The 48,936-nt window shown below is 65.1% G+C and carries 48 protein-coding genes and 2 riboswitches; of the genes, 13 read left to right on the forward strand and 35 right to left on the reverse strand.

Features of this window, described 5'->3' with window-relative positions:
• Nucleotides 1–73 precede the first annotated feature (73 nt).
• The 13 genes from ABE528_RS25450 to lpxO all read right to left on the reverse strand — a co-directional run bounded on the left by ABE528_RS25450 (nucleotide 74) and on the right by lpxO (nucleotide 14,605).
• The gene (locus tag ABE528_RS25450) at nucleotides 74–2,254 is read right to left on the reverse strand and encodes a TonB-dependent receptor (RefSeq protein ID WP_346654413.1); all 2,181 of its coding nucleotides are present in this window, start codon (nucleotides 2,252–2,254) and stop codon (nucleotides 74–76) included.
• 68 nt (nucleotides 2,255–2,322) lie between these two features.
• Nucleotides 2,323–2,733: a DUF2946 family protein gene (locus ABE528_RS25455; protein WP_346654414.1), complete on the reverse strand. Its 411-nt coding sequence runs from the start codon at nucleotides 2,731–2,733 to the stop codon at nucleotides 2,323–2,325.
• A gap of 64 nt (nucleotides 2,734–2,797) precedes the next feature.
• Complete coding sequence (locus ABE528_RS25460; RefSeq protein ID WP_346654415.1) at nucleotides 2,798–3,574, reverse strand: ParA family protein; 777 nt, start codon at nucleotides 3,572–3,574, stop codon at nucleotides 2,798–2,800.
• Between the two features lie 149 nt (nucleotides 3,575–3,723).
• Nucleotides 3,724–4,203, reverse strand: a complete 480-nt coding sequence (locus ABE528_RS25465) for a hypothetical protein (protein WP_152956060.1) — start codon at nucleotides 4,201–4,203, stop codon at nucleotides 3,724–3,726.
• 139 nt (nucleotides 4,204–4,342) lie between these two features.
• Nucleotides 4,343–5,692: an OprD family porin gene (locus ABE528_RS25470; RefSeq protein ID WP_152956061.1), complete on the reverse strand. Its 1,350-nt coding sequence runs from the start codon at nucleotides 5,690–5,692 to the stop codon at nucleotides 4,343–4,345.
• Nucleotides 5,693–5,709: 17 nt separating this feature from the next.
• Nucleotides 5,710–6,498, reverse strand: a complete 789-nt coding sequence (locus tag ABE528_RS25475; RefSeq protein WP_346654416.1) for an ABC transporter ATP-binding protein — start codon at nucleotides 6,496–6,498, stop codon at nucleotides 5,710–5,712.
• The gene (locus ABE528_RS25480; protein ID WP_152956063.1) at nucleotides 6,495–7,508 is read right to left on the reverse strand and encodes an iron ABC transporter permease; all 1,014 of its coding nucleotides are present in this window, start codon (nucleotides 7,506–7,508) and stop codon (nucleotides 6,495–6,497) included. Before ABE528_RS25480 ends, ABE528_RS25475 begins: the two co-directional genes overlap by 4 nt.
• Nucleotides 7,508–8,518, reverse strand: coding sequence for an ABC transporter substrate-binding protein (locus ABE528_RS25485; protein ID WP_346654417.1), 1,011 nt, complete (start codon nucleotides 8,516–8,518; stop codon nucleotides 7,508–7,510). The genes ABE528_RS25480 and ABE528_RS25485 overlap by 1 nt, the downstream gene beginning before the upstream one ends.
• Nucleotides 8,519–8,626: 108 nt before the next feature.
• Nucleotides 8,627–8,825, reverse strand: a riboswitch (cobalamin riboswitch).
• Between the two features lie 28 nt (nucleotides 8,826–8,853).
• Entirely contained in the window at nucleotides 8,854–10,020 is a 1,167-nt protein-coding gene (locus tag ABE528_RS25490; protein WP_346654418.1) for a DUF1624 domain-containing protein, read from the reverse strand.
• Nucleotides 10,021–10,154: 134 nt separating this feature from the next.
• Nucleotides 10,155–12,272, reverse strand: a complete 2,118-nt coding sequence (locus tag ABE528_RS25495) for a TonB-dependent receptor (protein ID WP_346654419.1) — start codon at nucleotides 12,270–12,272, stop codon at nucleotides 10,155–10,157.
• 106 nt (nucleotides 12,273–12,378) lie between these two features.
• A riboswitch (cobalamin riboswitch) is annotated at nucleotides 12,379–12,585 on the reverse strand.
• 34 nt (nucleotides 12,586–12,619) lie between these two features.
• Nucleotides 12,620–13,189 (reverse strand): N-acetyltransferase, encoded by a 570-nt coding sequence (locus tag ABE528_RS25500; RefSeq protein WP_346654420.1) that lies wholly within the window; start codon nucleotides 13,187–13,189, stop codon nucleotides 12,620–12,622.
• Nucleotides 13,190–13,267: 78 nt separating this feature from the next.
• The gene (locus tag ABE528_RS25505) at nucleotides 13,268–13,612 is read right to left on the reverse strand and encodes a carboxymuconolactone decarboxylase family protein (protein WP_027919898.1); all 345 of its coding nucleotides are present in this window, start codon (nucleotides 13,610–13,612) and stop codon (nucleotides 13,268–13,270) included.
• A gap of 93 nt (nucleotides 13,613–13,705) precedes the next feature.
• The gene (lpxO, locus tag ABE528_RS25510; protein ID WP_152956068.1) at nucleotides 13,706–14,605 is read right to left on the reverse strand and encodes a lipid A hydroxylase LpxO; all 900 of its coding nucleotides are present in this window, start codon (nucleotides 14,603–14,605) and stop codon (nucleotides 13,706–13,708) included.
• A 156-nt stretch (nucleotides 14,606–14,761) separates the two neighbouring features.
• Between lpxO and thpR the strand changes: the two genes are divergently transcribed.
• Nucleotides 14,762–15,307: an RNA 2',3'-cyclic phosphodiesterase gene (gene thpR / locus ABE528_RS25515; RefSeq protein ID WP_152956069.1), complete on the forward strand. Its 546-nt coding sequence runs from the start codon at nucleotides 14,762–14,764 to the stop codon at nucleotides 15,305–15,307.
• A 6-nt stretch (nucleotides 15,308–15,313) separates the two neighbouring features.
• Here the strand turns inward: thpR and ABE528_RS25520 are convergent, their stop codons facing one another.
• Nucleotides 15,314–15,913 carry an NAD(P)H-dependent oxidoreductase gene (locus tag ABE528_RS25520; RefSeq protein ID WP_152956070.1) on the reverse strand — a complete coding sequence of 200 codons (600 nt, stop codon included), beginning with the start codon at nucleotides 15,911–15,913 and terminating at the stop codon, nucleotides 15,314–15,316.
• Nucleotides 15,914–16,006: 93 nt separating this feature from the next.
• Between ABE528_RS25520 and ABE528_RS25525 the strand changes: the two genes are divergently transcribed.
• The gene (locus ABE528_RS25525; protein WP_346654421.1) at nucleotides 16,007–16,603 is read left to right on the forward strand and encodes a TetR/AcrR family transcriptional regulator; all 597 of its coding nucleotides are present in this window, start codon (nucleotides 16,007–16,009) and stop codon (nucleotides 16,601–16,603) included.
• A gap of 12 nt (nucleotides 16,604–16,615) precedes the next feature.
• Here the strand turns inward: ABE528_RS25525 and ABE528_RS25530 are convergent, their stop codons facing one another.
• On the reverse strand, nucleotides 16,616–17,521 hold the full coding sequence (locus tag ABE528_RS25530) for an AraC family transcriptional regulator (RefSeq protein ID WP_346654422.1): 906 nt from the start codon (nucleotides 17,519–17,521) through the stop codon (nucleotides 16,616–16,618).
• A gap of 180 nt (nucleotides 17,522–17,701) precedes the next feature.
• Between ABE528_RS25530 and calA the strand changes: the two genes are divergently transcribed.
• Together calA and ABE528_RS25540 are read left to right on the forward strand one after the other, a co-directional pair.
• Nucleotides 17,702–18,754, forward strand: a complete 1,053-nt coding sequence (calA, locus tag ABE528_RS25535; protein WP_152956073.1) for a vanillin reductase — start codon at nucleotides 17,702–17,704, stop codon at nucleotides 18,752–18,754.
• A gap of 198 nt (nucleotides 18,755–18,952) precedes the next feature.
• Nucleotides 18,953–20,152, forward strand: coding sequence for a sugar transporter (locus ABE528_RS25540; protein WP_346654423.1), 1,200 nt, complete (start codon nucleotides 18,953–18,955; stop codon nucleotides 20,150–20,152).
• 62 nt (nucleotides 20,153–20,214) lie between these two features.
• On the opposite strand, the gene ABE528_RS25545 is transcribed toward ABE528_RS25540, so the two are convergent.
• The 3 genes from ABE528_RS25545 to ABE528_RS25555 are packed head-to-tail and all read right to left on the reverse strand — an operon-like array spanning nucleotide 20,215 to nucleotide 22,636.
• On the reverse strand, nucleotides 20,215–20,799 hold the full coding sequence (locus ABE528_RS25545) for a LysE family translocator (protein WP_346654424.1): 585 nt from the start codon (nucleotides 20,797–20,799) through the stop codon (nucleotides 20,215–20,217).
• Nucleotides 20,800–20,848: 49 nt separating this feature from the next.
• Entirely contained in the window at nucleotides 20,849–21,679 is an 831-nt protein-coding gene (locus ABE528_RS25550; RefSeq protein ID WP_152956076.1) for an AraC family transcriptional regulator, read from the reverse strand.
• 57 nt (nucleotides 21,680–21,736) lie between these two features.
• On the reverse strand, nucleotides 21,737–22,636 hold the full coding sequence (locus ABE528_RS25555; RefSeq protein WP_152956077.1) for a LysR family transcriptional regulator: 900 nt from the start codon (nucleotides 22,634–22,636) through the stop codon (nucleotides 21,737–21,739).
• A gap of 104 nt (nucleotides 22,637–22,740) precedes the next feature.
• Here ABE528_RS25555 and nfsB point away from each other — a divergent pair, with 104 nt between their 5' ends.
• A complete protein-coding gene (gene nfsB / locus ABE528_RS25560; RefSeq protein WP_346654425.1) occupies nucleotides 22,741–23,394 on the forward strand; it encodes an oxygen-insensitive NAD(P)H nitroreductase in 654 nt (217 codons plus the stop codon).
• Nucleotides 23,395–23,447: 53 nt separating this feature from the next.
• Here the strand turns inward: nfsB and ABE528_RS25565 are convergent, their stop codons facing one another.
• Nucleotides 23,448–24,614, reverse strand: coding sequence for an aminotransferase class V-fold PLP-dependent enzyme (locus tag ABE528_RS25565; RefSeq protein WP_346654426.1), 1,167 nt, complete (start codon nucleotides 24,612–24,614; stop codon nucleotides 23,448–23,450).
• Nucleotides 24,615–24,806: 192 nt separating this feature from the next.
• Nucleotides 24,807–25,733, reverse strand: coding sequence for a LysR family transcriptional regulator (locus ABE528_RS25570; RefSeq protein ID WP_152956080.1), 927 nt, complete (start codon nucleotides 25,731–25,733; stop codon nucleotides 24,807–24,809).
• 138 nt (nucleotides 25,734–25,871) lie between these two features.
• Here ABE528_RS25570 and ABE528_RS25575 point away from each other — a divergent pair, with 138 nt between their 5' ends.
• Nucleotides 25,872–27,101 carry an acyl-CoA dehydrogenase gene (locus ABE528_RS25575; protein ID WP_152956081.1) on the forward strand — a complete coding sequence of 410 codons (1,230 nt, stop codon included), beginning with the start codon at nucleotides 25,872–25,874 and terminating at the stop codon, nucleotides 27,099–27,101.
• 59 nt (nucleotides 27,102–27,160) lie between these two features.
• On the opposite strand, the gene ABE528_RS25580 is transcribed toward ABE528_RS25575, so the two are convergent.
• The 7 genes from ABE528_RS25580 to ribBA all read right to left on the reverse strand — a co-directional run bounded on the left by ABE528_RS25580 (nucleotide 27,161) and on the right by ribBA (nucleotide 35,094).
• Entirely contained in the window at nucleotides 27,161–28,204 is a 1,044-nt protein-coding gene (locus ABE528_RS25580) for a TerC family protein (protein ID WP_346654427.1), read from the reverse strand.
• Between the two features lie 158 nt (nucleotides 28,205–28,362).
• Nucleotides 28,363–29,670 (reverse strand): substrate-binding domain-containing protein, encoded by a 1,308-nt coding sequence (locus ABE528_RS25585; protein WP_346654428.1) that lies wholly within the window; start codon nucleotides 29,668–29,670, stop codon nucleotides 28,363–28,365.
• A gap of 89 nt (nucleotides 29,671–29,759) precedes the next feature.
• Nucleotides 29,760–30,908 (reverse strand): ABC transporter ATP-binding protein, encoded by a 1,149-nt coding sequence (locus tag ABE528_RS25590; RefSeq protein WP_152956084.1) that lies wholly within the window; start codon nucleotides 30,906–30,908, stop codon nucleotides 29,760–29,762.
• Between the two features lie 19 nt (nucleotides 30,909–30,927).
• Nucleotides 30,928–31,737, reverse strand: a complete 810-nt coding sequence (locus ABE528_RS25595; RefSeq protein ID WP_152956085.1) for an ABC transporter permease — start codon at nucleotides 31,735–31,737, stop codon at nucleotides 30,928–30,930.
• Nucleotides 31,738–31,743: 6 nt separating this feature from the next.
• A complete protein-coding gene (locus ABE528_RS25600) occupies nucleotides 31,744–32,661 on the reverse strand; it encodes an ABC transporter permease (RefSeq protein ID WP_152956086.1) in 918 nt (305 codons plus the stop codon).
• A complete protein-coding gene (locus ABE528_RS25605) occupies nucleotides 32,658–33,683 on the reverse strand; it encodes a polyamine ABC transporter substrate-binding protein (protein ID WP_346654429.1) in 1,026 nt (341 codons plus the stop codon). Before ABE528_RS25605 ends, ABE528_RS25600 begins: the two co-directional genes overlap by 4 nt.
• A 289-nt stretch (nucleotides 33,684–33,972) precedes the next feature.
• The gene (gene ribBA / locus ABE528_RS25610) at nucleotides 33,973–35,094 is read right to left on the reverse strand and encodes a bifunctional 3,4-dihydroxy-2-butanone-4-phosphate synthase/GTP cyclohydrolase II (protein ID WP_346654430.1); all 1,122 of its coding nucleotides are present in this window, start codon (nucleotides 35,092–35,094) and stop codon (nucleotides 33,973–33,975) included.
• A 79-nt stretch (nucleotides 35,095–35,173) separates the two neighbouring features.
• Between ribBA and ABE528_RS25615 the strand changes: the two genes are divergently transcribed.
• A complete protein-coding gene (locus ABE528_RS25615) occupies nucleotides 35,174–35,467 on the forward strand; it encodes a DUF1330 domain-containing protein (RefSeq protein ID WP_152956089.1) in 294 nt (97 codons plus the stop codon).
• A 77-nt stretch (nucleotides 35,468–35,544) separates the two neighbouring features.
• On the opposite strand, the gene ABE528_RS25620 is transcribed toward ABE528_RS25615, so the two are convergent.
• Together ABE528_RS25620 and ABE528_RS25625 are read right to left on the reverse strand one after the other, a co-directional pair.
• Nucleotides 35,545–36,267 (reverse strand): pirin family protein, encoded by a 723-nt coding sequence (locus ABE528_RS25620; RefSeq protein WP_346654431.1) that lies wholly within the window; start codon nucleotides 36,265–36,267, stop codon nucleotides 35,545–35,547.
• 266 nt (nucleotides 36,268–36,533) lie between these two features.
• Nucleotides 36,534–37,553, reverse strand: a complete 1,020-nt coding sequence (locus ABE528_RS25625) for an alpha/beta hydrolase (RefSeq protein ID WP_152956091.1) — start codon at nucleotides 37,551–37,553, stop codon at nucleotides 36,534–36,536.
• Between the two features lie 146 nt (nucleotides 37,554–37,699).
• On the opposite strand from ABE528_RS25625, the gene ABE528_RS25630 reads away from it, so the two are divergent.
• Nucleotides 37,700–38,584, forward strand: a complete 885-nt coding sequence (locus ABE528_RS25630; RefSeq protein ID WP_346654432.1) for a LysR family transcriptional regulator — start codon at nucleotides 37,700–37,702, stop codon at nucleotides 38,582–38,584.
• 49 nt (nucleotides 38,585–38,633) lie between these two features.
• Here ABE528_RS25630 and ABE528_RS25635 read toward each other — a convergent pair whose 3' ends face one another.
• Genes ABE528_RS25635 through purU form a run of 6 tightly spaced genes read right to left on the reverse strand, consistent with a single transcriptional unit; the run spans nucleotide 38,634 to nucleotide 45,458 of the window.
• Nucleotides 38,634–39,239 (reverse strand): sarcosine oxidase, encoded by a 606-nt coding sequence (locus ABE528_RS25635; RefSeq protein ID WP_346654433.1) that lies wholly within the window; start codon nucleotides 39,237–39,239, stop codon nucleotides 38,634–38,636.
• A gap of 3 nt (nucleotides 39,240–39,242) precedes the next feature.
• Nucleotides 39,243–42,146: a 2Fe-2S iron-sulfur cluster-binding protein gene (locus ABE528_RS25640; RefSeq protein ID WP_346654434.1), complete on the reverse strand. Its 2,904-nt coding sequence runs from the start codon at nucleotides 42,144–42,146 to the stop codon at nucleotides 39,243–39,245.
• Nucleotides 42,143–42,448, reverse strand: coding sequence for a sarcosine oxidase subunit delta (locus tag ABE528_RS25645; protein WP_346654435.1), 306 nt, complete (start codon nucleotides 42,446–42,448; stop codon nucleotides 42,143–42,145). Before ABE528_RS25645 ends, ABE528_RS25640 begins: the two co-directional genes overlap by 4 nt.
• A 12-nt stretch (nucleotides 42,449–42,460) precedes the next feature.
• A complete protein-coding gene (locus ABE528_RS25650) occupies nucleotides 42,461–43,702 on the reverse strand; it encodes an FAD-dependent oxidoreductase (protein ID WP_152956096.1) in 1,242 nt (413 codons plus the stop codon).
• Complete coding sequence (gene folD / locus ABE528_RS25655; RefSeq protein ID WP_346654436.1) at nucleotides 43,684–44,595, reverse strand: bifunctional methylenetetrahydrofolate dehydrogenase/methenyltetrahydrofolate cyclohydrolase FolD; 912 nt, start codon at nucleotides 44,593–44,595, stop codon at nucleotides 43,684–43,686. The genes ABE528_RS25650 and folD overlap by 19 nt, the downstream gene beginning before the upstream one ends.
• On the reverse strand, nucleotides 44,592–45,458 hold the full coding sequence (gene purU, locus ABE528_RS25660) for a formyltetrahydrofolate deformylase (protein ID WP_346654437.1): 867 nt from the start codon (nucleotides 45,456–45,458) through the stop codon (nucleotides 44,592–44,594). The genes folD and purU overlap by 4 nt, the downstream gene beginning before the upstream one ends.
• A 246-nt stretch (nucleotides 45,459–45,704) precedes the next feature.
• On the opposite strand from purU, the gene ABE528_RS25665 reads away from it, so the two are divergent.
• From ABE528_RS25665 to ABE528_RS25685, 5 genes are all read left to right on the forward strand, one after another.
• A complete protein-coding gene (locus ABE528_RS25665) occupies nucleotides 45,705–46,106 on the forward strand; it encodes a hypothetical protein (RefSeq protein ID WP_346654438.1) in 402 nt (133 codons plus the stop codon).
• An 88-nt stretch (nucleotides 46,107–46,194) separates the two neighbouring features.
• Complete coding sequence (locus ABE528_RS25670; RefSeq protein ID WP_054887100.1) at nucleotides 46,195–46,416, forward strand: MbtH family protein; 222 nt, start codon at nucleotides 46,195–46,197, stop codon at nucleotides 46,414–46,416.
• On the forward strand, nucleotides 46,413–47,132 hold the full coding sequence (locus tag ABE528_RS25675; protein WP_346654439.1) for an alpha/beta fold hydrolase: 720 nt from the start codon (nucleotides 46,413–46,415) through the stop codon (nucleotides 47,130–47,132). Before ABE528_RS25670 ends, ABE528_RS25675 begins: the two co-directional genes overlap by 4 nt.
• Nucleotides 47,133–47,189: 57 nt before the next feature.
• On the forward strand, nucleotides 47,190–47,741 hold the full coding sequence (locus tag ABE528_RS25680) for a hydrolase (protein ID WP_346654440.1): 552 nt from the start codon (nucleotides 47,190–47,192) through the stop codon (nucleotides 47,739–47,741).
• Between the two features lie 26 nt (nucleotides 47,742–47,767).
• Nucleotides 47,768–48,820, forward strand: a complete 1,053-nt coding sequence (locus ABE528_RS25685; RefSeq protein ID WP_152956101.1) for a DUF1615 domain-containing protein — start codon at nucleotides 47,768–47,770, stop codon at nucleotides 48,818–48,820.
• The last annotated feature ends 116 nt before the right edge of the window (nucleotides 48,821–48,936 follow it).

Below are 48,936 nucleotides of genomic sequence, written 5' to 3' on the forward strand. Positions count from 1 at the left end.
CCAGCAGCTCTTTGGGGATTTTGGGCAGGTCACGCAAGGGTTTCTTTTTGGTTGGCATACATGCACCTCTTACTCATGTTATGCCCGAACACAAAATTTCTGACACCCTCCGCATGTCCACCGCCACCTCGAAGGTCCGCGGCGCCCCCATGTAGTACTGCAGCCCATAGGCCTGCTTGGCATACACCTCATCGGTCAGGTTGCGCACCCGCCCGGTGATGGTGGTGTGTTCATCCAGCCGATAGCGGGCAAAGGTGCCGAACAAGGTATAGGCCGGCGCCTTGAGAGTATTGGCGTTGTCGGCGTACACCGAACCGACATAGCGCGCATCCACCCCCGCCGACCAGGCCGAGGTGAAGCTGTAGGTCAGCCACAGGTTGGCGACATTGGCCGGCACATTGACCGGGGCATTGCCCTTGCGCGAGACCGATACGCCGTTGACGGCTTCGTTGAACGCGTCGTACTGCGCGTCGACATAGGCGTAGTTGCCCTCGGCCAGCAGCTTCGGCGTGACCTGCAGCCGCCCGGACAGCTCGATGCCGCGCGAGGTCTGCTGCCCGGCCTGGACCGTCAGGTTGGGGTTGCTCGAATCGCGCACGGCAAAGTCCTTGCGCACGATCTGGTACACGGCCACGGTCGCCGCGCCTCGCCCTTCGAGGAAGTCGAACTTGCTGCCCACTTCCCATTGCTCGCCCTTGGACAGGTCGAAGGTGCCGACGTTGGCGTAGGTGGCCGCCGCCAGCGAACCGGCCGGCAGGTCGGCGGCGGTGCTGTACTGGGCGTAGAGGCTGGCCGACGGCGTCAGCTCGTAGGTCAGGCCAATGCGCCCGGACAGCGGTTCCCAGCGCCGCTCGAAGTACGCTGGCGAGGTCGGTGTCACCGCGCCGTAGTTGGTCACTTCCATGTCCAGGTAGTCGTAACGCAGGGCCGTGAGCAGGGCCAGGCGCTCGGTCAGTTGCAGGCGGTTCTCGGCGAACACGGCGCGGTTGCTGGTGACATGCCGGCGCTGCTTGGTCAGCCCGGCGTTCACCCCAGGGATGTCGTAGAAACTGCCGGGGTCGAAGTGGTCTGGGTCGACCACATCGGTCCAGCTTCCGGACGTCGGGTATACGCTCTGGCGCATGTGCGAGTAGTCCAGGCCCAGCGACCACTGGCTGGCCAGGCCGAACAGCTGGTGGTCGTGGCGCAGCTCGATGCGGTCGCCCAGCACGCTCTGTTGGTGGCGCTGCAGGTAAGGGCTGGCACGCTGCACATTGCCGTCGCGGGTGTAGCTGTAGCGCTCGACGTTGCGGTAATCGCGCTGGGCGCTGTAGTGGTAGAGGGTGTTGTGCATGCTGGTGCTGTCGCTGAGCTGGTAATCGAGCATCGAGCGCAGCCAGCGCACCCGCTGCTCGTAGCGGCCATCGCCGACGTTGTAGTTGTCGAAGCGGCGGCTGTTGTCGATCTTCATGGTGCTGCGCCCCGGCAGGATCGGCGCGCCCCAGTAGGGGCTGTCTTCGCGGTCTTCCTGATACTCCAGCGCCAGGGTGTGGGTCAGGTCGGGCGTCAGGTCACTGAGCAGGGAAAACGCCAGGCTGTCAGTGTTGCGCTGGTTACGGTCGATGTAGCCATTGCTGCCGGTGTGGCTGAAGTCCAGGCGCATGAAATGGCGGGCATCGGCCGGGTTGCTGGCCAGTGCCTGGTTGATGCCGAAGGCCATTTCCGAGTCGTCGTAGCTGCCATAGCGCACGCGGCCATCGATGATCTGCTGGTCGCGGCTGGCGCTCTTGGTGATGTAGTTGATCGAGCCGCCCACGGCGCCTGCGCCATGCAGGAAGGACGACGGCCCGCCGAGCAGTTCGACGCGGTCCAGCACCCAGGCATCCACCGGCCGGGTAGCGCTGCTGTAGCCGAGGTTGATGCCATTGTAGAGCTGGGTCACCTGGTTCTGGGTGAAGCCGCGGTAGCTGACGAAACCGCCGTAGCCGGGGTTGGCCGACGCGTTGACGCCGGTCATGGCGTTGATCACGTCCTGGCTGTCCTTGGCGCCGCGTTCTTCAATGATGCGCCGGTCAGAGACGCTCACCGACGCAGGGGTTTGTCGCGCCGTGAGGCCCAGCCGCGAGCCGGTGCTGATCGGCTCGTCCAGTTGCACGCCGGAGGGCGCATCGCGCTCGCCGTCGATGGTGGTGGCGCTGAGTTCGACGGCGGCATCGTCCGCCCAGGCGAAGGTGCAGGTGCCCATCAGGAGCACCAGGGAGGTATTGCGAAGCATGTTGTTGGGTCTTCCACGCAAAGGTCATGGCTGACGGCGAGCGCGCAGGCAGGCGCGCCCGGCTCAAGTCAGGCGATCTGAGTAACGGCTGCGGGGAAGACGGCAGGGGGAGCGCGGGGGGGGAGGGCAGGGCGTTGGTAACGGGGCGGCGGCTGCGCCCAGCTGCGCACGACGATGGGCGAGGTGGCAGTGGCGTGTGCCAGGCTGAATGACCAGCCGCTGCTGGCAAGCGGTACGGCCAGGCCGAACGAGGAGCACACCGGGCAGTCGAGCTGGGCCATGTGCTGGTCGCTACCGGCGCCGTCGAGGTCGATGGCCACGCCGTGCTCGCTGTTGATCGAGCAGAAGCCACCCTCCAGGCCAGCCAGGCGCAGGCCGCCCATCTGGCCGTGGTGCAGGCCACACAGCAGCAGGCTGAACAGGACGCTGGTATAGAGCGTCCAGGCAGTCAGCGTGCGGGTGTGCCGGGTGATTTTCATGGCGGCGAATCTATCACCCGGACGAACGGCAGGGTAGTGCGTGGCCGTGGCAAGTTGTCGCAGTTCAGGCAGCGCGTTCGAGCACGTCCAGCAGCTCGACGAACTCCTGCGCCAGCTTGTGGCGTGGCGCCATATGCACCAGCGGCACCGAAACCTGGTGCGATTCGCGCATCTTGATCGAGCTGCTCAGGTACACCGGCAACACCGGCATGCCTTCGGCGCGCAACTGATCGACCAGGGTCTGGTGCAGCGCGGTGCGCCCGGCGAACTGGTTGACCACCACGCCTTCCACCTGCAGCGCCGGGTTGTGGTCCTGGCGCAGTTCCTCGACCTCGGCCATGACGCTGAGCAGCGCCTGGCGCGAGAAGCTGTCGCAGTCGAAAGGGATCAGCAGGCGCTCGGCGGCCACCAGGGCGCTGAAGGTGTAGAAGTTCAGTGCGGGCGGAGTGTCGATGTAGATCCGCTCATAATCCTCGCCCAGCTCCACCAGCAGCTTGCGCAGCTTGTTGATCTTGAACTTGCTTTCCAGCTTGCTCTGCAGGTCGCTGAGGTCGGGGCTGGCGGTCACCAGGTGCAGGTTGTCGTAGCGGGTTTCGGTGATCGCCACGCGGTGCTTCTTGCCGGCGGCGGTGACCGGCGAGAGGGTCTGGCGGAAGAAGTCGGCGATGCCGGCGGGGATGGCGTCTTCGGTCAGCCCGGTGAGGTAGTAAGTGGCGTTGGCCTGCGGGTCGAGGTCGACCAGCAATGTGCGATAGCCTTCGGCGGCGCTGGCCGCGGCGAGGTTGCAGGCGATACTCGATTTGCCCACGCCACCTTTCTGATTGAAAACCACACGACGCATGAGACGCTCATCCATGAAAAGAGAAAATGTCAGGTTGGGGTCAATCCTATGACTGAAACACGACAGATTTATGACAAGTATTGAAACACTAGTTAAGTTCATCTTGCCCCAACCGCAAGCGCTCTGTTGCGGTGTTTTCGCCATGCCAGTCAGGCGCCTGGTTTCTCCAGTTTCTCCAGCTCCTGCTCGACCTGTTGCATGCGCTGCTCGGCCAATGCCTGGACCTTTTTATCCCGCGCCGTCTCGCGCATCAGGCCGGTGAGCTTGTCGCTCAGGCGCTTGCCTTCCTCGGTCTGCTCCAGCGCCTTGGCCTTGGCCGGGTCGTGGGTGGCGGCGACGATGGTGGCGAATTCGGCGTCGCTGAAGTTCTTCTCGCTGTAGAGCTTGTACAGGTCCTGGCGCTGGTCCTCGACGGTGAGGTGCTTGCGCAGGACGTTGCTGATGGTGGCGGCATCCAGCTGCGGGTGGGTGCGGGTGAGCAGTGCGGCCATACGCTCGATGTTGTGGTCGTAGGCTTCCTGCAGCGGCAGGTTGGCCAGGATCTGCTCCTCGCGGGTGGGCTTCTGGTCGCAGGCGGCGAGGGCGGCAGTGAACAGCAGGGGCAGCAGCAACTTCTGGATGCGGGGCATGGGGTGGCCTTGGGCGGGTATTTCCGAGAGCGGGATTATAGCGGTGTCGGCGGTGCACTGGCTCGCCAGGTAGGACCGTTCCTACTTGCTGCGGCTGACCGTCACACTGACCGAGCTGGAGAAACAGGTATGGGGGCTGTCAGAAACTGCCTGACAATGGCCATTCCACTGCCAGGCGGATCTGGTCGCCATCGAGCTCCGCCTGCGCCGTGTTGCCACGGTGCATGTTGTGCCGCAGCGAGAACGTGGTGCCCTTGGCCTTGCCACTTTGCACCACGTAGCGCGCTTCGAGGTCCCGCTCCCAGTGCTTGCCACCCTTGCCATAACCCAGGTACGCATAGCCGCCGTTGGGGTCGACGTGGCTGCCATCGATAGCAAAACCGCGCACATACAGGGCGGTCAGGTTCAACCCCGGCATGCCGTAGCCACCCATGTTCAGGTCGTAACGCGCCTGCCATGACTTTTCGTTCGGTGCGTTGAAGTCGGACATCTGCACGGCGTTGGCGATATAGATTGCCCCGCGGGTGACGTAGTCGAACGGCGTGTTGCCATCCACCTGCTGCCAGCCGAGGCTCACGCTGTGCGGGCCTTGGTTATAGCGCGAGACCAGGCTCCAGGTGGTGTTGTCGATACGCCCGGACAGCGCTTTGCCGGTGTCGGTGGTGCGGTACAGGTTGAGGTCCAGGCTCAGGCTGCGGCGGTCGTCCAGCGCATGGGTGAGGGTGCTGCCGAGGTAGTGCTGGTTCCAGCTGTCCTCGTAGCGCGAGGTGTACAGGCTACCGCTGAAGGCGGCGCCGGGGTTCCACACCAGGCCGGCGAGGTCGAAACGGTTGCCCTGGCGGCCGTCGGAGTAGTTCACCACGAAGCCTTGGTCGTGGCTGGAGGCGTTGCGGTCGGTGCTTTCGTTGAAGTGGCCAGCGACCAGCTTGAGGGTGTCGATCTCGCTGCTGGTAAGGAAGAAACCCGTGGCCGTTTCGGGCAGCAAGCGGCTGTCCGAGGAGCTGAACACTGGCGTCTTCACTCGCTGGTCGCCCCAGGACAGCACGGTGTTGGAGACCCGCAGTTTCAGCGCCGCGCCGCCACGGCTGTAGTCGTTCTTTGGGTGGCCGTCGTTGTCCACACTCAGCAGGCGCGCCTTGCCCGCACGGCCGCCGCCGCTGTCGAGCTGCACGCCCTGATAGGCGTGGGCATCGACACCGACGCCGATCAGGCCCTGGGTGAAACCGGACTGCAACGTGCCCATCAGGCCGTAGGCCCATTCCTCGGCCAGGCCATTGCGTTCGCGGCGAGGCTTGTAGGCATTGCGCGCGCCGCTGTTGCGTCCGCCGTGCTTGTAGTCACGCTGGTCGTAGACGGTACGGTTGAGGAGGTTCCAGCTGCTGTCTTCGACGAAGCCGTTGCTTTGCGATTGCGCCGAGTCCGCGAAGGCGAATGGCGCCAGGCCTGCCAGTGGCAGGGACAAAAGAACAGCGGCGGGGCGCAACAACATGGCGGGAAGGTCCTGCTTCAGGGGGCGCGAAAACGCAAGATGCACGCGCCGTCGAAAGGGTCGGTGAGGTAGTGGGCGTGCACGCCGAAGGTACTCAGCAGGCGCTCGGGGGTGAGCACGTCCAGCGGCTTGCCGAGGGCGACCAGGTGGCCTTTGTCGAGCACCGCCACACGGTCGCAGGTCAGCGCCTGGTTGAGGTCGTGCAGGGCCACCAGAGTGGTCACCGGCAGTGCCTGCACCTGTTGCAGCAGGCTCAGCTGATGCTGGATGTCGAGGTGGTTGGTCGGCTCGTCAAGCAGCAGCACCTGCGGGCGCTGGGCCAGGGCGCGGGCGATGTGCACGCGCTGGCGCTCGCCGCCGGACAGCGAACTCCAGGCCCGCTCACGCAGGTGCGTGGCGTCGAGGTCGGCCAGGGCCTGTTCGACGATGGCACGGTCTTCCCGGGAGAACGGCGCCAGCGCCGACAGCCAGGGCGTGCGCCCAAGGGCAACGGCATCGAACACGCTGATCGCATCGAGGGTGTCGGCCTGCTGCTCGACCAGCGCCAGCGCCTGGGCGATACGCCGGCGCGGCAGGCGTGCCAGGGGCTCGCCGAGCAGTTGCACACTGCCGGTGCCCGGCGTGCGCAGCCCAGCCAGCAACTTGAGCAGGGACGATTTGCCCGAGCCGTTGGGGCCGACGATGCCCAGGGTTTCACCGGCCACCACGTTCAGGTCGATGTTGCACAGCACGGTGTTGCCCGACAGTTGCAGGCCCAGCCCGTGGCAGGTGAGTGGAGCGAGTTGCGCGCTATTCATAACGGTCATGGGCGCCCCCGGCGGCTGACCAGGATCAGCGCGAACACGGGCGCGCCGATCAAGGCGGTGACCACGCCGACCGGGATCACCTGGCCACTGATCAGCGTGCGCGACAGCACATCGGCGGCAATCAGGAACAGCGCCCCGCCCAGGGCGCTGGCCGGCAGCAGGCGGCTGTGGCCGGGGCCAAGCAGCAGGCGCAGGGCGTGGGGGATGACCAGGCCGACGAAACCGATGGCGCCGACGATCGACACCATCACGGCCGTTACCAGTGCCGCGCAACTGATCAGCAGCAACTGCGTGCGGCGCACAGCAATGCCCAGCGAGGCCGCCGAGTCGGCACCAAAGGTAAAGGCGTCCAGCGCCCGGCGGTACCACAGGCACACCAGCAGGCCGAACAGCGCCACGGGCAATGCTTGCCACACCGATGGCCAGCGCACGCCGCTGAGGTTGCCCAGCAGCCAGAACAGGATGCCGCGCGCCTGCTCTGCGCTGGCCGACTTGGTAATGAGGAAAGCGGTGACGGCCGTGAACAGCTGCGAGCCGGCGATCCCGGCGAGGATCACCTGGGCGTTGTTGCTGCTCGGCCCGGCCGCACGTGCCAGCACCAGCACCAGGGCAAACGCCGCCAGGGCGCCGATGAAGGCACCGCCGGACATGCTCAGGGCTGCGCTGCCCAGGCCCAGCAGGCCAACCAGCACCGCACCGGTCGAAGCGCCGGCGGACAGCCCGAGCAGGTAGGGCTCGGCCAGCGGGTTGCGCAGCAGCGCCTGGAGGATCACCCCGCAAGTCGCCAGCCCCGCGCCGCAGGCGGCGGCGACCAGGGCGCGGGTCAGGCGGTAGTTCCAGACGATGCCGGCGTCGATCGGATCGACCGGGTAGCCGGCCTGCCACAGGTGGTTGGCCAGCACCTGGTAGACCACCTGCGGCGACAGGTTGGTTTCGCCGATGGCGGTGCCGGCCAACACCGCCGCGATCAGGGCCAGCAAGGCCAGGGCGCTGTAGAGCAGGGCTTTCATCACTGCGCCGCTTTACCGCTGGCGAAGGCCGCAGACAAGGTCTGCAGGCCGCGGAACAGGCGAATGCCGGCCTGCATGGCGTCGGCATCGAGGATGATGATGCGCTGGTTCCTTACTGCGTCCATGTTCTTCGTCACCGGGTCGTTGCGCAGGAATTCGAGCTTCTTCTGGTAATCGTCGGCGGGGTAGCGGCGGCGGTCCATGCGCGCGATGATCAGCCAGGTCGGGTTGGCCTTGGCCAGGGTTTCCCAGCCCACCGTCGGCCATTCCTCGGTCGACTCGACCACGTTGCGCACGCCTAGGGTCCGCAGCATGAAGTCGGCCACGCCCTGGCGACCGGCAACGTAGGGGTCGATGGCGAGGTCAGCGCTGGAGAACCAGAACAATGCCGACGTATTGGTCAGGTCCTTGCCGCTCAGCCGCTGTTTCGCGCTGTCCAGGCGTGCCTTGAGGTCGGCATTGAGTGCGGCACCGCGGTCCTGCACATCGAAGATCTGGGCCAGCTGGCTGACACTCTTGTAGATGCTATCGACCTGGAACGCCTGCAGGCGGGTGCCGTCGGCGCCGACCAGGTTGTCCTTGCCTTCGCAGTCCGAGGGCAGCAGGTAGGTTGGAATGTTCAGCTCGCTGAACTGTTCACGGGTAGCGACCGCGCCCTGGGCGCCGACCATCCACTCGAACTGCACCGCCACCAGTTGCGGGCGCTTGCCGACCACGGCTTCGAAGCTGGGTTCGTTGTCGGCCAGGCGCGGCACCTTGGCGTTCAGCGCCTGGTATTCGGGCAGCACGTTGTTGAACCACAGCGAGGTGCCGGCCAGCTTGTCACCCAGGCCCAGGGCGTAAAGCATCTCGGTGCCGGCCTGGCCGATGGTGACTGCACGCTCGGGTGCCTGGGCAAAGGTCAGCGGTGCGCCGCAGTTGTCGACAGTCAGCGGGTAGTGGCTGGCGGCGGCCTGGGCCAGGCCAGTGAGGCTCAGGCTGGCGAGCAAGGTGGCGATACGGGGCAGCATGCTGGGCGATCTCCTATCGGACAGTTCGGGTGAGGAACGCACGGACAGGCATCGCCAAACCCCTGCGCGTGCAGGGGCAACACGAATGGCCATCCCGGACACCCCGCCGGTTGGTGAATGTTTGCCGGCAGGTCTCCTGACTGGTGCGTCCTCGCCCGGCTCCGGCCTTCCCGGATCAGGGTCCAGTGGCATTGATGGAGCAGGCTCGGCACCTACAGTTGCGGGGGCAGTTCCGATTGGCACGCCTTGGGCGGACCCGGGATTCCCTATTATTTCCGTGGTGGAAACCGGCGGGCCGCATGGTAGACCATCAGGCCGCCGGGCAAAAGGTCAAATCAGAAGTACTTCAGCCAGCGGATGTCGCGCCGGCGCGCCTTGAGCCGGGCAAACCAGCGCACCGGCAGGTACAGCGCGGTCGCCAGCAGCAGCGCGCCCAGCCACACCGCGCCAATGCCGTCGAAGCCGAAGTAGTCGCCGTGGTTGAGGCCCAACAGCGCCACGCAGGCCAGGTACAGCAGCTTGAGCACGTACAGGTGCAGCAGGTAGAAGAACATCGGCGCTGCGCCGAACACCGCCAGGGCGCTGATCCAGCGGGCCCGCCCTGCACGCTCGAAGGCGCGCAGCAACAGCAGGCCGCAACCCAGGGTCAGTGCCAGGAACAGCAGCGAAGGTGGGTACTTGGTGATGTTGAAGAAGCTCATCAATGTCTGGATGACGGTCGGGTAGCCGCTCCATGGCGCCTCGCCGTAGCCGTTGTAGAGGCGTAGCACCATGAAGCCGAGCAGGGCGATGACGCCGGCCAGCAGCAGGCGGTGCTGGCGCTCGCCGGCGTCACTGCCACGGGCGAACCACGGGCCGAGGCCGTAGCCCAGGGCGATCACGCCGATCCACGGCAGCACCGGGTAGGAGGTGCGCAGGCGCAGGCTGTCCGAGACTTCCAGCCAGCCACGGTCATGCAGAATCGCCCACGGCACGTGCAGGGCCGATTCCACGCCGAAGTGCAGGCCATCGAGCAGGTTGTGGCCGGCGATGATCAGCGCACCCAGGGCGAGCAGGGCAGGGCGCGGCAGCCACACCAGCAGCGACAGGGCGATCATGCTCACGCCGATGGCCCAGATCACCTGCATGTAGACCACGCTCGGCGGCAGCTGAAAGGTCCAGGCGAAGTTGACCAGGGTGAACTCCAGCAGCACCAGGAACAGCCCACGTTTGAACAGGAACGCCGAAACATCGCTGCGGCCCTGGTACTTCTCGCCATACAGCCAGGCCGACAGGCCGGTGAGCAGGACGAACACCGGCGCGCACAAATGGGCCAGGGTGCGGCTGGCGAACAGTGACGGGTCGGTGGCATCGATGGCCATCGGGTCGCTGACCTGGCGGTGCAGGAAGAAGGTTTCACGCACGTGGTCGAGGAGCATGAACAGGATCACCAGGCCGCGCAGGGCATCGATGCTCTGCAGGCGCTGGGTGAGCAGGGTGGGGGTGGCTGAGGCGCTGGTCATGGAAGGCGGTCGCAGGCAGGAATGAATGTCAAATGAAACGTTATCTTATAACTATTTCATTTGCTTCTGAAAGCGGTTTTTTGTGTTGCCTGTACCGGCCTCTTCGCGGGTTTACCCGCGAAGAGGCCCTCAAATCAGAAGGTGTAATCCACGGTAGCGAAATACGACCGCGGCGCGCCCATCACCCACTGCTCGCCACTGAACACCGACGCCACATATTCCCGGTCGAACAGGTTGTTAACCTGCAACCCCAGCCGCACATCCGGCAGCACCTGCCAGCCGATGTTGGCATCGACCACGGTGTACCCCGGCGCATGCTGGCGATTGGCCGAATCGGCATAACGCTCATCCACATACCGCGCGCCAATCCCGGCTTCCACCTGCTGGCCAAAGCCCTTGGTCAACCACAGGTTGGCCGTGCGCCGCGGCACATTGGCCGGGTGGTTGCCGGCACGGTCCTGGGCCACACCATCGACCACTTCGTCGAAATCATCGTACTCGGCCCGTACCAGTGAAGCATTGGCCGACACTTGCCACTGCTGCCCCAAGGCCAGTTCCAGCGATGCCTCCAAGCCATCGGAAGTCTGTTGCCCGGCCTGCTGCGCCTCGTGGGTGACCGGGTCGTCCACCAGCAGCTTGCGCTTGACGACATGGAACGCCGCCAGCGTCCATTCGCCACGGCCTTCCCAGAAGCGCTGCTTGAGGCCCAGTTCGGTCTGCTTCGCCTCGGTCAGGTCGTAGTGCATCTGCGTCGGGCTGAGGCTGACCAGGTTGTCCACCCCGTCCTCGCTGGTGGAGTACTGGCCATACAGCGACAGGTTGTCGGTGACTGCGAACACCAGCCCGGCCCGCCAGTTGCCGCCGTGCAGGCTGCGGTCGCTGCGGCTGCCATCGACCAGGTTGTCGCGGTCGATGTGGTTCTGGTCGCGGCGCACGCCGGTCACCAGCGACAGGCGCTCGGTCAGCTGCAGGCGATTTTCGGCGAACAGGGCGAAGGTGTGGGTGGTGGACAGCGTCTGCGGGCGGGTTGGCGAGTCGCTGTGGAACCAGCCCGGGGTCGGCTGCCACGGGTCGATGTAGTCGCCGCCCACGTCGTTGTACGGCCGGTTGCTGTCGACGTTGAAGCGCACCTTGTTGTACTCGACACCGACCAGCGTCTTGCTGGCCAGGCCGAACAGGCTGTGATCGAAGGTGAAGGTCTGGCGGTCGCCGATCTGCTCCTGGTTGTGCCTGATCTGCAGGTAGCTCTGGCGCTCCAGCTGCTCGCGGTCGGCGTCCCAGCTGTAGTTCTCGGCATTGCGCCAGTGGCGGCGGCTCTTGATGTAGTAGAGCTGGTTGCTGGCGCTGAGCTGGTCGTTGATCGCCCAGTCGGTGGTGAAACGGGTCCACTCGTCGTGGTAGCGCTGCACATCGTTCTGAACGTTGTAGTTCTTCTTGCGCAGGCTGCTGCGGTAATGGCCGTCGATCAGTGGCGTGCCGTAGTAGTTGGCCGGCTGGGCGTCGCCACGCTCGTGGGCGAGGGTGAAGCTCAGGTCGTCGTTGGCATCGAAGCGCAGCGCGGCACTGAGGGCCAGGCTGCGCGAGTCGGTGCGGTCGACCCAACCATTGCCGGCCTGCTGGTTCAGGGTCAGGCGGTAGCTCAGGCGTTCGCTGAGGCTGCCGCCGCTGTCCAGGCCCAGTTGCTGGCGGTCCCAGGAACCGTAGCCCAGGCGCAGGCGGTTGTGGATGTTGCCAGCGAAGGGTTTTTTCGGGATCACGTTGATCACCGCGCCGGTCGCACCTTCGCCATACAGCACCGAAGCCGGGCCGCGGATCACGTTGATCTGCTCGACCATCCACGGGTCGACTGGGAAGGTCTGGGTGCCGGCCCCGGTGTACAGGCGCGCACCGTCGAACAGGGTCATCACCGAGCCATGGCCGGTGAAGCCGCGCGCCGACAGGCCGGTGCCGCCATCGCCCGGGTTGCCGATGAAGGTGATGCCGGGGGAGCGGGTCACGGCGTCCTGCACGGTAAGGTTGTTGCGTTGCTCGATCTGTTCGGCGGTGATGCTGCTGGTGCTGGCCGGGGTTTCCAGGGCGCTGAGGTTCAGCCGTGAACCGGCCTCGGTCGGCGTGGCCAGGTCGACCTGCCGTGGTTCACGGGCATCGGTGATGGCCGTGGAGGGGAGGTTCAGCACCGGTTGCTCGGCCAGGGCTGGCAGGGTAACGGCCAGGCAGGCCGCCAGGGGGTGAAGCTTGAAGAATCGGGACATGTCGTTCCACTGCTGCAGGAATGAATGGATCCCGGTGGAAAACACGCAAAGGCGCACCCCGTACGCAGGCGCACGCGGATACCGGCCTGCGCCCGCCCACCGCGGGTTGCCAAGTGAAGCTTCAGGCCGGTCTCCGGGCTTGCGAGGGTCGTGAGGCCTTCACCTTCCCATGCTGGCGCACAGTGGTGTGTCGAAGGCATCGCTCGCTTACCGTTGCGGGGGCAGCGCCGGACTTGTCGTGAACCACGACGCACCGGCTTCCCGTTTCACCCTGCGCACGGCGGCGCAGGACACCTGAAACTGGCGCGCATCTGACCATCGAATGGCCAGCGCGTCAAATGCGTGTGTCAGCGCCCGCGGCGGCGCGACACCCGTGCCTCGATGTTCTTGCGGCCGATCAGCAGCGCTGGCTTCTCCACCACCGGCTCATCGGCCAGCCACTTGTACATCACCAGGCAGTCGACCAAACCCAGGCGGGCATGGCGATAGGCCTTGGGCAGGCGGCCAACGGTCTCGAAGCCCAGCCTGGTCCACAGCGCCACCGCCACTGTGTTGCTCGCCACCACGGAATTGAACTGCAACGCCAGAAAGCCCTCCTGGCGCGCCAGTTTCTGCGAGTGCTCGCACATCAGCCGGGCCACGCCACGGCCACGGGCGGCTTCGCAGACCATGTAGCCGCAGTTGCCGACATGCGCGCCGGGGCCTGCGGCGTTGGCCTTGAGGTAGTAGGAACCGAGCAGCTCGCCATCCGCTTCGGCCACCAGCGTGTGCAGTGGCAGTTGCAGCCACAGCTGGCGGGCCTGCTCGACGTTCAGTTCGGGGTCGAAGGCGTAGGTTTCGCGGGCCTGGACGATGGCCTGGAAGGTCGGCCAGAAACGCTCGAAGTCGTCGGGCGTCATGGGGCGGATGTGGATCATGGCGGTTCCTGCAATGGCTAGGCCGCCAAGTCTGGGTGGCGCGGCGCCGTCGCGCAAGGGCGGCGACGCCGTTGGCCTTCAGCCGTTGGCCTTGCCCACCGCATCCATGGCGCGGGCCGAGTAGACCAGCGCGGCCCCGGCATTCATCGCCACGGCCACACCCAGCGCCTCGGCGATTTCCTCACGGGTAGCGCCGTGCTTGACGGCCTGTTGCGAGTGCACGGCGATGCAGCCGTCGCAGCGGGTGGTGACGGCCACGGCCAGGGAGATCAGTTCGCGGGTCTTGGCGTCGAGGTGGTTGGTCTTGGCACCCGCGCCGCTGGCGGTCATGTAGCCGGCCACGGTGTCGGGTGACAATTGCTTGAGATCGCCGATGCCGGCCATCAACTGCTTACGGTAGGCGTCCCAGTCCATCATGCTCATCGTCTTCACCTTGGGAAGGTTGCGGGAGGAGCTTTCAGGCTAGTCGAATTTGCGCCTATCGCCGGTTGCCGGCGATAGGTTGCAGGCAGGGCCTCAGATATAGACGAACACCAGTACCAGGGCCGCGACCACCAGCCACTTCTCCAGGTAGTAGCGCATGCGGTTGCGCTTCTTCAGTGCCTTGCCACGCTCGCGGATCTTGTAGATGCGGGTGAACAGGCGGTTGATGCCACCGGTCTTGTCGCCAGCGTCGTTGGGCGCTGCGGCGGCGGCCATGACGTTGCGGCTGAACCAGCGGTTGAAGGCGGTGGCCCAGCGGTATTTCAGCGGGCGTTCGATGTCGCAGAACAGGATGATGCGGTTGTGCTCGGTGGTATTGGCCGCGTAGTGGATGTAGGTTTCGTCGAAGACCACGCCCTCGCCATCGCGCCAGGAATATTTCTCGCCGTCCACATCGATGTAGCAACCGTCATCGTTCGGCGTGTCCAGGCCGAGGTGGAAGCGGTACGAGCCGGCATACGGGTCACGGTGACGGACCAGCTTGGCACCTGGCGGCAAGGTGGCGAACATCGCCGCCTTGACCGTGCCGATGCCTTGCAGCAGCTCGGTGGTGCGTGGGCACAGGGTCATGGCCGACGGGTGGCTTTCGCCGTACCACTTCAGGTAGAAGCGCTTCCAGCCGGTCTTGAAGAACGAATTGAAACCGACGTCGTCATAATTCTCGGACTTCTTGATCTCGCCCACGTGCAGCAGCTGCTGGGCTTCGGCACGGATCTCCTGCCAGTGGTCCTTCAGCGGCTGCAGCTCGGGGAACGCCTCGACCGGCAGGTAGGGCTTGGCCGGGTGCTTGGAGAACAGGTACAGGAAGCTGTTGACCGGCGCCAGGAAGCTGGAGTGGTCGCCCAGCTGGCGGGTCAGCTTGTGGCGCACCCGACCGCGCAGGTGAACATAGGCGATCGAGAGGACGAAGATCAGTACGAGTGCAATTTTCATGGACGATTACTTGTCGAAAAATGGCCATGCGCCATGGCATAAGCTCGCCAGCATAAACAATCATGGGGGTAGTTTGTACTTATTGTTACGTTAAGGCGGGTCGACATTGGTGTAAGGCCTATAGCGTGCAAAAACGCTTCACGTGATGGAGTTCACATGGTCCAGGACATTCGCCCGAGTGGCGCACCCTTCAAACGGCTGTTCTTCGCCTTGCCCGTCAGCGACACCCAACGCCGTGCGATAAGCCAGTGGCGGCGCGGCCTGAACCTGCGCAGCGGCAAGCCGGTGCCCAGCGACAACTTCCACCTGACCCTGTTGTTTCTCGGTGATGTGGATGCGGCCCAGGTGCCAGCCCTGTGCGCGGCGGTGGACAACCTGGCGCGGCCGGGCGCGCCCTTGCGCCTGCTGCTGAACCAGCTGAAAACCTGGCAGCGCGCCAATGTGCTGGTGCTGGAGGCGCAGGAAACACCCACCGCCTTGCGTCAGCTGGTTTACGCCTTGCAGCAGGCGTTGTTGCCAATGGGGTTCGAAGAACAGGCCCGTGAGTACCGCCCGCACCTGACCCTGTCACGGGACTTTCGCGGCCAGGCCCCGGAGGCGGCCGAGGCGCCTGAGTTTCATCTCAGCGCCAGGCACTTCACCCTGTACGAGTCGCGCAAAGGTCGATACTGGCCGCTGGCGCAGTGGCCTCTGACGGATTAGCGCGGCTCAGGCAATCTGGCTGCGTGCCGCGGTGAACAGTTGCTCGCCCAAGAGGCGGGCGGTACGCAGGTGCAATGCGGCATCCGGCCCCTCGCTGTCATACAGCACGCTCGAACTGAGCACCTCGGCGCCGCAATAGTCGAAGATGCCGTGTTCTATCTGCACGCGCATGGCCTCGCTGTAGCCATGCCGCTCGAATGTACCGGTATCTGCGCCAGCGACACCGACCAGATGGACCTTCATGCCACGCAGCTTCTTGATCAAGACGCCGCTCCCGTAGTCGAACGCCCAGCCATTGCTGAACACCCGCTCGACCCAGCCCTTGAGCAGAGCTGGCAGCGACCACCAGTAGATCGGGTAGACCAGCACCAGGGCATCGGCGCGGTCGATGCGGGCCTGCTCCAGCAGCACGTCGGCCGGAGGTTCGGCCAGGCCGCGGTGCACCGCGTGGTCAGCCAGGCCAAAGCGTGGGTCGAAGCCCTCGCGGGCCAGGTCGGCGATTTCACTGCCGTGGCCGGCGCTGGCCAGGCCTTCGGCAATCTGCCGGGCGAGAGCGTGGGTGAGTGATTCGGGGTCGTGATGGCCGATGACGATCAACGCTTGCATGGGGGTGTCTCCAGTGGGAAAGTGCGCTGCTGCCTTGAGCGCTATATACTCAAGGTAAGTTACTTTTGGTAAGTTACGTTTAGTAGGTAAGCAATGTCAAGCGATGACAAGGCACCGCCACGCAAGCGTCTTTCCCGCGATGAGCGGCGCCGCCAACTGCTCGATGTGGCCTGGCAGCTGGTGCGCGAGGAAGGCACTGAAGCCCTGAGCCTCGGCCGCCTGGCCGAGCAGGCCGGGGTCACCAAGCCGGTGGTGTATGACCATTTCGAGACCCGCACCGGGCTGCTGGCGGCGTTGTTCCAGGATTACGATGCGCGCCAGTCGCTGATGCTTGCGCGGGCGCTGGAAGGGTGTGCGGCGACCTTGGCAGGGCGCGCCGGGGTGATTGCGGCTGCGTATGTGGATTGCGTGATCAGCCAGGGGCGCGAAATGCCCGGTGTGTCAGCTGCACTTGCAGGGTCGCCGGAACTGGAAGCCCTGAAACGCGCGTATGAACAGCCATTTCTCGACATGTGCCGCGCGGTACTGGATGAATTTGCGCCCAGTGGCGCGATTGGTGCGGCGGGCATGCGCCTGCTGGTGGGGGCGGCCGAGGCGCTGTCGCAGGCAGCAGCGGCAGGGGAGCTTGAAGCGGTGCAGGCCAAGGCCGAGTTGCAGGCGGCCATCGTGGCCATGGTCGAGCGCCAGTGATGCGTGTTGGGGTCAGACTGGCAGGCTCTGGTAAGGCAGTTCATCGCCTGGGCTGCGGGCAAACTGGCGCTTGTACTCGCGGCTGAACTGCGAGGTGCTCTGGTAGCCTACCCGGTGCGCCGTCTGCGCCACCCCTAGCCCTTCACCGATCAGCATCTGCTGCGCCTTGAGCAGGCGCAGGCGCTTGAGGTACTGCATCGGCGCCATGTCGGTGCAGCGTTTGAAGTGCTCGTGGAAGGTCGACACGCTCATGTTGGCGCAGGCGGCCAGGGCCTCGACACTCAGCGGCTCGGTGTAATGCTCGCGCAAGTGCATCAGCGCCGCACCGATGCGGGCGAAGTGCCCCTGCTGCTCCACCAGCGCCCGCAGCACACCGGCCTGAGGCCCGCGCAGCGCGGTATACAACACCTCGCGGATGCGCGCAGGGCCCAACACCTTGGCGTCCACCGGGTCCTGCAGGCAGCGCAGCAGGCGCTCCACCGACTCACGCATCGGGGCATCGAGCGCCGCCGAGGTCATCGACTGTGGCGTTTGCGCCTGTACGGCCGGGTCCGGTGCCAGGGCCATGCTCTGCACCAGTTCACCGAGCACGCCGCGGTCGATGTCCACCGCCACGCCCAGCAGCGGCTCGTCGGCGGTGGCAAAGGTTTCGCACATGAACGGCACCGACAGCGCCTGCACCAGGTAATGCCCGGCGCCGTATTCCAGGGTGCGCGGGCCGAGGCGCGCCAGTTTGCTGCCCTGGGCCAGGATCATCAGGCTCGGCTCGTAGATCTGCGGGCTGCTGGCCACATAGTGGTCCCAGCTCAGCACCTGCACCTGGGGCAGGTGCGTGGGCACGAAGCCCGGGCGGGTGGCCAGGCTGCGGATCAGCGAACACAGCGGGGCGTTGGCGTCGACGTGGCGGGTCAGTTGCATGATGAACCAGGGCAGAGAATCAGACAGTTGCATCATCGCAGATTGGCAGGCCAGCGCCAGATGGTCGCGGGCAGGTTCGGAGGATCAGGCATGGATGCCGGAGAATCAGCCGTGGGCGGGCAGGGCGAGGGCGAGCAGAATGCGCAGCCTGAATCGTTTCACTTCCCTGTGAGGTCCCGCATGTACACCGCCATCGGTTACGCCGCCCAAACCCCGACCAGCCCCTTGGCCCCCATGACCTTCGAACGCCGCGCCCCGCGCCCGGACGACGTTGCCATCGAGATCCTCTACTGTGGCGTGTGCCACTCCGACATCCACCAGGCGCGCAACGAGTGGGGCATCGCCGTGTACCCGCTGATGCCTGGCCACGAGATCATCGGCCGGGTCACCGCCGTGGGTGCCCAGGTCACCTCGCACAAGGTCGGCGACCTGGTCGGCGTCGGCTGCATGGTCGACTCCTGCCGCCACTGCGAGGCCTGCGCCAAGGACCTGGAGCAGTACTGCCTGGAAGGCCCGACCATGACCTACGCCACCCCGGACCGGGTTGACGGCAGCAACACCATGGGCGGCTACTCCAGCAGCATCGTGGTCAGCGAGCACTTCGTGGTGCGCATCCCGGCCGGTATGGACCTGCCCAGCGCGGCGCCGATCCTCTGCGCGGGCATCACCACCTACTCGCCGCTCAAGCACCATGGCGTCGGTCCCGGCCACAAGATCGGCATCCTCGGCATGGGTGGCCTGGGCCACATGGGCATCAAGCTGGCCAAGGCGCTGGGCGCCGAAGTGACGCTGTTCACCCGCTCCCAGGCCAAGGCCGAGGAAGCCCGCCGCCAGGGTGCCGACCACGTGATCGTGTCCACCGATGCCGAGCAGATGCGTGCCGCCGCTGGCCGTTTCGACTTCCTCCTCGACACCATTCCGGTGCAGCACGACCTCAACCCGTACCTGGAGACCTTGAAGTTCGATGGCGTGCACATCCTGGTCGGCCTGATCGAGCCGATCGACCCGGCCGTGCATGCCGCCAACCTGGTGATGAAGCGTCGGGTGTTGGCCGGTTCGCTGATCGGCGGCATCGCCGAGACCCAGGAAGTGCTGGATTTCTGCGCCGCGCATGACATCCGTTGCGACATCGAGATGCTCGACATTCGCAACATCAACCAGGCCTATGAGCGCATGATCGCCGGCGATGTGAAGTACCGCTTCGTGATCGACATGGCAACCCTGCAGGGCTGATGGCTGCCTGAAACGGCGCTGGGGCCCTGCACCCTCGACAGCCATGGTTTGCCCAAGGCTGCCATGGTTGTGGGGCCCCGGCGTGACGCGTACCATGCAGGCATTCCTTCCAATAACAAACCCGTGCCTCAGCGCGGCCGATACTTGGCCCCTGACGCGCGCCCTTTCGCCTTGCCTGCGGAGAACAGATTCCTGCCCATGAACGGACCCATTCCCACCCACCTGCCGCCCACTGCCGGTGGCGGTAGCTGGCTGAGCGTGATCGCCCTGGCCCTGGCGGCCTTCATCTTCAACACCACCGAGTTCGTGCCGGTGGCGCTGCTCAGTGACATCGGCAGCAGCTTCGACATGACCACCGCGCAGGTCGGCCTGATGCTGACCATCTATGCCTGGGTGGTGGCGCTGGCCTCGCTGCCGATGATGCTGCTCACCCGCAATATCGAGCGCCGGCGCCTGCTGCTGTTGGTGTTCCTGGTGTTCATCTTCAGCCACCTGCTGTCGTGGTTGTCGCAAAGCTTTGCCATGCTGCTGGTCAGCCGCATCGGCATCGCCCTGGCCCATGCCGTGTTCTGGGCCATCACCGCGTCGCTGGCCGTGCGCGTGGCACCGCCAGGCCAGCAGGCCAAGGCGCTGGGGTTGCTGGCGACAGGCACCACCCTGGCGATGGTGCTGGGCATCCCGTTGGGGCGCGTGGTGGGCGAGGCGCTGGGCTGGCGCATCACCTTCCTCAGCATTGCCGGCGTGGCGCTGGTGACCATGCTGTGCCTGATGAAGTCGCTGCCGTTGCTGCCGAGCCAGAATTCCGGTTCGCTGCGCAGCCTGCCGATCCTGTTCAAGCGCCCGGCGCTGGTGGTGACCTACCTGCTGGTGACCCTGGTGATCACCGCGCAATTCACCGCCTACAGCTACATCGAGCCATTTGCCCTGCACGTGGCGCAGATCGGTGGCGAGCGCACCACGCTGTTGCTGCTGTTGTTCGGTGGCGCTGGCGTGTTCGGTTCGCTGTTGTTCAGCCGTTACAGCGAGCGTTTCCCGCATGGCTTTCTGGTGGGCTCGATCGGCGTGTTGGCGGCCTGCCTGCTGTTGCTGCTGCCGTTGTCCGGCAACTTCTATGTGTTTGCGGCGTTGAGCATGTTCTGGGGCGTGGCGATTCTCAGTTTCAGCCTGGCGCTGCAATCCAAGACCCTCAAGCTGGCGTCCGATGCCACCGACGTGGCCATGGCGCTGTTCTCCGGTATCTACAACATCGGCATCGGTGGCGGGGCGTTGCTGGGCAGTATCGTCAGCAGCCAGCTGGGCGTGGCCGATATCGGTATGGTTGGCGGGAGTGTGGCGGTGGTCGGGTTGCTGCTGGCGGTGGCCAGTACCCGGCGGTTCCGTGAGGCCTTGAGCCACTGATTACCTGCACCGGCCTCTTCGCGGGTGAACCCGCGAAGAGGCCAGCACAGACAGCTTCAATTTCAGCTCAGTAAGGCAGCCCAGGCCGATACCAACAGCAACCCCGCCAACCCCCGGTTGAACCACAGCAACCGCCCCGGTGCCTGCAACCAGCGCGCGCTGCCTGCCCCCAACACCGCCCACACCGCCATGCACGGCACGGCAATCAGCAGAAACACCAACGCCAATTGCCACACCGGCAGCGTCGGCGCCGCAAACACGCCAATCACAGCCACCGCCATCATCCACACCTTCGGGTTGACCACCTGCAACGACGCCGCGCTGACTGCGCCGAACGGCTTGCCGCCTGCGCTATCCAGCGGCTCGCCAGCGCTGCGCAGCATGCGCCAGGCCAGCCAGCTCAACCACAGCACCCCGGCCCAGCTCATCGCCTGCTGGGCCAGCGGATGACGCACCAGCGCCTCGCCCAGCCCCAGGCCGACCAGCAACACGATTGCCGCCGCTGCACCGCAGGCCGCCAGCATTGGCGCCAGGCTTGCGCGCAGGCCTTGCCGGGCGCCGTGGGCGAGGATCAGCAGGTTGGTCGGCCCCGGGCTGATGCTCGAGACCAGGGCGAAGAGAATGAAGGGCAGCAACGAGTGCGACATGGGAACGGCTCCGAATGATCAGGGCCCCATGGTCGCCATTGGCAGCTTGTCAGTCTGGAAGGTTTGAGCAGCGGCGCCGGTAGTCGGCGGGGGTCAGCCTGTAGGCACGCCGGAACCAGCGCCCCAGGTGGCTCTGGTCGGCAAAGCCCAGGGCCATGGCCACTTCGGCTGGTGTCTGGCCCTGGGCCAGCAGGCGCCGGGCGCGGGCCAACCGCAGCTGGATCAGGTAGGCATGCGGCGCCAGGCCGAAAGCGGCCTTGAAGGCGCGGGTCAGGCGGAAGCGGTCGACCCCGCAGGCCTGGGCAACCTGCTCCAGGCTGATGTCCTGGTCGAAGTGAGCGTGCAGATAATCACGCGCCCGCTGTGCCGTCAGTGGCAGGCGCGGGTCGGGGTTGAGGCGCTTGCGCCAGTGCAGGTGGCCGGTCAAGGCGGCCAGCAACGTGTCCATGGCCGTCTGGCGCACGATGCGCAGCTCTTGGCCATGCACCGCCTGGAACGCCAGGGCGATGGCGCGGGCCAGGCGCTCGTCGTGGCACAAGGTGTCGGCGAAGCGCGGCAGGCTGTCGCCGGGCGCCTGCTCGAACAGCGCCCGCAGCTCGGTGTCCAGCCAGTTCGGCTCAAGGTACAGGGTCGAGTAGGTGAAGCCTTCGGCGGTCGGGGCGTGGCCGTCGTGAAGGTCGCCGGGTTCGAGCAGGAAAACCTGGCCGGCGGTGCTCTGGTGGCGCACCCGGCGGCAGTTGAACTGCTGCACACCCTGTTCGGTAAAGCCGACCAGGAAACTGTCGTGCCAGTGTGGGTCGTAGGCATGGCCGACAAAATGCGCGCGGACCGACTCGATGCCGGTGTCGGCGTCTTGCTTGAGGTCGATCCAGTTGCTCATGGCGCTGTGCTGCTGACGGGTAGGGCAGTTCACCTTAGCGCAGATGCGCCAGCGGGTTTAGAACAATTGTGCAGGCTGCAGCGCGGCAAAGCGCTCGCGCAGCCACAGGTGCAGTTGCGTCACCGCAGGCGACAGCTGCTTGCGGTGTGGGCACACCAGCGTCACCGGCGTGGCTTCGCCCTGGTGGTCCGGCAGCAGGATTTCCAGCTCGCCGGCGGCAATGTTGGTGCTGACGTCCAGCCACGACTTGTAGACGATACCTTCACCCTCCAGCGCCCAGCGCCGCACCACGTCGGCATCGTCGCTGACCAGCGGCCCGCGCACCTGCACGGTGCGGTTGCCAAGCTGCCATTTGTCGTACACGCGGTTGTGCTGCAGGTACAGCAGGCAGTCATGTTGCTGCAGTTCATCGGGTGTGCGGGGGCGGCCGTGGCGGGCCAGGTAGGCGGGGGAGGCCACCACCACGCGGCGGTTCCACGGCGCCAGGGGCAGGGCGATGTAGTTGGCGTCCTGGTTGAGGCCATAGCGGATGGCGATGTCCACCGGGTCACGGCTGAAATCGGCCATCTGGTCCGAAAGGAACAAACGCAGGCCCAGTGCCGGGTGTTCGCGGCGAAACGCGCTGAGCCAGGGCAGCAACAGGTTGCGGCCGATGTCGGAAGGCGCAGACACCTGCAACACCCCGCGCAGGGTGCTGTGGCTGCCGTGCAGCTGTTCGTGGCCCTGGCGCAGGGTATCCAGCACGCGCTGGGCGGTGGGCAGGTACAGCTCGCCCTCGGCGGTCAGGCGCAGGCTACGGGTGGTGCGGGCGAACAGGCGCACGTCGAGGTCGCGTTCCAGGCGTTTGATCGCGGCGGCCACTTGCCCGGGCAGCAGGTCGGCCTCATGGGCGGCGGCGGTGAAGCTGCCCAGGGCGCTGCTGCGCACGAACAGTTCGAGGTCGGTGAAACGGAGCATTTTCACACCAGAAGGGAAAGTGTTGCTGCATTCTGCTGCTTTTTCGGGTTTTCAGGAAAGATAAGATGCGCGACAAATCCCGTTTCGTTGATTGGAGTTGCAGCATGGATACTGTTTCCCTGGCCAAGCGCCGTTACACCACCAAGGCCTACGATGCCTCCCGCAAGATTCCCCAGGCCACGGTCGATGCGTTGCTCGAACAGTTGCGCCACAGCCCGTCCTCGGTCAACTCGCAGCCTTGGCATTTCATCGTCGCCGACAGCGCCGAAGGCAAGGCCCGCCTGGCCAAGGCCACCGACGACCGCTTTGCCTATAATTCGCCGAAGATTCTCGATGCGTCGCACGTGATCGTGTTCTGCACCCGCACCGAGATGACCGAGGCGCACTTGAATGCGGTCCTTGACCAGGAACAGGCCGATGGCCGCTTCCGCGACGAGCAGGCACGGGCAGGGCAGAACCAGAGCCGTCGCGGCTATGTGGACCTGCACCGGTTTGATCAGAAGGACCTGCAGCACTGGATGGAGAAGCAGACCTATCTGGCCTTGGGTACCGCGCTGCTCGGTGCAGCGGCTCATGGCCTGGATGCCACGCCGATCGAAGGGTTTGACAGCAAGGTGCTGGATGCTGAGCTCGGGTTGCGCGAGCAAGGTTACACCAGCGTGGTGATCTTGAGCCTGGGGTATCGCAGCGAGGCTGACTTCAATGCCGGGTTGAACAAGTCGCGCCTGCCGGCTTCGACGGTGTTTACCTTCCTTTGAGGTAGGGGGGCGTTGGGGGGGGCGCCGCAGCCCTTGCAGCGCCCCCCAACCCCCTACCACAATGCCGCAGAAGCCGCAGTCAAAGCCCGCCCAAACACCGCGATCGCCGTGTCCACCTCGGCCTCGGTGGTAAACCGCCCGATACTCACCCGCACGCTCTTGCGTGCCCGCGCTTCATCCAGCCCCAGCGCCAACAGCACATGCGAAGCCGCGTTGCTCGCCGAGTTGCAGGCGGAGGTCGTCGACAGTGCCAGTTCACTGGCCAAGGCCATGCTGTTGAAACCATTGGCCTCGATGCACAGGTTCAGGGTGTGAGGAATCCGCTGCAGGGCACAGCCATTGAGACTGACCCCCGGCAAAGCCAGCAAACCTTCACGCAGGCGCCTGGCCAAGTGCTCGATACGCTGGTGCTCGCTGTCACCCGGCTCGCCGGCCAGGGCGAAGGCACTGCCCATGCCGACGATCTGGTGCGTCGCCAAGGTACCCGAACGCAGCCCTTGCTCATGCCCACCGCCATGGATCTGCGCGCACATCAGCTCACGGGCGCGAGGCCCGACATACAGCGCGCCAATGCCTTTTGGCCCGTACACCTTGTGCGCCGAGAACGACATCAGGTCCACCGCCATCGCCTGCAGGTCGATGGCCAGCTTGCCGACCGCCTGGGCCGCGTCCACATGCAGCAGGGCGCCATGGGCGCGCACCCGTTCGCCGATGGCGGCGAAATCGGTGACAGTTCCCAATTCATTGTTGACGGCCATCAGCGACACCAGGCGGGTGTCCGCGCGCAGGGCTGCCTGCACGCTATAAGGCTGGATCAGGCCGCTGGCGTCCGGCGCCAGGCGCGTGATGGCCCAGCCCTGGCGCTCCAGTTCTTTCACCGTGTCGAGCACGGCTTTGTGCTCCAGCTGGCTGGTGATCAGGTGGCCCGGCTGGGCCAAACCCTGGGCCAAACCCTGGGCGATGCCCTTGAGCGCCAGGTTGTTGGACTCGGTGGCGCCCGATGTCCAGACGATGTCGTCGGCGCGGGCGCCAACCCGTTCCGCCACTTGCCGGCGGGCCTGCTCGACCACTTCGCGTGCTGCCTGGCCGTAGGCATGGCCACTGGAGGCGGGGTTGCCGAAGTTAACCTGGCGGCCGAGGCAAGTGAGCATGGTTTCGATGACCCGGTCATCGACCGGAGTGGTGGCGGCATAGTCGAAATACAGTGGGGCGCTAGGCATGGGGCGGGTCCGTGCAATGTTGCCGTGGTGTCAGCAATCGTTGCATTTAGCCTAAGCGCTGGGGAGAAAATGATTTTGCCTTTTATGCTGCAGATGGCCAGTTTACGAAGAATATTTTTCTCTATGGTTAGATCAAGTGGAAATGTTTTTCTATCTGTGGGCCCCTGGCGAGCCCACAGGGGCATGCGCGCTTCAGGCAGGCTCCAGTGCACGCTCTTCTTCGGCCACCACACGCTCGCACAACTCGATGATCTGCTCGCGCATCCAGCGGTTGGCCGGGTCCTGGTCGGTGCTTTCGTGCCAGTACAGGTGCGTCTCCAGCGGTGGCACCTCCACCGGCAGTGGCTGGAAACGCAGCTGGTGGCGGCGGGCAAAGCGCTCGGGCACGGTCATGGCCATGTCGGTCTGCTGCAGCACCTGCGAAGCCATCAGGTAATGCTGCGAGCGCAGCGCAACCTTGCGTTGCACGCCCATCTTGCCCAGTGCCAGGTCGACGTAGCCCAGGCCGTTGCGGCGGCTGGAGATATGGATGTGCGTCATGCCCAGGTAGTTGTCGAGGGTCAGCTTGGTATCGGCCAGCGGGTGGCCCTGGCGCAGCGCGCAGACATAACGGTCCTGCATCAGCTTGACGTGGCGCACCTGCGGGTCGGTGTTCAGCGGCGCGTCGACGGCGAAGTCCAGGCGCCCGGCGGCCAGTTCCTTGGTGGTTTCGCGGCGCTTGCACAGGAAGCTTTCGATCAGCACCGCCGGAGCCAGGCGCCGCAGGCGCTGGAACAGCGGTGGCAGGATCACCGCCTCGGTGAGGTCGGTCATGCTGATGCGGAACGTCTTGTTGGCCTGCTGTGGGTTGAAGATGCGGCTTTCCTGCACCGAAGTGCGCAGTAGCGCCAGGGCATTGCGCACCGGGCCGATGATGTTCTGCGCCATGGGCGTTGGCACCATGCCTTGGGCGGTACGCACGAACAGCGGGTCGTTGAAGGTTTCGCGCAGCCGCGACAGGGCATTGGACACGGCCGGCTGGGTGATACCGACGATCTGCCCGGCGCGAGTCAGGTTGGCTTCGGTGTAGATCGCGTCGAAGACGATGAACAGGTTGAGGTCGACCTTGCTGAGGTTCATGGCGCCGCTCTTTGTTGGAATTATGGCTCGATCATATATCGGTTATGAATGTTTATACACGCTGAAAATAGACTAGGTAGATCGAGGCCCGCTGCTCTAGGCTCTGCCCATGTACTTCGAACCGTGAAGGTAACCCCGATGGATTTCGCCTATTCGCCCAAGGTCCAGGCACTGCGTGAGCGCGTCAGCGCCTTCATGGAGGCCTACGTCTATCCCGCCGAACCGGTGTTCGAGCGCCAGGTCGCCGAGGGCGACCGCTGGCAGCCAACGGCGATCATGGAGGAGCTCAAGGCCAAGGCTCGCGCCGAGGGCTTATGGAACCTGTTCCTGCCCGAGTCGGAGTACGGCGCCGGCCTGAGCAATCTCGAATACGCACCGCTGGCCGAGATCATGGGCCGTTCGTTGCTGGGGCCGGAGCCGTTCAACTGCTCGGCGCCGGACACCGGCAACATGGAAGTGCTGGTGCGCTATGGCAGCGAGGCACAGAAGCGCCAGTGGCTGGAGCCGCTGCTGCGCGGCGAGATCCGCTCGGCATTCGCCATGACCGAACCGGACGTGGCGTCCTCGGACGCGACCAACATGGCCGCTACCGCCGTGCGTGATGGCGACGAGTGGGTGATCAATGGCCGCAAGTGGTGGACCTCCGGTGCCTGCGACCCGCGCTGCAAGGTGATGATCTTCATGGGCCTGTCCAACCCCGACGGGCCGCGCCATCAGCAGCACTCGATGGTGCTGGTGCCGACCGATGCCGCGGGGGTGAAGATAGTCCGACCCTTGCCGGTGTTCGGTTATGACGATGCGCCGCACGGCCATGCCGAAGTGCTGTTCGAGAACGTTCGGGTGCCTTATGAGAATGTGGTCCTTGGGGAAGGGCGTGGTTTCGAGATCGCCCAGGGCCGCCTCGGCCCAGGCCGTATCCACCACTGCATGCGCTCAGTCGGCATGGCCGAACGCGCGCTGGAGCTGATGTGCAAACGCTCGGTCGAGCGCACGGCCTTTGGCCGACCCTTGGCACGCTTGGGCGGCAACGTCGACAAGATCGCCGACTCGCGCATGGAAATCGACATGGCGCGGCTGCTGACGCTGAAGGCGGCCTACATGATGGACACCGTCGGCAACAAGGTCGCGCGCAGCGAGATCGCGCAGATCAAGGTGGTGGCACCGAACGTGGCATTGAAGGTGATCGACCGGGCGATCCAGATGCATGGCGGGGCAGGGGTGAGTGGTGATTTCCCGCTGGCCTACATGTATGCCATGCAACGCACCCTGCGCCTGGCGGATGGGCCGGATGAGGTGCATCGGGCGGCGATCGGCAAGTACGAGATCGGCAAGTATGTGCCGGTGGAGATGTTGCGCGGCGCAAGGTGATGCAAGCCTACCGTCCTCTTCGCGGCGAACCACCGCGAAGAGGACGGTACAGGTAAACCTCATACTTTCAGGTGTGGGTCGTTTTCCTTCTTGCCGGTCGCTACAGGTTCGCTGGCGCTCGGTTGCTGTTTCTCCCCCCGCGTCTTGATCAGCGAAACCACCACCCCACCCAACAACAACCCGAACGTCACTCCCAACGACAGCAACGCCGGCACCTTGCCGACCATGCCGTGGTAGAAGATCTTGCAGCCAATGAAGATCAGCACCAGCGCCAGCGCATACTTGAGGTAGACGAACCGGTGCATCAGCGCCGACAGGGCAAAGTACAGCGAGCGCAGGCCGAGGATGGCGAAGATGTTCGAGGTGTAGACGATGAACGGGTCCTGGGTGATGGCGAAAATCGCCGGGACGCTGTCGACGGCGAACACCAGGTCGGCCAGCTCGATCAACACCAGCGCCAGGAACAGCGGCGTGGCGTAACGCAGGGCCTGGCTTTCGCCGGGTGGCGTCAGGCGTACGAAGAAGTGCGAGCCGTGGATCTGGTCGGTCACGCGCATATGCCGGCGGACGAATTTCAAGATCGGGTTGTTGGCCAGGTCTGGGTGGCTGTCTTCCTTTGACAGGGCCATCTTCACCCCGGTGAACAGCAGGAAGGCGCCGAAGAGGTAGAGCACCCAGGCAAAGTTCTGCACCAGCGCCGCCCCCACGCCGATCATGATCGCACGTAGCAACACCACCCCGAGAATGCCCCAGAACAGTACCCGGTGCTGGTAGCGGCGGGGGATGGCGAAGAAGCCGAAGATCATCGCCATGACGAACACGTTGTCCATCGACAGCGACTGTTCGACCAGGAAACCGGTGTAGAACTCCAGCGCCGACTGCGCGCCCAGTTCATGCCAGACCCACAGGCCGAACAGCACACCGACACTGAAATAGCCCGAATACAACAGCAGGCTTTCACGCATTTCGATCTCGCGGTCCTGGCGGTGCAGCACGCCCAGGTCGAGCACCAGCAAGCCGATGACGATGGCCATGAACACCAGCCACAACCAGGTGCTGGTACCGAGAAACGGGGTGGTGAGGAATGTCTGCAGAGCTGCCATGAGCCCCTCCTTGAATGTCGACGTTGCCAGTTAAGATCGCAACAGTGATCCGACATCACGGCTCGGCAGCCGTCAGAGGGGCCCGGTATCACATGGGCTTGAGCCTAGACCCGTTTCCCGGTGATGCCGAGTGCCGAGCTGTTACATTTCTTTGCCCGTCAGTAGACCCAGACTTCCACCCGGCGATTTCGCAAGCGGCCTTGTTCCCGGTCGTTGCCGGCGATCGGCAACTCATCGCCCATGCCGGTCACCTCCAGCACCTCGACGCCACCGCGCGCCAGTTCGCGACGCACGGCCTGGGCCCTCAGGCGCGACAGCAAGGCTGCACGGCCGGGCGTTTCCTTGGGGTCGCCGAAACCTACCAGCACCGCCTTGTTTTGCAACTTGCCGGCCTGGCGCAGGTATTCGCTGACCCGCTGCACATCGCGCAGGGCCTTGTTATCGAGGCTGGCGCTGCCTTCCTGGAAGCGGAAGTTGACGCTCAAGCGTTGCGCCTGCTGGGCCAGGCTGCGGTAGCGCGGCGGCAGGTCGGCCTGCGCCGGTACCGTTTGTGCGATCACCTGCTGCGAGACGAAGCCCTGTTCGGCGACGATGGCCTGGCCGGCCGGGCTCTGGGCGAAGTCTGCCAGCGCTCGGGCCTGGGGCTTGGCGTTGGCTGGCAGGTAGAAGTACAAGCGTCGTGACAACGGGTAGTCTTCACTGGCCACCAACTGACGATCCGGCAGCATGGCCGGCGCATCGCCCTCGGCCACCGCCAGTACCTTGGCCCCGTGCACGGCTGCCAGGCTGCTGAAGCCGATGGCCTGGCGGTCAGCGCCGACCCGCCCGGCCAGTGCTTCGCTGGACTCGAACCGCTGCGCCTGCCGGGCCAGTTCGTCATGCTGCGGCTCCAGCACCAGCGCCTTGAACGTTTCATAGGTCCCGGAGCGGTCATCGCGGGCATACAGGTGAATGTCCCCGCCGCTCACGCCCAGTTGCTCCCAGCGCAGGATTTGCCCGGAGAAGATCTGCGCCAGTTGCGCAGTGGTCAGTTGCGGCAGCGGGTTGTCGGGGTGGACGATGACGGCCACGCCATCCAGGCCGATGACCTGCTCGGCACTGGCCGAGCGCAGGTCGCCCAAGGCCTTGAGCTGGCGCATCTCGGCGTCGCTGATGGGGCGCGAGGCCGCGGCCAGGTCGGCGTTGCCCTGGCCCAGCGCGGTGAAACCCGTGCTGGAGCCATGCGCGGCGATGTCGATGCGCAGCGCCTGGCCCTGGGCATCGCGCGCGGTGATCACGGTTTCGTTCGCAACTGTGCCAGCTGACTGCCGTACCTCCGTCGCCTTTTGCGCCCACAGTTGCCCCTGCACCAGCGCCGGCAGCAGTGCCGCGCCAATGGTGTTGGAACCTTGCACACGCAGGTGGCCAGTTTCGGCCAGGGCCGTCAGCGGGAGCAGGGGAAGCAGCAGGAGCAGCAGGCGGAACATGCCGGGCGACCTTGTGGCATAGCGTTGCCCGGCAGATTACGACGCGGGGGTGACCGAAATGTGACAGCCAGGCCACCCACGCACCGGCATCAATGCGCCCCGGCCGACTTGCTCAGGTCGCTCTCTGCCCACTCGGTATAGATGCAGGCATCGGCCACCGCCCAGCGCACTTTCACGGTATCCCCCGGCTGCATCGGCATCCCGGCGGCAGACAGCGCTTTCACCGTCAGCTCGGTACCGCCTGCGGTCACCACATGGCAGGTCTGGCTCTCACCCAGGAACAGCACTTCGCCGACCTTGGCACTGACCTCGTTCCAGCCCGCAGGCAATGGCTCGCGCGCGGCCTGCTCGGCAGTCAGCGCCAAGGCTTTCTCCGGCCGCACCATGATCAGTGCATCTTGCTGTGCGCTGAGGCCTGGGGTCAGGCGAATCGCCACCGGTTGGCCTTCGAAACTGCCCGCACCGTTGCTGCTGGCCTTGATGCGCAGGAAGTTGGAGTTGCCCAGGAACGATGCGACAAAGGCATTCGGCGGGTTCTGATAGAGGTCGTAACCGGTACCCAGGCCGACGATCTTGCCATGGCTGAAGATGGCGATGCGCTGGGACAGGCGCATGGCTTCTTCCTGGTCATGGGTCACGTAGACGATGGTGATGCCCAGCCGGCGGTGCAGCTGGCGCAGTTCGTCCTGCAGGTCTTCACGCAGCTTCTTGTCCAGCGCACCGAGCGGTTCGTCCATCAGCAGGATGCGTGGCTCGTACACCAGCGCCCGGGCAATCGCCACGCGCTGCTGTTGGCCACCGGACATCTGCGACGGCTTGCGGTGGGCGAATTTCTCCAGCTGCACCAGCTTGAGCATGGCGTCGACGCGCTTGGTGATTTCGGCGGCGCCGAGCTTGCGGATGGCCAGCGGGAAGCCGATGTTGTCACGCACGTTCAGGTGCGGGAACAGTGAGTAGCGCTGGAACACCATGCCGATGTCGCGCTTGTGCGGCGGCACGTTGACCAGCGACTGGCCTTCGACCAGGATCTCGCCGCTGCTCGGCGTTTCGAAGCCGGCCAGCATCGACAGCGTGGTGGACTTGCCCGAGCCGCTGGAGCCGAGGAAGGTCAGGAACTCGCCGTCCTGGATCTCCAGGTCGAGGTTGTCCACGGCGGTGAAATCGCCGTAGTGCTTGTTCAGGCCACGCAGGCTGACCAGGGCCTTGCCGTGGGCGTTGTCTTTGATGACTGCACTCATTGTTGTTTTCTCCGCACGCTCAGGCGTTGACTTCGGTGCGCCGGCGCAAGGCGGCGGCAATGATCATGACAAGCAGCGACAGGCCGATCAGCAGGGTCGAGGCCACGGCGATCACCGGGCTCAGGTCCTGACGCAGGGTGGTCCACATCTTCACCGGCAGGGTCTGCAGGTCGGGGCTGGCCATCATCACGCTCAGCACCACTTCATCCCACGACACCAGGAAGGCGAACAGGCCACCGGCGATCATGCCCGGGCGAATCGCCGGGAAGGTCACCTTGAAGATCGCCTGCAGGCGCGAGGCGCCGCAGATCACCGCGGCATCCTCGATCGACTGGTCGAACAGCTTCAGCGAGTTGATGATCGAGATGATGGTGAAGGGCAGGGCGACGATCACATGGCTGACCACGAAGGCGAACAGCGTGCCGGTGTAGCCGAGCTTGAGGAACAGCGCATAGACCGCCACGGCGATGATCACCAGCGGCACGATCATCGGCATGGTGAACAGCCCGTAGAGCATTTCGCGGCCAGGGAAGCGGCCGCGCACCAGGGCGAAGGCGGTGGGCAGGCCCAGCAGCACCGCGGCAATGGTGGTCAGTACGGCGACCTTGAGGCTGGCCAGGGCGGCGTCCATCCACTCCGGGTTGGAGAAGAACTGGCCGTACCACTTGAAGGTCCAGCCCGGTGGCGGGAACACCAGCCACTGGGACGAGCCGAACGACAGCAACACGATGAACACCACCGGCAGCAGCAGGAAGGCCGCGATGACCCCGGTGGTCAGGTACAGGCCCGTACGCAGCGGGCGGCCCATGGCATTGGGAGACAGGAGCATGGCGGTTTACCTCGCGTTGCCAACCGGGGATTCCGGCTGCAGCTTCAGGTACAGGTAGAAGAGCACCAGGGTGATCACCACCAGCAGTGCGGCGGCAGCGCTGGCCAGGCCCCAGTTGAGGAACGACTGCACCTGCTGAATGATGAATTCAGGCAGCATCATGTTCTGCGCCCCGCCCAGCAGGGCCGGGGTGACGTAGTAACCGAGCGACATCACGAACACCATCAGCGCCCCGGAGAACAGCCCCGAGCGGCACAGCGGCAGGAACACCTTCCAGAAGTTGGTCCACGGGCTGGCCCCGCAGATGGAGCCTGCCTGCAGCACCATCGGGTCGATGGCGTGCATGGTTGCCTGCAGCGGCAGCACGATGAACGGGATCATGATGTAGCTCATGCCGATCACCACGCCGGTGAGGTTGTGCACCATTTCCAGCGGGGTATCGATGATGCCCATGGCCATCAACGCCTTGTTGATCACTCCCGAGCTCTGCAGCAGCACCAGCCACGAGTAGGTGCGTGCCAGCAGGCTGGTCCACATCGACAGCAGCACGATGTTCAACAACCAGCGGCCCCAGCCCTTGGGCACCAGGGTGATCGCCCAGGCCAGCGGGAAGCCCAGCAGCACACTGATCAGGGTGACCACGCCGGCCACCGAGAAGGTGTTGAACAGCACCCGTGCATAGGCCGAGTTGGCGAACAGCTGCTCGTAGTTGCCCAACCCCGGCGTTGGCTCCAGCACCCCGCGCAGCAACAGGCCGACCAGCGGGGCGAAGAAGAACAGGCCGAGGAACAGCAGGGCCGGCAGCAGGTTGCGGCTGCCTTTCCAGCGCTGGCTCAGGCTCACGCGGCGTGGGGCCGTTCCCGGGGCGCCGGTGCCCGTGGGGGCACCTTGCGCGTTATGCAGGGCGTTGATGGCGACTTTCATTTGACCAACCACTCATTCCAGCGGGCGGCGATGGCCTGTCCGTTTTTCGCCCAGTAGGCGAAGTCCAGGGTGACCTGGTCCTGGGCATAGGCGGTCGGCAGGTTTGGCGCGAGTTTCTCGTCCAGCTTGGCCACGCTGTCGAGGTTCACCGGGGCGTAGGCGGTCTTGTTGGCGAACGCGGCCTGGCCTTCGGCGCTGCTGGCATTGGCCAGGAACTTCATGGCCGCGTCCTTGTTCTTCGAGCCTTTCGGGATGACCAGGAAGTCGGCCATGACCAGGTTCTGCTTCCAGCTCACGCCCACCGGTGCACCGTCTTGCTGCAGGGCATAGACGCGGCCGTTCCAGAACTGGCCGAGCGACGCTTCACCCGAGGCCAGCAGCTGTTGCGACTGGGCACCGCCGCCCCACCAGACGATGTCTTTCTTGATGGTGTCGAGTTTCTTGAAGGCGCGGTCCAGGTCCAGCGGGTAGAGGTCCTTGGGCGCTACGCCGTCGGCCAGCAGGGCCAGTTCCAGTACGCCGGGGCTTGGCCATTTGTACAGCGCGCGTTTGCCGGGGTAGGTCTTGGTATCGAACAGCGCGGTCCAGTCGACTGGCTTGTTGGCACCGAGCTTGCCTTCGTTGTAACCGAGCACGAAGGAGAAGAAGAACGAGCCGACGCCGTGGTCGGAGACGAAGCGCGGGTCGATCTTGTCGCGTTTGATCTGGTTGAAATCGAGGGGTTCGAGCAGGCCTTCGCTGGCGGCGCGCAGGGCGAAGTCGGCTTCGACATCGACCACGTCCCATTGCACGTTGCCGCTCTCGACCATGGCCTTGAGTTTGCCGTAGTCGGTGGGGCCGTCCTGGACGACTTTGATGTCGGTGTTTTTGCTGAAGGGGACGGCCCATGCTTCTTTCTGGGCGTCCTGGGTGGTACCGCCCCAGCTGACGAAATTCAGGCTGTCAGCGGCCTGGGCGGCCTGACATGCCAGGGTCAGCAGGCTGGCGGACAGCACTGCGGTTACACGTTTGCTCAACAGCATGGTTACGCCCTCGTTGCTTTTGTTATTCGAGGCGGGGCTTCTGGTGCGCCCGCCAACAGTATTCGGGGAGCAGCTAAAACAAAGTGTCTGGTGGCCGTTTGTAATTGTAGGTGCCGGCCTGCAGATTCAAGGTCTACGGGATATCATATTATGGTATTCCAAACTTTTGGCAAGAGGTATGAGGCTACCGGCCATCACTCCGTCCTGAGCGGCAAGCTTCAAGCCGCGAGGTGCAAGCAAAAAAAAGCGGATCGCGCATTTACGCAGATCCGCTTTTCACTTGAGGCTTTCAGCTTGAAACGTGTGGCTCAAAGGGAATGCTCTGCACGACCTCCAGCTCATAACCCGCCAACCCTGCATACTTCAGCGGCGGGCCCAGATGGCGCAGCTTGCCCACGCCCAGGTCCTGCAGTATCTGCGCCCCGGTACCGACCTCCGAATACACCTTCGACTGCCCGCGCTGGTAGGGCCGCACCGGCTGGGTCAGCTGCGGCACGCGTTCGAGCAGGGCCTGGGAGGATTCGTGGTTGGCCAGGATCACCACCACCCCGCAACCTTCCTCGGCCACCTTTTGCAGCGCCGCCCACAGCGTCCAGTTGGCGGGGCCTGCGTACTCGGCACCGACCAGGTCGCGCAGCGGGTCGATCACGTGCACCCGCACCAGGGTCGGCTGCTCACGGCGGATATCGCCCATGACCATGGCCATGTGCACGCCGCCTTCAATGCGGTCCTCGTAGGTCACCAGGCGGAACGTACCGTGCACCGTCGGCAGTTCACGCTCGCCGATGCGCTTGATGGTCTGTTCGGTGCTCAGGCGGTAGTGGATCAGGTCGGCGATGGTGCCGATCTTGATACCGTGCTGCGCGGCGAACACTTCCAGGTCCGGGCGGCGGGCCATGGTGCCGTCATCGTTGAGCACTTCGACGATTACCGAGGCCGGGGCGAAACCGGCCAGGCGGGCCAGGTCGCAACCGGCTTCGGTGTGCCCGGCACGGGTCAGCACGCCGCCTTCGCGAGCGCGCAGGGGGAAGATGTGGCCAGGCTGCACCAGGTCTTCGGGGCGGGCATCGGCTGCCATCGCGGCGGCCACGGTACGCGCCCGGTCGGCGGCGGAAATGCCGGTGGTGACACCGCTGGCGGCTTCGATCGACACGGTGAAGGCGGTGCTGAACACGCTGCCGTTGGCCGGTACCATCTGCTCCAGGCCCAGGCGCTGGCAGTGCTCGTCGGTCAGGGTCAGGCAGATCAGGCCACGCGCTTCGCGGGCCATGAAGTTGATGGCCTGGGCGTCACAGCGCTCGGCGGCGATCAGCAGGTCGCCTTCGTTTTCCCGGTCCTCGTCGTCCACCAGCAGGACCATCTTGCCTTGCCGGTAATCCTCGAGAAGTTCCTCGATGGTGTTGAAAGCCATGTTGCACGCTCACTGTGGTGGGGTGATTATTATGGTATACCATCATACACAAATAGCGTTACTACAGGAGAACCCGCGGATGAAGGCCTACTGGATCGCCCACGTCGACGTCACCGACCCCGAGCAGTATCAGCAGTACACCCAGCGCGCCCCCGCTGCCTTCAAGGCATACGGTGGCCGCTTCCTGGCCCGCGGCGGGCGCAGCGAGGCAATGGAGGGGCGGCCCACTCCACAGCGTAGCGTGGTGATCGAGTTCGATTCGTATGAGCAGGCGGTGGCGTGCTACCGGTCGGAGCTTTACCAGGAGGCCTGCAGCCATCGCCAAGGGGTGGCGATGGCTGAGGTGATCATCGTCGAAGGGTTCGAACCTTAAGAACGAGCGCCGCTCGCTCCACAGGATTGCGCTGTACCTGTAGCAGCGAGCGTAGCGCGCGATGAGGCCGATCCTGCTTACGGCATGCCAGGCAATTCATGCGGCCGCAGGTCGAACACCAGCACCTCGGCATCCACCCCATTGCCCAGCTCCAGCAGCTGTTCCTGGCGCACCCGCACGCCGTCCCCTTCCTTGAGCACCTGGCCATTGAGCTCGATGCTGCCGCGAGCCACATGCACATAGGCATGGCGGTTGTCCGGCAGGGCCAGCGTCGCGTGTTCTGCGCCATCGAAGAGCCCGGCATACACCCGTGCGTTCTGCTGAACCTGCAATGACCCCTCGGCACCGTCTGGCGAGATGATCAGGCGCAACTTGCCGCGTTTCTCCTCGGCACTGAAGTGCTGCTGCTGATAGCGCGGCGTCGCCCCTTTGACGTTGGGCACGATCCAGATCTGCAGGAAGTGCACCGGCTGCGTCTGGCTGTGGTTGAACTCGCTGTGTGCCACACCATGGCCGGCGCTCATCAGTTGCACATCGCCCGGGCGGATCACCGAGCCGGTGCCCAGGGTGTCCTTGTGCTCCAGCGCGCCTTCGAGCACGTAGGAGAAAATCTCCATATCGCGGTGCGGGTGCTCGCCAAAGCCCTTGCCAGGGATGACGCGGTCGTCGTTGATCACCAGCAGGTCGGAAAAACCTTGCTCGTCCGGGTTGCGGTAATGGCCGAAGGAGAAGGTGTGGAAGGATTTCAGCCAGCCATGGAAGGCCAGGCCGCGGTCTTGGGCGTTACGGACGGTGAGCATGGGGAATTCTCCTTGAAATGCCGGAGCTGAAAGGGCTGTCGGCTGTTGATGGGAGAAGCTTACTGTCAGTTTTTATGCTGAAAAATAGGGTTTGTTTGGTTTCAGTGTCTCCTTTTGGGTGACAATTTGGTCGTGCTTGGGGGTGTTCACCTTGAGGGTTTCGGCGCTCGATCTGATGGGCGCTGTAAATCTTGGGCAGGCACCTCTATGCCCAAACGCGAAAAGCAAAAATACCCGCCTAAGCGGGTATTTTCGTATCTCTCAGATCACTGCAGATGCACTTTCAACTCCCCAGCCGCCTGACGCATCGCTGCTTTCACAGCTGGCACCTGGCTCAGCGGATTGAGCAAGCCATAGTCATGAATCATGCCGTTGTAGCGCACCGAGGTCACCGTCACGCCTGCCGCATTCAGCTTGCGGGCATACGCTTCACCCTCATCGCGCAGCACATCGAACTCGGCGGTTTGCACCAGCGCTGGCGGCAAGCCTTTCAACTGTTCACTGCTAGCCCGCAGCGGCGAGGCGTAGATCTCTGCCCGTGCCTTGGCATCAAGGGTGTAGTTGTCCCAGAACCATTTCATCATCCCGGTGGTGAGGAAATGCCCCTCGGCAAACTGCTGGTAAGACGCAGTCTCGAAGCTGGCATCGGTCACCGGCCACAGCAGCAACTGGAAGCGCAGGGCTGGCGTGCCGGCCTCTTTGGCCTTGAGCGCAACTACCGCTGCCATGTTACCGCCGACGCTGTTGCCGGCCACGGCCAGGCGCTTGCCGTCGACACCGATCTCCTTGCCGTGCTCGGCCACCCATTGGGTTGCGGCGTAAGCCTGGTTGATCGCCGTCGGGTAGTGCGATTCAGGCGATGGGGTGTAGTCCACATAGACCGCCACCGCGCCGGAGCCGACCACCAGGTCGCGGATCAGCCGCTGGTGGGTCGGGAAGTCGCCAAGCACCCAGCCACCGCCGTGGAAGAACATGAACACCGGCAGCTCACCTTTGACATGGGCCGGGCGCACCACCTGCAGTTTGATCGACTGGCCGTTGGCCTGAATGGTGCGTTGCGTGACCTCGATACCGGACAGGTCGACCTTCACCGAAGCCTGGGCACCGGTCAGCACGGCGCGGGCGTCTTTCGGGCTGAGCTGTTCAAGCGGCTTGCCGCCACCTTGCTCCAGCGCTTCGAGGAAGGCCTGGGTGTGCTGTTCGACGCCTGGGCTGCCAGCGGCGAAAGCGCTGGACACGGACAGGGCGAGGAGCGAAGCGGTAAGGGCTTTGTGGACAATGTTCATGAGCGAATCCTTTTCTATGTAAGTGCTGGTAATGGGCGTCTTGCCTGGCCTTCAGGGCCATCGCTGCGACCTGTGTGTAGAGTAAGGAGATGCATTGGCGGGAAAAAGCCGCTATAAAGCGTTTGACTGTCATCAAGAGCGAGACAATGAACCCCTACGAAGACATGCGCATCTTTGCCCAGGTCATGGAGGCTGGCAGTTTCACCGCCGCTGCCGACCGCCTGGGCATGTCCAAGCAATCGGTCAGCCGCCGCTTGATGCAGCTCGAAGAGCGCCTCGGCGTGCGCCTGCTCAACCGCTCCACCCGCCGCCTGGACGCCACGCCGCTGGGCCAGCACTACTACCAGTCGGCGCTGCGCCTGCTGGGCGAGGTGCAACAGGTGGAACACGACATCAGCGGCCAGGCCCAGGCCCTGCGCGGCACCTTGCGCGTGAGTGCGCCGCTGTCGTTCGCCATGGCCCACCTGGGCTGCCTGCTGACCGAGTTTCTGCAGTTGCATCCGCAGGTGGATGTGGAGGTGGACCTGAGCGACCGCCCGGTGGACCTGATCGGCGAGGGCTATGACCTGGCGCTGCGTATCGGTGCGCTGGAGGACTCCAGCCTGATTGCCCGGCGCATTGCCGATGTCGAGCGGGTGTATTGCGCGAGCCCGGGGTACCTCGAAGCTCGTGGCGTGCCAGCGAAACCGGAAGACCTGGCCGGGCATGATTGCCTGCCCTATGGGCATTCGCGGCAAGTGCAGTGGCAGTTCCGCCAGGGCGGCAAGACCCAGGCGATTCAGGTGAGCGGGCGGATGCGGGCGAATAACGGCGAGTTGCTGCGGGACGCGGCGATTGCCGGGATGGGGGTGACCTATCTGCCAACCTTCATCGTCGGCCAGGCGCTGGCGCAAGGGCGCTTGGTGACGGTGCTGGACCAGTGGGTGCCGCCAGCGTTGCAGTTGTCGGCGGTGTATCCCCAGCACCGGCAGGTGGCGCGGCCGGTGCAGGGTTTCGTGAGCTTCCTGCGCGAGCGGCTGAAACAGCTCTGAAACCGCGTTGGCTTCTTCGCGGTTTTACCCGCGAAGAAGCCAGCACAGGTCAAGGCATCAGCTGATCCACCCCCACCCACCCGCCAGCGAACTCATCCATGGCATCCAGCACCGCCTCCTGGAAGTACGCCAGCGACGCCCGGTCGAACAGCAACTGCAACGCCGGCAATTCATCACTGCCGACATTCACCACGATCACATTGATCCGCGCCGCCGAGGTCTGCGCCACGGCACCGACGGGAAACGCCTGCAGACGCAAATCGACCCCGCACAACTTGGCCATCACCGCACTGCAATACTCCCCCGACAACTGCAACCAGGCATGGCTGTCCTGTCGCGGCAGCAGATAGTTGCGCCGGGCATCCTGCACCCATGTCTGTTCTTCTTCAGCTACCCGTGCGCCCTGGTCGGCAAAGCTGCCCAGCAACAGGTACTCGCTGGCCGACAGGCGTGCGACCCAGCCGCCGTCATCCTGGCGCAAGGCCTGGTTGGGCAGCGTTGGCAAACGGTAGCCACGCTCTTCCAGGTACACCGCACTGTCCCCGCCGCGAAACCCGACCCGCGCCAGTTCGGTCAGGTCGGTCAGCGCACAGCTGTGTAACAGCTCGGCCCGCGGGCTGCGTGGGATGAAGGCTTCAGCTTTCAGGCTGGTCATGGTTCAGAGCTCCTGGCGCAGGTTGTCGGGGTCATGGAAGGGCAGTTGCACCACCTTGGCATTGACCATCACGCCGCCTTCCACGCGGATCGGGATGTGCATGCCAGGCGTCGCCTGATGGGCGCCGGCGTAGGCCAGGCCGATGATCTGCCCCAGGGTCTGCGAGTACTCGCAGGAGGTGACGTTGCCGCTGATGTCCGGGCCGTCCAGCACCAGGTGGCCCTCCAGCGGCTGCGGGCTGCCCTTGGGCAGGGTGAAGCCGACCAGCTTGCGTTTGAGCGGCTGCGCTTCGAGGATTTCGATCGAGCGCTTGCCGACGAAGAACGGCTTCTTGCGGCCAATCGCCCACTGCATGTCGATCTCTGCCGGGTGGGTCATGCCATCAGTGTCCTGGCTGATGATCACGTGGCCTTTTTCCAGGCGCAGCAGGCGCTGGGTCTCGACACCGAACGGGCGGATGCCCAGCCCGGCACCGGCCTGCATCAGCGCGTCCCACAGGCGCTCGGCATGGCGCGCCGGCACGTGCACTTCATAACCCAGTTCGCCGACAAAGCCGACCCGCAGGATGCGCGCCGGAATGCCCGCCACCGTGCCCAGGCGCACGCCCAGGTAGGGGAAGGCTGCGGCCGACAGCTCGACATCGTCACAGACCTTGGCCAGCACCTGGCGCGACAGCGGCCCTGCCAGGTTGACCGCAGCCAGCGCGGCGGTGACGTTGGTGATGTCCACGTCCAGCCGCCACTGCGCGTTCCACTTGAGCATCTGCTGGTAGATGCGGTCGACGCCGCTGGTAGTGGCGGTGACGTAGAAGTGCTGCTCGGCCAGGCGCGCGCAGACGCCATCGTCGATCACCACGCCGTGCTCGTTGGTCATCAGCGCATAGCGGGTGCGGCCGATGGCCAGCTTGGCAAAACCGAAGGTGTACAGGCGTTCCAGCAGTTCGGCGGCGTCGGGGCCGCGCACGTCCAGGCCACCCAAGGTGGACACGTCGATCAGGCCGACCTTCTCGCGCACATGGCGGGCTTCTTCCTGCATGCAGCGCTCGCGTTCCTCGGGCTTGCCGTAAAAGGCCGGGCGCTGCCAGATGCCGGCCGGCATCATCTTCGCACCGGCTTGCAGGTGGCGGCGGTGCATCGGCGTCTGCCGGTACGGGTCGAACGCCCGGCCGGCGACATGCGCCAGCTTTTCTGCCTGGAACGGCGGACGGGCGGTGGTCACGCCGGTTTCGCTGATGCTGCGGCCAGTGGCCTGGGCCACCAGGCGTGCGGTGGGCAGTGCCGAGTGGCGGCCTTGGGACGGGCCCATGCCGACCGTGGAGAAGCGCTTGACCAGTTGCACATCGCGGTAGCCGCTGCGGGTGGCGTTGACGATATCGCGCACTTGCAAATCCTCGTCAAAGTCGACGAAGTCCTTGCCCTTGGGGTGCGGGAAGATCGGCCAGGGGAAGTTGACCTTGGCCTCGGCAACGTAGGCCGCTGGCGTGGGTGCTTGCAGGCCCAGTGCAGCAAGGGCTTCGGCGGCGCCGCGGCTGGCGTCGGTGAGCACGTTGTCCAGGCAGTGGCGGCCGTTCACCGAGCCGGCGATATCCAGGCCGATGGGCAGGTTGCTGATGGCGAACTCGTCACGGTTGACGTCATAAGCCAGCTTGCCACCGGCCTGGCACAGCAACTGATAGACCGGCATGTAACCGGCAGACATGCACAACAGGTCGCAGGCCACGCGCAGGCCATGCTCGCCCACCTTGCCCTGGCCCGTGATCGGGCGGATGTCCGCGCCCGTGACATGGCGCATGCCCGCTTCGTGCAGGGCTTCATAGACGGTGCTGCCCAGGTGCAGGGGAATGTCGCGACGTTTCAGCTCGCTGGCCAGCGCAGCATCGGCAGGCGCGGCGCGCATGTCGACCACGGCGGCGACCGCCACGCCTTGCTCCTGCAGGTCGAGCGCCGCCAGGTAGCCGTCATCGTGGCCGGTGAGGATCACCGCACGTTGCCCCGGCTTGACTGCATACCACTTCATCAGCCGCTGCGCGGCGCTGGTCAGCATTACTCCGGGCAGGTCGTTGTTGCGGAACACCACCGGCTGATCGAACGACCCGGCGGCCACCAGGCAGCGGCTGGCGCGTACCTTGTACAGGCGCTTGTGCTGGATTACCGGCAGGTAGTTGTCAGTGAACCAGCCGTTGCAGGTGGCCTCACACAGCACCTGGATGTTCGGGTGGCCTTCGACGGCGGCCAGCAGCTCCTGGCGCAGGCTGGCGGCGCGGGTACCGGCGATGTCGAAGCGGGCGTAGGTCAGCGAGCCGCCGAGCACCGGTTGTTGCTCGATCAGCAGCACCTTGGCCCCGGCATTGGCGGCATCCAGCGCGGCGCGCAGGCCGGCAGGGCCGGCACCGATAACGGCCAGGTCCACAAACAGGTACGCCTTGTCGTAGTACTGCGGCTTGAAGCCGAGGTCGAGCACGCCGAGGCCGGCCTTCTTGCGGATCAGCGGCTCCCAGACCTTCCACATGCCCTTGGGTTTGTAGAACGAGCGGTAGTAGAAGCCCACCGGCATGAAGCGCGAAAACTTGCCCAGATAGGCATCGCGGTCGTGCTCCAGGCTGCCGTTGAAGTTTTGCCCGGTGACCACCAGGCCGTCGCGCGCGACCTCCATGTCGGCCAGCACGTTGGGCTCCTCGGGGAGCTGCACCAGGGTGTTGGCGTCCTGCCCGGTCATGCTCAGCGGGCCACGCGGGCGGTGGTACTTGAACGAGCGTGACAGCAGCCAGCGGCCGCTGCCGAGCAGGGCACTGGCAATGGTGTCACCGGCAAAGCCCGGGCAGGCCTGGCCGTCGAATTCGAATCGCAGGGGCCGCTCGCGGTCGATCAGCAGGCCCATGGGCGCGGGGAGGCGAGTGAGGCTGTTCATCCGGCGATCTCCGGGCTGGCGGCGGGGGTGAAGTCGACGCGGCGGTCGAACAGGGCTTTCGGGTCGAAGGTGCGCAGCACATGGTCGCTGACGGTGTGGCGCTCGGCCAGGAACCAGTAGCTCGAGGCGTTGTGCAGCCACCATTCGATGACCACGCCGGCCAGGTTGTCGCTGTTGAACACGTAGTCGGCCCACTCGGCGTCACTGCAGCTGGCCGGGTCGGGCATGTGCTTGAATTCGCCGCCGTAGGTGAACTCGCTGATGTTGCGCGGGCCGTTCAAGGGGCAGGTCAGGATCTTCATCGTCGTGTGCTCCTAGTGGCTGGCCGCGGTGGCGCCCATTTCGTTGACTTGCTGGAAGCGGCTGAAGCGCTCCAGGGCGAACGGCGCGATCATTGCCGGCACCTTGCCGCCGCTGGCGACCAGCTCGGCCATGGTCTTGCCGCAGATCGGCGTGGCCTTGAAGCCCCAGGTGCCCCAGCCAGCGTCCAGGTAGTAGTTGTCGACCGGCGACAGGCCCATGATCGGGCTGTAGTCCGGGGTCATGTCGGTCATCCCGGCCCACTGGCGCATCAGCTTGGCGTTGGCCATGAACGGGAACATCTCGATGGCATGGGCCAGCAGGCTTTCCTTGAGGTCGAGGGTGGAGCGGGTGTTGTACAGCGGGTACGGGTCGGAACCGCCGCCGAAGACGATCTCGCCACGGCTGGTCTGCTGCACGTAGCAGTGCAGCGCCGAAGAACTCACCAGCGGGTCGAGGAACGGCTTGAACGGCTGGGTGACCATGGCCTGCAGCGGGTATGTGTGGATCGGTGCACGGATGCCGGCCTTGGCCATCAGCAGCGAACTGGCACCGGCCACCGCCTGCACCACGCAACCGCACTGCACGGTGCCGCGGTTGGTCTTGACCGCTTCGATGCGGCCGTTGCGGATCAGCAGGTCCTGCACTTCGGTCAGCTGGTGGATTTCCACGCCGCGTTTGGCGGCCTGCTTGGCGTAGCCCCAGGCCACCGCGTCATGGCGCGCGGTGGCGCCGTCAATGTGCCAAAGGCCGGCCAGCACCGGCAGGTGGCCGGGGTCGAGGTTCAGGCTCGGCACCAGCTCACGGATCTGCTGGCGGTCGATCATTTCGGTGCGCCCGCCGAAGTGCTTGTTGACCTCGGCGCGCTGGCGGAAGGCGCGCACGGTGGCGTCGGTGTGCGCCAGGGTCAGCTGGCCACGCTCGGAGTACATGATGTTGAAGTCGAACTCGTTGGACAGGTTCTGGAACATCCGCACCGATTCTGCGTAGAAGCGCACGCCCTCGGAGGTGAGGTAGTTGGAGCGGATCACCGCGGTGTTGCGCGCCGTGTTGCCGCCGCCCAGGTAGGCCTTTTCCAGCACGGCAACGTTGGTCACGCCGTGGTACTTGGCCAGGTAATAGGCGATGGCCAGGCCGTGGCCACCGCCGCCGATGATCACCACGTCATAGCGCGGCTTGAGTTCGCAGGGTGGCGGCAGGTCGACCTCCACCGGGTAGTCGGCGCTCAGGCCGTATTTCAGCAGGGCGAAAGGCATGCGGTGCGCTCCTGGTGGGCGGCCTGTTGCTGCAGGTCGAGGGCGAGCAGGGTGTTTTTCATCAGGTAGGCGATGGTCATCGGGCCGACGCCGCCGGGCACCGGGGTGATGGCGGCGACCTGGGGCAGGGCGGCAGCGAAATCGACGTCGCCGACCAGGCGGCTATGGCCGCCTTCCTCGATGCGGTTGATACCGACATCGATCACCACCGCGCCAGGTTTGAGCCACTCGGCGCCGATCAGCCGCGGCTTGCCGACCGCCGCGACGACAATGTCGGCCTGGCGGCACAGCGCCGGCAGGTCGCGGCTGCGCGAGTGGACGACGGTCACTTTGCAGTCGGCCTGCAGCAGCAGCGCGGCCATGGGCTTGCCGACGATGTTCGAGCGGCCGACCACCACCGCGTGCTTGCCGCGCAGCTCGCCGCAGGCATCGCGCAGCAGGCGCATGCAGCCGCTGGGGGTGCAGGGCGTGAGCACATCGCGCCCCTGGGCCAGGCCGCCGACGTTGGCACTGTGGAAGCCATCCACGTCCTTCAGCGGGTCGATGGCCTGGAGAATGCGGTGCTCATCGATATGCTTGGGCAACGGTAGTTGCACAAGGATGCCGTTGACCTCGGGGTCACGGTTGAGCCGGTCGATCAGGGTCAGCAGTTGCGCCTGAGTGGTGTCGGCCGGCAGGCGATGTTCCAGCGAGCAGATGCCCACTTCCTCGGCGCGCAGCACCTTGTTGCGCACGTACACCTGGCTGGCCGCGTCGGCGCCGACCAGGACCACTGCCAGGCCCGGCTGCACGCCGCCTTTGCGCAGGGTCTGCACCTGCTCACGGACCTCGGCCAGCACCCGTGCCGCGGTGGCCTTGCCGTCGATCAGCTTGATGCTGGGGATGGCGTTCATTTGAAGATCACCGTGCGGTCGTGGTTGAGGAACACCCGGTGTTCGAGGTGGTATTTGACTGCGCGGGACAGGGCGATGGTCTCGGTGTCGCGGCCGATCGCCACCAGGTCGTCGGGGGCGTAGGCGTGGTCCACGCGCTGCACTTCCTGTTCGATGATCGGGCCCTCGTCGAGGTCGCTGGTGACATAGTGGGCGGTGGCACCGATCAGCTTGACCCCGCGCTGGTAGGCCTGGTGATAAGGCTTGGCGCCCTTGAAACCGGGCAGGAACGAGTGGTGGATGTTGATCGCCCGGCCCGACAGCTGGCGGCACAGGTCGTCAGAGAGGATCTGCATGTAGCGCGCCAGCACCACCAGTTCGGTGGCGGTGTCCTCGACGATGCGCATCAGCGCGGCTTCCTGCTCGGCCTTGGTGTCCTTGGTTACCGGCAGGTAGACGAAGCGGATGCCCTGGCGCTCGGCCATGGGCCGCAGGTCGAGGTGGTTGGAGACCACAGCGGTGATGTGCATGTCCAGCTCGCCCTTGGCGTGGCGGTAGAGCAGGTCGGCCAGGCAGTGGTCGAACTTGCTCACCATCAGCAGCACGCGCAGCGGCCGGGCGCTGCTGTGCAGGCTCCAGTCCATGTCGAAACGCTGGGCCACATCGGCGAAGCCCGCTTGCAGTTGTGGCGTGTCACCGCTGACACCGGTGTTGTAGCGGAATACGGCGCGCATGAAGAAGCGGCCATTGTCCTCGTCGTCGAACTGCGCCATCTCGCTGATGTAGCAACCGTGCTCGGCCAGGTAGGTGGTCACCGCAGCGACGATGCCGGACACGGCCGGGCAGCTGACGCGCAGGATGAAGTGATCGGGAGCGGGGTGCATGTCGGATAGGCCTCGTGATGGAGTGGGGCAGGTCGGGCACAAGGGCAAAAGCGGCTTCGCGGGCGGCGAACGGATGTTTCTTCATGGGAATATAAATTTCCCTTGGGCGATTTATAGGCGAAGCGAGGGGCACGGGTCCAGTGTTTTATGAAATTTTTTATCCTGACAGGAAAGTTCTAGGCACCGGCTGACCCTCTGCGAGCCGGGTTCACCCGCGAACAGGCCGTCGCAGGCTATGCTTGATCCATGACCACACCCACCCCTGTACGCCAACCGTGCCCCCCTGGCGCCTGTGACTGCGGCCGTGAGCACCTGGCCGAACACCCGCCGGCGGCCCAGCGCATCCTCCTGCTCACCCGCCAGGAAGAAAAGCGCCTGCTTGAACGCCTGGAAAACCTCAAGGACCTGGAAGACCTGCAGCACCTGCAACGGCGTCTGTACGAAAACCTCGGCATCCGCGTGCACATCAGCCCCGGTTTCAACGAGGTGCGCACCATGCGCGGCATCGTCATCGAACTCGACGACCAGCCCGGCCTGTGCCGCAAGACCCGCCAGTCGATCCCGGCCGCGATCCGCCGGGGCCTGGAGCGCAACCCGCAGGTGGCGTTCCGCCTGCTTGATGCACATGACTTGCTGAGAGACGCCTGAGGCTAATTTTTCCGTAGTGCCCTACGTCTACCTGAGAACCTCCCTGCGCCAGGCGCGCAGCGGCATCCATCACTCAAGGAGACAGGCAATGACTTCTGTATTCGATCGCGACGATATCCAGTTTCAGGTAGTGGTCAACCACGAAGAGCAATACTCCATCTGGCCGGACTACAAGGCCATCCCCGAAGGCTGGCGCGCCGTGGGCAAGAGCGGCCTGAAGAAGGACTGCCTGGCCTACATCGACGAAGTCTGGACCGACATGCGCCCCTTGAGCCTGCGCCAGCAGATGGCCGCAGCTGCCGCCCAGTGACCCCGCTCAACCTGCTGTGCCTGCCGTACTCCGGGGCCAGTGCCATGGTCTACAGCCGCTGGCGGCGCAAGCTGCCGGCCTGGCTGCAGGTGCGCCCGGTCGAGCTGCCTGGGCGTGGTGCGCGCATGGCCGAGCCGCTGCAGACCGACATGCAAGCGCTGGCCCGGCAGTTGGCCAACGAGCAACGCCTGGCCGCCAACGCACCTTATGCCTTGCTCGGCCATAGCCTGGGCGCACTGCTGGCCTTCGAACTGGCCCACGAACTGCGCGCGCTGGGCTGTGCGCCGCCGCTGGCGCTGTTCGCCTGCGGCACTGCGGCGCCCACCCGGCGCGAAGACTACGACGGCCACAACTGGCGCGACGCCAAGACCGATGAACAGCTCAAGTGCGAACTGCGCGAGCTCAATGGCACACCGGAGGAAGTGCTGGCCAATGCCGAGCTGATGAGCCTGACCTTGCCGACCCTGCGCGCCGACTTCCTGCTTTGTGGGCGCTACCTCTACCGCCAGCGGCCGGCCCTGCAGTGCCCGCTGCATGTGTTCGGTGGCGAAGCGGACCGGGCCAGTGCAGAGCAACTGCAGGCCTGGCGTCAGGAAACCCTCGGCGCGTTCTCGCTGCAGATGTTCCCCGGTGGCCACTTCTTCATTCACGAACACGAAGACCGCGTGCTGGGTGCGCTGACGCAGGCCCTTGAAGCGCATCGGCTTTCTGCCTGATTGACGGCGCCGCCTGCCTGGGGGAGGCTAGGTCTTTTCCCAGGCAAGGGGCAGACAATGCTGATCGAACATCACAAGGCCACGCTGCTGGTCGTCGACATCCAGGAAAAGCTCATTGGCGCCATGAGCGACCCACAGGGCACCCGCGCCCGAGCGCGCTGGTTGCTCTCGGCCTGCAATGACCTGGAACTGCCGATCGTGATCTCCGAGCAGTATCCCAAAGGCCTGGGCCACACTTTGGCGGAACTCATCGCGGTGGCGCCGGCGGCCGAGGTGGTGGAAAAGACCCATTTCTCCTGCGTGGCCGCCGAGTGCCTGCCGGCCGGCCTGATGGCCCGTGAACAGGTGATCGTCTGCGGCATGGAAACCCACGTCTGCGTACTGCAAACCGTGTTCGGCCTGTTGGCCCTGGGCAAGCAGGTGTTCGTGGTCGAGGATGCCTGCGACAGCCGTACCCCGGCCAACAAGGCCGCGGGCCTTGCGCGCATGCGCCAGGCCGGCGCGCAGGTGGTGACCCGGGAAATGGTGCTGTTCGAGCTCATGGGCAGCGCCAGCCACCCGCATTTCCGCCATATCAGCAAGACCTACATGGTCGGTGAACAGCCCTGAACGGGCGGCTGCTGGCGGCAGGGCTGATGGCCCTGGCGCTGCTGCAGGGCTGCGCCGGGCGCCGCGAGGAAGAGCCTGAGGCCGACCCGGCCAAGGTGCGTGCCCAGCTGATGCGCCTGCTGCCGGCCCAGGCCAAGGACCGCGAAGGCTGGGCCAAGGATATCCAGGTGGCGTTCGAGGCCCAGCGCATCACACCGAGCAAAAGCAACCTGTGCGCGGTGCTGGCGGTGACCGAGCAGGAATCGACCTTCAACGCTGATCCGCAGGTACCCAACCTCGGTCGCATCGCCCGTGAAGAGATCGACCGCCGCGCGGCGCGCCTGCACATTCCCACGCTGCTGGTCGACGGTGCGCTGAAGACGCCCTCAGGCAATGGCCAGAGCTATCAGCAGCGCCTGCTGGCAGTACGCAGCGAGAAGCAGCTGAGCGCGCTGTACGACGAGTTCATCGCCCGCCTGCCGTTGGGCAAGACCTTGCTCGGCGGCTTGAACCCGGTGCACACCGGTGGGCCGATGCAGGTCAGCATCGAATTCGCGGAGAAACACGCCAAGGATTATCCCTACACCTACGACGGTACTATCCGTCAGGAAGTCTTCAGCCGCCGTGGGGGCATGTACTTCGGTATTGCTCATTTGCTCGGCTACCCGGCGCATTACGAGCGCCAGCTGTACCGCTTCGCCGATTTCAACGCGGGTTGGTACGCCAGCCGCAATGCCGCGTTCCAGGCAGCGTTGAGCAAGGTCACCGGGGTGGAGCTGGCGCTGGATGGCGACTTGATCGCCCCCGGTTCGATCATGCCCGGCAGCACTGAGCAGGCGGCGCGCAAGCTGGGGGTGAAGTTGGGGCTGCGCAACCCACAGATCCGCAGCCAGCTGGAGTTGGGCGACAGCCTGGCGTTCGAGGACAGCAAGCTGTACGGCGGGGTGTTTGCCCTGGCCGATGCGGCGGCGGGCAAGCCAGTGCCGCGGGCGGTGTTGCCGGGGATCGAGCTGAAGAGCCCGAAGATTACCCGCAAGCTGACCACCGCCTGGTTTGCCGGGCGGGTGGATGAGCGTTATGAGCGGTGCATGAACCGATAGTTTTTTCCTGTGCCGGCCTCTTCGCGGGTTTAACCGCGTAGAGGCCGGCACAGGCGAAATACGGTTTAGCTCCATGCCACGGCCACCTGGTCGTCAGAGGGCGTGATCCCGGCCAC

It is taken from the genome of Pseudomonas sp. TWI628 (assembly GCF_039673865.1).
Classification (GTDB): domain Bacteria; phylum Pseudomonadota; class Gammaproteobacteria; order Pseudomonadales; family Pseudomonadaceae; genus Aquipseudomonas.

Bases quoted from the DNA above. Each gene is read 5' to 3' on its own strand.
- nfsB (WP_346654425.1), top strand. From the start codon at position 22,741: ATGGATACTGTTTCCCTGGCCAAGCGCCGTTACACCACCAAGGCCTAC.
- ABE528_RS25605 (WP_346654429.1), bottom strand. From the start codon at position 33,683: ATGCTGTTGAGCAAACGTGTAACCGCAGTGCTGTCCGCCAGCCTGCTG.
- ABE528_RS25685 (WP_152956101.1), top strand. From the start codon at position 47,768: ATGGCCCTGGCGCTGCTGCAGGGCTGCGCCGGGCGCCGCGAGGAAGAG.
- ABE528_RS25650 (WP_152956096.1), bottom strand. From the start codon at position 43,702: ATGCCTTTCGCCCTGCTGAAATACGGCCTGAGCGCCGACTACCCGGTG.
- ABE528_RS25530 (WP_346654422.1), bottom strand. From the start codon at position 17,521: ATGCAACTGACCCGCCACGTCGACGCCAACGCCCCGCTGTGTTCGCTG.
- ABE528_RS25625 (WP_152956091.1), bottom strand. From the start codon at position 37,553: ATGAACATTGTCCACAAAGCCCTTACCGCTTCGCTCCTCGCCCTGTCC.
- ABE528_RS25500 (WP_346654420.1), bottom strand. From the start codon at position 13,189: ATGATCCACATCCGCCCCATGACGCCCGACGACTTCGAGCGTTTCTGG.
- ABE528_RS25540 (WP_346654423.1), top strand. From the start codon at position 18,953: ATGAACGGACCCATTCCCACCCACCTGCCGCCCACTGCCGGTGGCGGT.
- ABE528_RS25470 (WP_152956061.1), bottom strand. From the start codon at position 5,692: ATGTTGTTGCGCCCCGCCGCTGTTCTTTTGTCCCTGCCACTGGCAGGC.
- ABE528_RS25485 (WP_346654417.1), bottom strand. From the start codon at position 8,518: ATGCTGCCCCGTATCGCCACCTTGCTCGCCAGCCTGAGCCTCACTGGC.
- ABE528_RS25595 (WP_152956085.1), bottom strand. From the start codon at position 31,737: ATGCTCCTGTCTCCCAATGCCATGGGCCGCCCGCTGCGTACGGGCCTG.
- ABE528_RS25615 (WP_152956089.1), top strand. From the start codon at position 35,174: ATGAAGGCCTACTGGATCGCCCACGTCGACGTCACCGACCCCGAGCAG.
- ABE528_RS25570 (WP_152956080.1), bottom strand. From the start codon at position 25,733: ATGAACCTCAGCAAGGTCGACCTCAACCTGTTCATCGTCTTCGACGCG.
- ABE528_RS25600 (WP_152956086.1), bottom strand. From the start codon at position 32,661: ATGAAAGTCGCCATCAACGCCCTGCATAACGCGCAAGGTGCCCCCACG.
- ABE528_RS25490 (WP_346654418.1), bottom strand. From the start codon at position 10,020: ATGACCAGCGCCTCAGCCACCCCCACCCTGCTCACCCAGCGCCTGCAG.
- ABE528_RS25670 (WP_054887100.1), top strand. From the start codon at position 46,195: ATGACTTCTGTATTCGATCGCGACGATATCCAGTTTCAGGTAGTGGTC.
- ABE528_RS25495 (WP_346654419.1), bottom strand. From the start codon at position 12,272: ATGTCCCGATTCTTCAAGCTTCACCCCCTGGCGGCCTGCCTGGCCGTT.
- ABE528_RS25575 (WP_152956081.1), top strand. From the start codon at position 25,872: ATGGATTTCGCCTATTCGCCCAAGGTCCAGGCACTGCGTGAGCGCGTC.
- ABE528_RS25450 (WP_346654413.1), bottom strand. From the start codon at position 2,254: ATGCTTCGCAATACCTCCCTGGTGCTCCTGATGGGCACCTGCACCTTC.
- purU (WP_346654437.1), bottom strand. From the start codon at position 45,458: ATGCACCCCGCTCCCGATCACTTCATCCTGCGCGTCAGCTGCCCGGCC.
- ABE528_RS25520 (WP_152956070.1), bottom strand. From the start codon at position 15,913: ATGCAAGCGTTGATCGTCATCGGCCATCACGACCCCGAATCACTCACC.
- calA (WP_152956073.1), top strand. From the start codon at position 17,702: ATGTACACCGCCATCGGTTACGCCGCCCAAACCCCGACCAGCCCCTTG.
- ABE528_RS25480 (WP_152956063.1), bottom strand. From the start codon at position 7,508: ATGAAAGCCCTGCTCTACAGCGCCCTGGCCTTGCTGGCCCTGATCGCG.
- ABE528_RS25635 (WP_346654433.1), bottom strand. From the start codon at position 39,239: ATGACCAGCCTGAAAGCTGAAGCCTTCATCCCACGCAGCCCGCGGGCC.
- ABE528_RS25475 (WP_346654416.1), bottom strand. From the start codon at position 6,498: ATGACCGTTATGAATAGCGCGCAACTCGCTCCACTCACCTGCCACGGG.
- ABE528_RS25590 (WP_152956084.1), bottom strand. From the start codon at position 30,908: ATGAGTGCAGTCATCAAAGACAACGCCCACGGCAAGGCCCTGGTCAGC.
- ABE528_RS25555 (WP_152956077.1), bottom strand. From the start codon at position 22,636: ATGCTCCGTTTCACCGACCTCGAACTGTTCGTGCGCAGCAGCGCCCTG.
- ABE528_RS25680 (WP_346654440.1), top strand. From the start codon at position 47,190: ATGCTGATCGAACATCACAAGGCCACGCTGCTGGTCGTCGACATCCAG.
- ABE528_RS25545 (WP_346654424.1), bottom strand. From the start codon at position 20,799: ATGTCGCACTCGTTGCTGCCCTTCATTCTCTTCGCCCTGGTCTCGAGC.
- ABE528_RS25580 (WP_346654427.1), bottom strand. From the start codon at position 28,204: ATGGCAGCTCTGCAGACATTCCTCACCACCCCGTTTCTCGGTACCAGC.
- ABE528_RS25550 (WP_152956076.1), bottom strand. From the start codon at position 21,679: ATGAGCAACTGGATCGACCTCAAGCAAGACGCCGACACCGGCATCGAG.
- ABE528_RS25645 (WP_346654435.1), bottom strand. From the start codon at position 42,448: ATGAAGATCCTGACCTGCCCCTTGAACGGCCCGCGCAACATCAGCGAG.
- ribBA (WP_346654430.1), bottom strand. From the start codon at position 35,094: ATGGCTTTCAACACCATCGAGGAACTTCTCGAGGATTACCGGCAAGGC.
- lpxO (WP_152956068.1), bottom strand. From the start codon at position 14,605: ATGAAAATTGCACTCGTACTGATCTTCGTCCTCTCGATCGCCTATGTT.
- ABE528_RS25585 (WP_346654428.1), bottom strand. From the start codon at position 29,670: ATGTTCCGCCTGCTGCTCCTGCTGCTTCCCCTGCTCCCGCTGACGGCC.
- ABE528_RS25465 (WP_152956060.1), bottom strand. From the start codon at position 4,203: ATGCCCCGCATCCAGAAGTTGCTGCTGCCCCTGCTGTTCACTGCCGCC.
- ABE528_RS25565 (WP_346654426.1), bottom strand. From the start codon at position 24,614: ATGCCTAGCGCCCCACTGTATTTCGACTATGCCGCCACCACTCCGGTC.
- ABE528_RS25525 (WP_346654421.1), top strand. From the start codon at position 16,007: ATGTCAAGCGATGACAAGGCACCGCCACGCAAGCGTCTTTCCCGCGAT.
- ABE528_RS25455 (WP_346654414.1), bottom strand. From the start codon at position 2,733: ATGAAAATCACCCGGCACACCCGCACGCTGACTGCCTGGACGCTCTAT.
- thpR (WP_152956069.1), top strand. From the start codon at position 14,762: ATGGTCCAGGACATTCGCCCGAGTGGCGCACCCTTCAAACGGCTGTTC.
- ABE528_RS25640 (WP_346654434.1), bottom strand. From the start codon at position 42,146: ATGAACAGCCTCACTCGCCTCCCCGCGCCCATGGGCCTGCTGATCGAC.
- folD (WP_346654436.1), bottom strand. From the start codon at position 44,595: ATGAACGCCATCCCCAGCATCAAGCTGATCGACGGCAAGGCCACCGCG.
- ABE528_RS25665 (WP_346654438.1), top strand. From the start codon at position 45,705: ATGACCACACCCACCCCTGTACGCCAACCGTGCCCCCCTGGCGCCTGT.
- ABE528_RS25460 (WP_346654415.1), bottom strand. From the start codon at position 3,574: ATGCGTCGTGTGGTTTTCAATCAGAAAGGTGGCGTGGGCAAATCGAGT.
- ABE528_RS25505 (WP_027919898.1), bottom strand. From the start codon at position 13,612: ATGAGCATGATGGACTGGGACGCCTACCGTAAGCAGTTGATGGCCGGC.
- ABE528_RS25630 (WP_346654432.1), top strand. From the start codon at position 37,700: ATGAACCCCTACGAAGACATGCGCATCTTTGCCCAGGTCATGGAGGCT.
- ABE528_RS25620 (WP_346654431.1), bottom strand. From the start codon at position 36,267: ATGCTCACCGTCCGTAACGCCCAAGACCGCGGCCTGGCCTTCCATGGC.